This is a genomic window from Pseudomonas sp. E6002, assembly GCF_013385565.1.
Taxonomy (GTDB): Bacteria; Pseudomonadota; Gammaproteobacteria; order Pseudomonadales; family Pseudomonadaceae; genus Aquipseudomonas.
The window spans coordinates 1-57,521 of the sequence record NZ_JACAPT010000023.1 but is presented as its reverse complement, the minus strand read 5'-3'; the positions used below and the strand labels follow the sequence as shown (position 1 = coordinate 57,521).

Annotated in this window: 50 protein-coding genes and 1 other RNA gene (1 of these 51 running past the window's edge); 27 read left to right on the top strand and 24 right to left on the bottom strand. The window is 58.1% G+C overall.

The features are described from left to right. Together HX815_RS18920 and dnaX are read right to left on the bottom strand one after the other, a co-directional pair. Positions 1-205 carry the 5' portion of a YbaB/EbfC family nucleoid-associated protein gene (locus HX815_RS18920; RefSeq protein WP_003193199.1) on the bottom strand. It extends 134 nt beyond the left edge of the window, so the window shows 205 of its 339 coding nt (coding positions 1-205); the start codon lies at positions 203-205; its stop codon lies beyond the left edge, outside the window. Between the two features lie 43 nt (positions 206-248). Next, positions 249-2,324 carry a DNA polymerase III subunit gamma/tau gene (dnaX, locus tag HX815_RS18915; RefSeq protein ID WP_177028710.1) on the bottom strand — a complete coding sequence of 692 codons (2,076 nt, stop codon included), beginning with the start codon at positions 2,322-2,324 and terminating at the stop codon, positions 249-251. A 133-nt stretch (positions 2,325-2,457) separates the two neighbouring features. Between dnaX and HX815_RS18910 the strand changes: the two genes are divergently transcribed. Next, on the top strand, positions 2,458-3,207 hold the full coding sequence (locus HX815_RS18910; protein WP_087694838.1) for an ABC transporter substrate-binding protein: 750 nt from the start codon (positions 2,458-2,460) through the stop codon (positions 3,205-3,207). 137 nt (positions 3,208-3,344) lie between these two features. On the opposite strand, the gene HX815_RS18905 is transcribed toward HX815_RS18910, so the two are convergent. From HX815_RS18905 to HX815_RS18895, 3 genes are read right to left on the bottom strand one after another with little or no spacing between them, the layout of a single operon-like run. Beyond that, positions 3,345-5,036, bottom strand: coding sequence for a bifunctional diguanylate cyclase/phosphodiesterase (locus tag HX815_RS18905; protein WP_003219057.1), 1,692 nt, complete (start codon positions 5,034-5,036; stop codon positions 3,345-3,347). A gap of 18 nt (positions 5,037-5,054) precedes the next feature. Further along, positions 5,055-6,620 carry a PAS domain-containing methyl-accepting chemotaxis protein gene (locus HX815_RS18900; protein ID WP_003219059.1) on the bottom strand — a complete coding sequence of 522 codons (1,566 nt, stop codon included), beginning with the start codon at positions 6,618-6,620 and terminating at the stop codon, positions 5,055-5,057. 1 nt (position 6,621) lies between these two features. Further along, positions 6,622-6,774, bottom strand: a complete 153-nt coding sequence (locus HX815_RS18895; RefSeq protein ID WP_157222851.1) for a hypothetical protein — start codon at positions 6,772-6,774, stop codon at positions 6,622-6,624. A gap of 306 nt (positions 6,775-7,080) precedes the next feature. Here HX815_RS18895 and HX815_RS18890 point away from each other — a divergent pair, with 306 nt between their 5' ends. Continuing rightward, positions 7,081-7,395 carry a helix-turn-helix domain-containing protein gene (locus tag HX815_RS18890; protein ID WP_003219061.1) on the top strand — a complete coding sequence of 105 codons (315 nt, stop codon included), beginning with the start codon at positions 7,081-7,083 and terminating at the stop codon, positions 7,393-7,395. Between the two features lie 151 nt (positions 7,396-7,546). Beyond that, positions 7,547-7,918: a VOC family protein gene (locus tag HX815_RS18885; RefSeq protein WP_003219063.1), complete on the top strand. Its 372-nt coding sequence runs from the start codon at positions 7,547-7,549 to the stop codon at positions 7,916-7,918. On the opposite strand, the gene HX815_RS18880 is transcribed toward HX815_RS18885, so the two are convergent. Then, entirely contained in the window at positions 7,832-8,800 is a 969-nt protein-coding gene (locus tag HX815_RS18880; protein ID WP_177028709.1) for a DMT family transporter, read from the bottom strand. The two genes, HX815_RS18885 and HX815_RS18880, sit on opposite strands and share 87 nt — an antisense overlap. Positions 8,801-8,897: 97 nt before the next feature. On the opposite strand from HX815_RS18880, the gene HX815_RS18875 reads away from it, so the two are divergent. Continuing rightward, positions 8,898-9,761, top strand: a complete 864-nt coding sequence (locus tag HX815_RS18875; RefSeq protein WP_003219067.1) for a LysR family transcriptional regulator — start codon at positions 8,898-8,900, stop codon at positions 9,759-9,761. 40 nt (positions 9,762-9,801) lie between these two features. On the opposite strand, the gene HX815_RS18870 is transcribed toward HX815_RS18875, so the two are convergent. Both HX815_RS18870 and HX815_RS18865 read right to left on the bottom strand, forming a co-directional pair. Further along, on the bottom strand, positions 9,802-10,416 hold the full coding sequence (locus HX815_RS18870) for a hypothetical protein (RefSeq protein WP_177028708.1): 615 nt from the start codon (positions 10,414-10,416) through the stop codon (positions 9,802-9,804). Between the two features lies 1 nt (position 10,417). Beyond that, positions 10,418-11,464 (bottom strand): N-acetylmuramidase family protein, encoded by a 1,047-nt coding sequence (locus HX815_RS18865; RefSeq protein WP_087694832.1) that lies wholly within the window; start codon positions 11,462-11,464, stop codon positions 10,418-10,420. 284 nt (positions 11,465-11,748) lie between these two features. Between HX815_RS18865 and HX815_RS18860 the strand changes: the two genes are divergently transcribed. The 9 genes from HX815_RS18860 to HX815_RS18820 all read left to right on the top strand — a co-directional run bounded on the left by HX815_RS18860 (position 11,749) and on the right by HX815_RS18820 (position 17,892). Continuing rightward, entirely contained in the window at positions 11,749-12,282 is a 534-nt protein-coding gene (locus HX815_RS18860; RefSeq protein ID WP_003219072.1) for a hypothetical protein, read from the top strand. 14 nt (positions 12,283-12,296) lie between these two features. Continuing rightward, entirely contained in the window at positions 12,297-12,884 is a 588-nt protein-coding gene (locus HX815_RS18855; protein WP_087694831.1) for a hypothetical protein, read from the top strand. Between the two features lie 336 nt (positions 12,885-13,220). After that, positions 13,221-14,555: a site-specific integrase gene (locus HX815_RS18850; RefSeq protein ID WP_177028707.1), complete on the top strand. Its 1,335-nt coding sequence runs from the start codon at positions 13,221-13,223 to the stop codon at positions 14,553-14,555. Between the two features lie 268 nt (positions 14,556-14,823). After that, positions 14,824-15,069 (top strand): hypothetical protein, encoded by a 246-nt coding sequence (locus HX815_RS18845; RefSeq protein ID WP_177028706.1) that lies wholly within the window; start codon positions 14,824-14,826, stop codon positions 15,067-15,069. A gap of 224 nt (positions 15,070-15,293) precedes the next feature. Next, positions 15,294-15,704: a hypothetical protein gene (locus tag HX815_RS18840; protein ID WP_177028705.1), complete on the top strand. Its 411-nt coding sequence runs from the start codon at positions 15,294-15,296 to the stop codon at positions 15,702-15,704. Positions 15,705-15,869: 165 nt separating this feature from the next. Next, complete coding sequence (locus HX815_RS18835; RefSeq protein WP_177028704.1) at positions 15,870-16,052, top strand: hypothetical protein; 183 nt, start codon at positions 15,870-15,872, stop codon at positions 16,050-16,052. Next, positions 16,052-16,309 carry a hypothetical protein gene (locus HX815_RS18830; protein ID WP_177028703.1) on the top strand — a complete coding sequence of 86 codons (258 nt, stop codon included), beginning with the start codon at positions 16,052-16,054 and terminating at the stop codon, positions 16,307-16,309. Before HX815_RS18835 ends, HX815_RS18830 begins: the two co-directional genes overlap by 1 nt. Then, positions 16,306-16,782 carry a hypothetical protein gene (locus HX815_RS18825; protein ID WP_177028702.1) on the top strand — a complete coding sequence of 159 codons (477 nt, stop codon included), beginning with the start codon at positions 16,306-16,308 and terminating at the stop codon, positions 16,780-16,782. The genes HX815_RS18830 and HX815_RS18825 overlap by 4 nt, the downstream gene beginning before the upstream one ends. Positions 16,783-17,094: 312 nt before the next feature. After that, positions 17,095-17,892: a hypothetical protein gene (locus HX815_RS18820; protein WP_177028701.1), complete on the top strand. Its 798-nt coding sequence runs from the start codon at positions 17,095-17,097 to the stop codon at positions 17,890-17,892. Between the two features lie 723 nt (positions 17,893-18,615). On the opposite strand, the gene HX815_RS18815 is transcribed toward HX815_RS18820, so the two are convergent. Then, a complete protein-coding gene (locus tag HX815_RS18815; protein ID WP_177028700.1) occupies positions 18,616-19,023 on the bottom strand; it encodes a hypothetical protein in 408 nt (135 codons plus the stop codon). 86 nt (positions 19,024-19,109) lie between these two features. On the opposite strand from HX815_RS18815, the gene HX815_RS18810 reads away from it, so the two are divergent. The 5 genes from HX815_RS18810 (at position 19,110) to HX815_RS18790 (ending at position 23,332) form a co-directional block, all read left to right on the top strand. After that, positions 19,110-19,331 carry a helix-turn-helix domain-containing protein gene (locus tag HX815_RS18810; RefSeq protein ID WP_177028699.1) on the top strand — a complete coding sequence of 74 codons (222 nt, stop codon included), beginning with the start codon at positions 19,110-19,112 and terminating at the stop codon, positions 19,329-19,331. Between the two features lie 32 nt (positions 19,332-19,363). Continuing rightward, positions 19,364-19,567 (top strand): hypothetical protein, encoded by a 204-nt coding sequence (locus HX815_RS18805; RefSeq protein WP_256351165.1) that lies wholly within the window; start codon positions 19,364-19,366, stop codon positions 19,565-19,567. A 90-nt stretch (positions 19,568-19,657) separates the two neighbouring features. Then, positions 19,658-20,413 carry a recombinase family protein gene (locus HX815_RS18800; protein WP_218168978.1) on the top strand — a complete coding sequence of 252 codons (756 nt, stop codon included), beginning with the start codon at positions 19,658-19,660 and terminating at the stop codon, positions 20,411-20,413. 328 nt (positions 20,414-20,741) lie between these two features. Beyond that, the gene (locus HX815_RS18795; protein WP_177028697.1) at positions 20,742-21,494 is read left to right on the top strand and encodes a hypothetical protein; all 753 of its coding nucleotides are present in this window, start codon (positions 20,742-20,744) and stop codon (positions 21,492-21,494) included. 404 nt (positions 21,495-21,898) lie between these two features. Further along, positions 21,899-23,332 (top strand): hypothetical protein, encoded by a 1,434-nt coding sequence (locus HX815_RS18790; protein WP_177028696.1) that lies wholly within the window; start codon positions 21,899-21,901, stop codon positions 23,330-23,332. A 196-nt stretch (positions 23,333-23,528) separates the two neighbouring features. On the opposite strand, the gene HX815_RS18785 is transcribed toward HX815_RS18790, so the two are convergent. From HX815_RS18785 to HX815_RS18755, 7 genes are all read right to left on the bottom strand, one after another. Beyond that, positions 23,529-24,650 carry a DUF4062 domain-containing protein gene (locus HX815_RS18785; protein WP_218168977.1) on the bottom strand — a complete coding sequence of 374 codons (1,122 nt, stop codon included), beginning with the start codon at positions 24,648-24,650 and terminating at the stop codon, positions 23,529-23,531. Between the two features lie 1,135 nt (positions 24,651-25,785). Then, positions 25,786-25,882: signal recognition particle sRNA small type (gene ffs, locus HX815_RS18780), an RNA gene on the bottom strand. Positions 25,883-26,014: 132 nt separating this feature from the next. Further along, a complete protein-coding gene (locus tag HX815_RS18775; protein ID WP_177028695.1) occupies positions 26,015-27,178 on the bottom strand; it encodes a putative zinc-binding metallopeptidase in 1,164 nt (387 codons plus the stop codon). A 162-nt stretch (positions 27,179-27,340) separates the two neighbouring features. Next, positions 27,341-29,698 (bottom strand): NAD-dependent DNA ligase LigA, encoded by a 2,358-nt coding sequence (ligA, locus tag HX815_RS18770; protein ID WP_177022909.1) that lies wholly within the window; start codon positions 29,696-29,698, stop codon positions 27,341-27,343. 87 nt (positions 29,699-29,785) lie between these two features. Beyond that, entirely contained in the window at positions 29,786-30,637 is an 852-nt protein-coding gene (gene zipA / locus HX815_RS18765; RefSeq protein WP_003219080.1) for a cell division protein ZipA, read from the bottom strand. Between the two features lie 259 nt (positions 30,638-30,896). Further along, entirely contained in the window at positions 30,897-34,385 is a 3,489-nt protein-coding gene (gene smc / locus HX815_RS18760; protein ID WP_177028694.1) for a chromosome segregation protein SMC, read from the bottom strand. Positions 34,386-34,387: 2 nt separating this feature from the next. Beyond that, positions 34,388-35,047, bottom strand: a complete 660-nt coding sequence (locus HX815_RS18755) for a GntR family transcriptional regulator (RefSeq protein WP_003219085.1) — start codon at positions 35,045-35,047, stop codon at positions 34,388-34,390. Between the two features lie 280 nt (positions 35,048-35,327). On the opposite strand from HX815_RS18755, the gene xdhA reads away from it, so the two are divergent. From xdhA to guaD, 4 genes are all read left to right on the top strand, one after another. Continuing rightward, positions 35,328-36,776: a xanthine dehydrogenase small subunit gene (xdhA, locus tag HX815_RS18750; protein ID WP_102368369.1), complete on the top strand. Its 1,449-nt coding sequence runs from the start codon at positions 35,328-35,330 to the stop codon at positions 36,774-36,776. Then, positions 36,769-39,168: a xanthine dehydrogenase molybdopterin binding subunit gene (gene xdhB, locus HX815_RS18745; protein WP_003219089.1), complete on the top strand. Its 2,400-nt coding sequence runs from the start codon at positions 36,769-36,771 to the stop codon at positions 39,166-39,168. The genes xdhA and xdhB overlap by 8 nt, the downstream gene beginning before the upstream one ends. A 123-nt stretch (positions 39,169-39,291) precedes the next feature. Beyond that, positions 39,292-40,134, top strand: a complete 843-nt coding sequence (gene xdhC, locus HX815_RS18740) for a xanthine dehydrogenase accessory protein XdhC (protein WP_102368368.1) — start codon at positions 39,292-39,294, stop codon at positions 40,132-40,134. A gap of 7 nt (positions 40,135-40,141) precedes the next feature. Beyond that, positions 40,142-41,446 (top strand): guanine deaminase, encoded by a 1,305-nt coding sequence (gene guaD, locus HX815_RS18735; protein ID WP_003219093.1) that lies wholly within the window; start codon positions 40,142-40,144, stop codon positions 41,444-41,446. 138 nt (positions 41,447-41,584) lie between these two features. Here guaD and HX815_RS18730 read toward each other — a convergent pair whose 3' ends face one another. Continuing rightward, a complete protein-coding gene (locus tag HX815_RS18730; RefSeq protein ID WP_003219095.1) occupies positions 41,585-42,349 on the bottom strand; it encodes a GntR family transcriptional regulator in 765 nt (254 codons plus the stop codon). A gap of 329 nt (positions 42,350-42,678) precedes the next feature. Here HX815_RS18730 and HX815_RS18725 point away from each other — a divergent pair, with 329 nt between their 5' ends. Next, complete coding sequence (locus HX815_RS18725; protein WP_008437554.1) at positions 42,679-43,869, top strand: benzoate/H(+) symporter BenE family transporter; 1,191 nt, start codon at positions 42,679-42,681, stop codon at positions 43,867-43,869. 54 nt (positions 43,870-43,923) lie between these two features. On the opposite strand, the gene HX815_RS18720 is transcribed toward HX815_RS18725, so the two are convergent. Further along, entirely contained in the window at positions 43,924-44,268 is a 345-nt protein-coding gene (locus HX815_RS18720; protein WP_003219101.1) for a YggL family protein, read from the bottom strand. A gap of 236 nt (positions 44,269-44,504) precedes the next feature. Between HX815_RS18720 and dacB the strand changes: the two genes are divergently transcribed. Then, positions 44,505-45,965: a D-alanyl-D-alanine carboxypeptidase/D-alanyl-D-alanine-endopeptidase gene (gene dacB, locus HX815_RS18715; RefSeq protein WP_003219103.1), complete on the top strand. Its 1,461-nt coding sequence runs from the start codon at positions 44,505-44,507 to the stop codon at positions 45,963-45,965. Between the two features lie 136 nt (positions 45,966-46,101). Here dacB and HX815_RS18710 read toward each other — a convergent pair whose 3' ends face one another. Both HX815_RS18710 and rlmKL read right to left on the bottom strand, forming a co-directional pair. Next, complete coding sequence (locus HX815_RS18710; protein WP_177028693.1) at positions 46,102-48,501, bottom strand: diguanylate cyclase; 2,400 nt, start codon at positions 48,499-48,501, stop codon at positions 46,102-46,104. 141 nt (positions 48,502-48,642) lie between these two features. Then, entirely contained in the window at positions 48,643-50,907 is a 2,265-nt protein-coding gene (rlmKL, locus tag HX815_RS18705; protein ID WP_003219107.1) for a bifunctional 23S rRNA (guanine(2069)-N(7))-methyltransferase RlmK/23S rRNA (guanine(2445)-N(2))-methyltransferase RlmL, read from the bottom strand. Between the two features lie 531 nt (positions 50,908-51,438). Here rlmKL and rmf point away from each other — a divergent pair. Next, positions 51,439-51,654 (top strand): ribosome modulation factor, encoded by a 216-nt coding sequence (gene rmf / locus HX815_RS18700; protein ID WP_002553055.1) that lies wholly within the window; start codon positions 51,439-51,441, stop codon positions 51,652-51,654. Between the two features lie 120 nt (positions 51,655-51,774). Here rmf and HX815_RS18695 read toward each other — a convergent pair whose 3' ends face one another. The 4 genes from HX815_RS18695 to sctC form a co-directional block, all read right to left on the bottom strand. Further along, on the bottom strand, positions 51,775-52,800 hold the full coding sequence (locus HX815_RS18695) for a quinone-dependent dihydroorotate dehydrogenase (RefSeq protein ID WP_003219118.1): 1,026 nt from the start codon (positions 52,798-52,800) through the stop codon (positions 51,775-51,777). A gap of 86 nt (positions 52,801-52,886) precedes the next feature. Then, positions 52,887-53,354: a transglycosylase SLT domain-containing protein gene (locus tag HX815_RS18690; protein ID WP_003219119.1), complete on the bottom strand. Its 468-nt coding sequence runs from the start codon at positions 53,352-53,354 to the stop codon at positions 52,887-52,889. Further along, positions 53,351-53,728: a winged helix-turn-helix domain-containing protein gene (locus HX815_RS18685; RefSeq protein ID WP_008437545.1), complete on the bottom strand. Its 378-nt coding sequence runs from the start codon at positions 53,726-53,728 to the stop codon at positions 53,351-53,353. The genes HX815_RS18690 and HX815_RS18685 overlap by 4 nt, the downstream gene beginning before the upstream one ends. Positions 53,729-53,902: 174 nt before the next feature. Further along, complete coding sequence (gene sctC, locus HX815_RS18680; protein ID WP_177028692.1) at positions 53,903-55,366, bottom strand: type III secretion system outer membrane ring subunit SctC; 1,464 nt, start codon at positions 55,364-55,366, stop codon at positions 53,903-53,905. A gap of 236 nt (positions 55,367-55,602) precedes the next feature. Between sctC and HX815_RS18675 the strand changes: the two genes are divergently transcribed. Further along, positions 55,603-56,802, top strand: a complete 1,200-nt coding sequence (locus HX815_RS18675) for a CmpA/NrtA family ABC transporter substrate-binding protein (protein WP_003219123.1) — start codon at positions 55,603-55,605, stop codon at positions 56,800-56,802. 12 nt (positions 56,803-56,814) lie between these two features. Continuing rightward, on the top strand, positions 56,815-57,390 hold the full coding sequence (locus HX815_RS18670; RefSeq protein WP_177028691.1) for an ANTAR domain-containing response regulator: 576 nt from the start codon (positions 56,815-56,817) through the stop codon (positions 57,388-57,390). Positions 57,391-57,521: the final 131 nt, after the last annotated feature.

Sequence of the window (57,521 nt, the reverse complement as noted above, 5' to 3'; positions counted from 1 at the left end):
GGTCGTCTTCGCCGACGCCCGGCAATACGCTTGGGTCGATGCTCACGCGCTTGATGTCGTGACGACCGGTCATCACCACGCTGACCATATCGCCACCGGCTTTACCGGTGACTTCGGCGTTGGCCAGTTCTTCCTGCATCTTGGCCATCTTTTCCTGCATCTGCTGCGCCTGCTTCATCAGGCCGGCCATGCCACCTTTCATCATGGGAATCACCTCAAAAGTACGTGGATCAATTATTGGCCCCGGGTTATGACGCTTGGGGTACCGGGGCTTCTACAGGTTCAATAGTATCGTGCCGCACCACCGCGCCAAACTGCTGCATCATCTGCTGGATGAGCGGATCACCGTGGATCGACTCTTCAGCCTCGCGCTGGCGGTTGACCCGGCGACGGGACGCCGCCTGGGCCGGGGTTTCCTGCTCGGGCTTGATCAGCTCGATGCTGATGGTCAGCGTGCGCCCGTGGAACTGGTTTAGGGCATCGTTGAGCCGGCGCTGCTGGGTCGCGTTGAACAGGGCGCTGTGGGCCGGGTCCAGGTGCAGCAGCCAGTGGTCGCCATCAACGGCAATCAGGGTGCAGTTGGCGGCGATGCTGCCGGTCATGCCGGAGATCGGCAGTTTCGGGAACAGCTCCAGCCATTGCAACGCCAGGCCGGTGGCCGGCATCGCGGCAGGTTCGGGTTCAGGCTCCGGGGCAGGCTCGGCGGTGTGTTCGCTGGCCAGGTCGTCCAGGTAGCTGTAGGCCGAATCCATGTCCGGCTCGATGTAATCTTCGTCCAGCGGCGGCTCGTCGTCGAGGTCGGTGCCCGGGGTGGCGGCGTCCACTTGCGCAACGGTCGGCTCCGGCACCGGGGCCGAAACCCACTCGGGGGCGTCCGGCACCACGCTGTCCGGGGTCGGCGCGGGCATGGGTGTCAGTTCAGGCTGCTCGCTGGTGGTTTCCAGCACCGGCTCGACGGCAGGCTGCAGCTCGACCTCGACCTCGACCTCGGCTTCGGCCTCTACCGGGTCGTTCCACGGCAGATCGACTTCAGGCACGGGCGCAGGCTCAACCACCGGCTCCGGCACCACCACAGGCGCCACGGGCTCGGCGACAACCGGGGCGGCGGCCTGTGCAACCGGCGCAGGCGGCGCAACCACTGGCGCGACAACAGCCGGGCCAGCCACTGGTTTGGCGGAATCAACTGTGGCCTGGCTGATCCCCACTGGCTTTAGCGGCTGTCTCGGCGCATCCGCCGTGTCGGCGGGCCTGAAGGCCAGCATCCGCAGCAGGACCATTTCGAAGCCGCCCCGCGGATCGGGTGCCAACGGCAGGTCACGTCGCCCAATCAGGCCCATCTGGTAGTAGAACTGTACGTCTTCGGCCGGTAACGCCTGGGCCAGGGCCAACACGCGGTCGCGGTCGCCGTGGCCGTTGTCGACACCTTCGGGCAGGGCCTGGGCGATGGCGACGCGGTGCAGCACATTGAGGATTTCCGACAGCACGCCATTCCAGTCCGGGCCTTGCTCGGACAGGTGGCGCACGGCTTCGAGCAACGCCTTGGCGTCGCCTTCGATCAGCGCGTGCAGCACGTCGAACACCTGGCCGTGGTCCAGGGTGCCGAGCATCGCCCGCACGTCGGCGGCCAGCACCTTGCCTTCACCGAAGGCGATGGCCTGGTCGGTAAGGCTCATGGCATCACGCATCGAGCCGTCGGCGGCACGCCCCAGCAACCACAGGGCGTCGTCTTCGAACGGTACGTTCTCGACACCCAGCACGTGGGTCAAATGCTCGACCACACGCTCCGGGGTCATGTTTTTCAGGGAGAACTGCAGGCACCGCGACAAAATCGTTGCAGGAAGTTTCTGCGGGTCGGTGGTGGCCAGGATGAATTTGACGTAGGGCGGCGGCTCTTCCAGGGTCTTCAACAAGGCGTTGAAGGAGTGGCTGGACAGCATGTGCACTTCGTCGATCAGGTAGACCTTGAAGCGGCCACGGCTCGGTGCGTACTGCACGTTGTCGAGCAGCTCGCGGGTGTCTTCGACCTTGGTGCGGCTCGCGGCGTCGATCTCGATCAGGTCGACAAAACGCCCTTCGTCGATTTCCCGGCACACCGAGCAGGTACCACACGGCGTCGAGGTGATGCCGGTTTCACAGTTCAGGCACTTGGCAATGATGCGGGCAATGGTGGTCTTGCCCACCCCGCGGGTACCGGTGAACAGGTAGGCGTGGTGCAGCCGTTGGCTGTCCAAGGCATTGATCAGAGCCTTGAGCACATGGGTCTGGCCGACCATTTCGCGGAACGAGCGCGGACGCCATTTACGTGCAAGAACCTGATAACTCATCGAAAACCGTCGCAACTGGGAAGCGGAAGCGGGTAATGCTAGCGGAGCAAGGGGGAAATTGCATCCGGCACGCTCGTCTAATCTGACTAAGCTGGTCTGACCAAGCCTGTAAAAGGCTGAACCCGGAGAATTTATGCGCGCAGTCCTGGGCGCCTTGTGGATGATTGCCACGGTCAGCCTGGCGGCACCCGCACCTCTGCGATTCTCCATTTCCGACAGCTGGACCATGCCCATGGTGCAACTTGACCAGGGCCAGCCGACCCAGGGGATTTTGTATGACCTGATGTTGAGCCTGGCCACCCAGGTCGGCCGTCCTGCGAAATTCCATGTGCTGCCGCGTGCGCGTATCGACACCGCCATGGAGCGCGGGGATGTGGACGTGCGCTGCTACGTGACACCGGCGTGGCTGAACAACCTGTCGGGGGACTACACCTGGAGCATCCCGCTGCTGGTCCAGCGCAATGTGCTGGCCGCCGGGCGCGTGCCATCAACGTCGGTGGCACTGGACAGCCTTGCGCCGCAACACATCGGCACGGTACTCGGCTACAGCTACCCGACCCTGGAGGCGCGCTTCGCCAGCGGCCAGTTCAGCCGCGACGACAGCCGGAGTGAAGAGCAAGTGCTGCAAAAACTGGTGGCCGGACGCTTCAACTATGCAGTGATCAACGAATGGATCCTTGACCGCTTCAATCAGCAATTACCGCCCACACAGCGCCTGCATACGGTGGCCGTGATCGAGGAGCAACGCCTGGGCTGCTATGTGCGCAACGACCCGCAGGTGCCGGGGCAGCAGATCCTGCGCACGTTGCTGCGGATGAAAATGTCCGGGGAGATTGACGAAATCATCCAGCTGTATATCGGGAACAGCGCCCCCGCCCCTTAAGATCACCTGATTGTCCTTGTGGCCAGGGAGCTTGCTGTGGCGAGGGAGCTTGCTCCCGCTGGAGTGCGCAGCGCTCCCAAAGATCTTGGGGCCGCTACGCAGCCCAGCGGGAGCAAGCTCCCTCGCCACAATAAACATCACTCAAGCTTTTGCCACTGCGGCGGCGGTGCAAATCCCTCGACCCAACCCGGCACGTCGTCCGCAGGCATCGGCCGGGCGATGAAATAGCCTTGGGCCACTTCGCAGCCCATGCGCATCAACAGCTGGCCGTGCTCCAGGGTTTCCAGGCCTTCGGCAATCACTTCGCGGCCAAACGCGCGGGCCAGGCCGATCACGGCCTTGGTCAGCGCCAGGTCGTCCTTGTCGTGCAGGATGTCGCGCACGAACGACTTGTCGATCTTGATGGTCTGGGTCGGCAGGCGCTTGAGGTAGCTCAGGGAGGAATAGCCGGTGCCAAAATCATCCAGGGAGAACTGCACGCCCAAGGCCTGGCAGGCCTCCAGGTGCTGGGTGACACGCTGGATATTGTCGATGGCCACCGACTCGGCGATCTCCAGGTCCAGCCGGTGCGGCTCCACCTGCGGGTATTGCGCCAGCAAGTCTTGCAGGCGCTCGACAAAATCCTCGCGCTGGAAGTGCCGCGCCGCGATGTTCACGCTCACCGACCACCAATGCCCATGCACCTGCCAGCGATGCATCTGGCCCAACACCTGGGCGATCACCCATTCGCCGATATCGACAATCAGGTCGGTCTGCTCGATCAGTGGCAGGAAATCCCCCGGCTTCACCAGGCCACGCTCGGGGTGCTGCCAGCGTAACAACGCTTCGAACCCCACCACCGTGCCGCAGCGCAAGTTGACCTTGGGCTGGTAATGCAGGCACAACTGGCCCGCCGCCAGGGCCTGGCGGATCTGCTCCACGGTCTGGTGGCTGGCCTTGACCTCCTGTTCCAGGGATACATCAAACAACTGGTAGCGGTTGCGCCCGCTCTGCTTGGCCACATACATCGCCTGGTCGGCATGGCGCAGCAAGGTGTCGGCGTCCTCGTCATCCAGGGGGAACAGCGTGACGCCGATGCTGGCGAACACATTCAGCTCCGCCCCCTGGATCGAGTACGGCTCGGAAATCGCCTTGAGGATGCGCAGCAAGGCGCCGTTCAGCTCGTCGATATCGCGCACATAACGCAGGATCAGCACAAATTCGTCACCGGCGAGCCGGGCGACCACGTCCTCGCCGCGGATGATCTCCCGCAACCGAGTGGCCACTTCCACCAACAACAGATCCCCACAGGCATGCCCATACCCGTCGTTGACCGCCTTGAAGCCGTCCAGGTCGAGCATGCACAACGCCAACGGGATGTCTTCGCTGCGGGAGAACTCCAGGGACTGGTTAAGCAACTCCGACAGATAGGCGCGGTTCGGCAAGCCGGTCAGCACATCGTGGCCGACCCGCCATTGCAGGGTGTGCAACAGCTGGCGCTTTTCGCTGACATCAAAGCGGATCGACACGTACTTCTGCACGCGCCCGGTCTTCTCATCGAGCAGCGGCACCATGGTGCTGTCCACCCAATACAACGTCCCATCCTTGGCCCGGTTGCAGATTTCCCCACGCCACACCCGGCCTTCGCTGATGGCTTGCCACATGCCCTGGAAGAACCCCGCAGGGTGCAGTCCCGAGCTCAGAATGCGGTGATTTTGCCCCAGCAACTCGTCACGCCCGTAGCCGGACATGCCGCAGAACTGGTCATTGACGTAAGTGATGCAGCCCGCCAGGTCAGTCTCGGAGAAAATGGCGGCTGCATCCACGGCCCTGCGGTATTTCTCGTCCATGAGTCAGGCTCACTGTGGCTAGCGGTTGAACCGCTCGACCAGGGCGCGCAACCCGGAAGAGATGCTTTCGAGTTCCCGGCCACGGGTGACTGCAGCGTTGGCATTGCCCGCTGTCTTTTGCACCGTGGCGGCAACGTTATTGATCTGCTGTGAAACTTCCTCGGCGACGTGGGATTGTTCCTGTGAGGCAGCAGCCATTTGCTGACTCATACCGGTAATACGCTCCACCGCGTGGCGAATACCTTGCAGCGCCTGCTGCGCCTCAAGTACTTGCTGCACGCCCTGCTCGGCCTCGTGAATGCCCAGGCTCGCGATCTCGACCGCCTCATCGGCGCCGGCCCGCAGGTTCTGGATGATGCCCTGGATCTGCTGGGTCGACTCCCGCGTCTTGCCCGCCAGGGCGCGCACCTCGTCGGCCACCACGGCAAAGCCACGGCCCTGCTCGCCGGCGCGGGCCGCTTCAATGGCCGCGTTGAGGGCCAGCAGGTTGGTCTGGTCGGCGATTGCCTGGATCATGCTCGCGGCCACCTGGATTTGCTGGGTCTGCCCGGCCAGGTTGCCCACCGCCTGGTTGATCTGGGTGACGGTGCCGGCCAGCAGCTGGATCGCCTCGCGGGACGTGCCGGCCACCTGGCTGCCCTGCTCGGCGAGGGTGTTGGCGGTGTGAGCTTCGCTGGCGGTTTGCTGCACGTGCACCGCCACTTCGGCGATGGACGCAGCCATCTCGGTCATGGCGGCGGCGGTCATGTCGGTCTCGGCGCGCTGTTCCAGCAACGCCGATTCGGTGGTGCTCGACAACACGCTGGAATGGGCGGCTGCTTCGGCCATCTGGTTGGCCAGGTCGCTGAGGCGCGTCAGGGCGGTTTTAAGTCGCGCCTCTTCGCTGATCAGGATCATTTCGAGCTGCGCGGTCGGCCCCAGCGCGTCGCTGTAGGTCATGGCGCTGATGGGGTCGGAAAAGGTATTGGGCGTGTTCTGCACAATCTGCTTGAGCTGCAGCCCCAAGCGTTGATGCCCCCAGACGCCCAGGCCGAGAAACAAGCCGACAGTCAACGCCTGGGCCCATACACCCGGAACCCATTGGAAGGCGGCGACACTGGCAACGGCAGCCGCCAGTGGCAACGCCATGGCCCGGGACACAGACGCCACACGCCGCACCGGCGAGACCGCCGCACCACCTGCCTGCAACCGCGCGTACAGCGCCTCTGCGCGGCGCACCTGTTCGCGGGTGGGCTTGACCCGAACCGACTCGTAGCCCGTCAGCCGCCCGTCTTCGAGAATCGGCGTCACATAGGCGCTGACCCAATAATAGTTGCCGTTCTTGCAGCGGTTCTTCACCACGCCCATCCAGCTCTGCCCGGCCTTGAGGTAGCTCCACATCAGCTGGAACACGGCGGGCGGCATGTCCGGGTGGCGCACCAGGTTGTGGGTGCTGCCGATCAGCTCGGCCTGGGTAAAGCCGCTCATGGCGGCAAACTCGGCGTTGCAGTAGGTAATATGGCTGTTGACGTCAGTTGCGGAAATTAGCCGTTGCTGCTCCCCAAAAGTCTGTTCAACAGCAGTGACCGGCAAATTGAGACGCACGTTAAAGCTCCATGGACAGCATTCGATCGCCCTCTCGACCACCGGGTAGGCAGGACAGGCGGATTCGTATTTCCAGTCGGGCTGCGCCGTCGATCGGCTGGTTGGCCGCAAAGGTACGCAAACCCACGATTTTGCACAGCAATTCATCATCCATTCAGTGATGATCAACTAGGCTTGAATTCGGGTATCCGGCACGTGAGGCGCAATGAAGCGTGGCACTGACGAGCGACATTTCAGTCCCTGCCAGGCGTCCGTTTTATGGGCACATTTATGAGAGTAAGGAGAGAGCAATGATTTCCTGTTTCATAAACCTGCCTTCTGAAACGAGACCACCAAATACTTGTCCTAGATGCCGATTCTACGAATTACATCACATTTTGCAAGAAAAGGTGATGGTACATGCGGTTGTCTAATTTTAAGATTTATCGTTAAGTTCTTGATTCTAAATGGGAATTGAGCGATGCACATTTCAAGTTTGGGTCCAGCCATCAGACGTTACCGCAAGGTCGCAGGGCTTACTCAGGCTGAACTAGGTGAAAAAACCGGTTTTGACCCTAAAACCATCAGCCGCTTCGAAACCGGCACCTATACACCCAGCGTCGAGGCACTGTTCTTGTTCGCAGAGGCGCTGGGAGTGAAGCTGAAAGTCTTTTTCGCAGACCTGGTCGACGAGGAGGAACAGCGCGCTTATCTGTTCGGTGTCATTCACAAAGCCACCCCGAAGGATCTGGGAAAGCTGATCGCAGCGGTAGACCAGGCCTTGTCCAAGCCTTAGAGCTCGCAACACACGTGCACGCAATAAAAAGAGCAGACAGCCAGATTGACTGTCTGCTCTTTGCTTGATGACTCCTGACATGAACTGACAGGACAGCCCCTTAGACTAGGGACTGAGCCGCGCCATTGCTGCGTCATTCCACGGAGTCATCATGAATAGCATTGCCCATTACTTTTTGTTGTACGTCGACAGCCCGGCCACCAGCGCCAACCTCTACAGCCGACTGCTGGACAAGCCGCCGGTGGAGCTGGGGCCGACCTTTGCGCTGTTCATCCTCGACAACGGGGTGAAACTCGGCCTGTGGTCGCGCCATACCGTGGAGCCTGCGGCCCAAGCCTCGGTTGGCGGTAGCGAGGCGGGTTTCTGCGTCGCTGATATCGCAACGGTCGACGATTTGCACACACGCTGGGTGCAACTCGGGATGAGCATCATCCAGTCACCGGTCGAGGCGGACTTCGGCTACACCTTTGTCGCCCAGGACCCCGACGGTCACCGCCTGCGGGTGTTCACCGTGAACCCGTAACGGCTTGCGGCGCCAGCGCCCTTCGAGGCTGATGGCGCCGACACTGGCCAGCACGATCAGGCCACCCAGCACCACGCGCAGCGAAACCTGCTCGCCCAGCAGCGTGGCGGCCATCACCATCGCCACCGGCGGCATCAGGTACAACGCCACTGACGCGCGGCTGACCTCGACATGCCGCAACACATAGGCCCAGGCCAGGTACGCCAGGGCGCTGGGAAAGGCGCCGAGCAACAACACCGCCCAGTTGGCTTGGGTCGATGATTGCGACACCACCGCCGGCAAACCCGGCAAATACACACACAGCAGCAATGTGCCCGACCACACGGTGTAGCACACAGTGGTCAGCGGGCTGTAGCGCCGGGAATAGTGTTTCTGGATGGTGAAATAAAGGCTCCACGACAGCGCCGCCAGCAGGATCATCAGTCCACGGGGATCAATCTGCCCCAGGCCATGCTCGCCCCAGATCACCACCAGCACCCCGCTCAAGCCCAGCAGCACGCAACCCCAGCGCCAGCCGGTAACTCGCTCCTTCAAGCCGAAAAACGCCACCAGCACCGTAAATAGCGGAACCGACTGCGCCAGCACACTGGAGGCAGCGGCCGTGACAAATTGCTGGCCGAAATTGATCGTCAGGTGATGCAGGAAAATCCCGAAGAAGCCCAGCACCAGCAACCACGGCAGGTCCCGCAGACGTGGCCGCTCGATCCTCATGACCAACGCGACGCCGGCCATCAATACCGAAGCAATCAGGAACCGTCCCAAGGCCAACTGGCCAGGGCTGTAGCTGTGCAAGGCCAGATGCACGCCAATCGGCGAATACGCCCAACAGAGGATGACGCTGGCAGTGACTAGCGTAAGCTTTACAGGTGACGGGGCTTTCATGAACGGCGTCCAGCAGTGGGAATGCCGCCAGTCTTGGCCCCGGCAAGGCGCAGGACAATTAACCGTTTCTGACTTCTGTAATCACTGGAACTGAGCGATGGAACTGGCCCAACTGAAAATGGTGAAAGCCGTGGCACAAACCGGCAGCGTGGCCCAGGCCGCCCTGCAACTGCACTGCGTGCCGTCCAACATCACCACACGCATCAAGCAACTGGAAAGCGAGTTGGGTACCCCGCTGTTCATTCGCGCCGGGCGCGGGTTGGCGATCAGTGCCGCAGGGGAAGTGTTTCTCGACTACTGCGAGCGCATCCTCGCGCTGGTGGAAGAGTCCAAGCGTGCCGTCGACAGCAACGCGATTCCCCGCGGCAAGCTGCGCATCGGCGCAGTGGAATCCAGCGCCAGTGGCCGCCTGCCGCCGCTGCTGGCCGAATACCATCGACGTTATCCACAAGTGGAGCTGGAACTGGTGACCGGTGCCTGGGCGCAGTTACTCGATGACCTGCAACATCACCGCATCGACGCCGCGCTGGTGGCCGCCGGCGGCAAACGCCCGAAGCTCGAACAAAGCGTGGTCTACAGCGAGCGCCTGGTGCTGATTACCAGCGCCTCCAGCGCACCCATCGAGGACGCCCGGGACCTGGCCGGCCGCACGCTGCTGGTGTGGCCGCCCGGCTGCCCGTATCGCGCCGCCCTGGAGAACTGGCTCAAGCCCCACGACATCAAGCCTGCCATCGCGAGTTATGCCAGTTGGGGCACGATCATTGGCTGCGTCAGCGCGGGGATTGGCGTGGCACTGGCGCCGGAAGGCATCCTGGCGCGCTACGAGCAGGCCAACCAATTGACGTCCTACCGCTTCGACGAATTGGCGGCGGTGGATAACCTGCTGTTCTGGCACAAGGACACCCAACGCCATCTGGCGCGGGATGCCTTTGCGGGGCTGTTGCGGGAGACTTTCGGCTAACCGGTTTTCGCCCCGCTGTGCGTGGGTGCAGGGAGCATCTTCAGCCTTTTGCGGGGGCCAGCCTGGCGTACTGGTCCTGGCTGATCCAGCCCTTGGAAGAGCGGCCTTCGCCATTGATGAACTCGACCTGGGCCCAGCCATCCTTGAACGCCAGTACCGCGACCACATCGTCCTTGACCACGTAGGCACGATGGCTGGCCTTGGCGTCCGGGGTCTTCTGCAGGAAGGCCTTGTCGGACGAAACGGTCACCAGGCCAATCCATTTCTTGGCAGCGGTTTGGGTCAGGTCCAGGCCGGTGGCAATTTCCGGCATCAACACGTTGATGCAGCCGGGATGTTCGCGGCCCTTCTCCACGGTCAGCGTCACACCGTCCGAGGAAGCCGCGACGGTACCCGGATAGGCCTCATCCAGCCATGTCGACACCGATGCCTTCGCACCGTCGACCTTGCCCTGCAGGAAGAACGTGCACGAGCGGGTCACGCCCTCGCCCATTTCCTCGGCATAAAACCCCTCCACCTGATGCTCGGGCGTCACAGCCAGCATCAGCCCTTCGTACTTGCCCGAGTGCAGCGTAGCGGCAAACGCCGGCGCACCTGCAGCAACACACACGAAAGAGGCAACCAGCAATCGGGACACGCAACGTTTGAACGGCATTCTATTTTTTCCCTTCAAGTGCTTCGTAGGCTTTTTTGATGCGTTGGTCATAGTCGCCATAATCCTTGCCGTTATAGTTCAGCGCCATGGCGGCGTAATCCTTGTTCTTCATGGCCTTGACCAGGGCCGGGCTCTGGCTGCAAAAACCGAGGAAGGCCTTTAGTTGATGCCCGGCATTAATTTTCATGGCCACCACAAATTCAAACACCGTTTTATAACCGCATGCCGTGAAGTTGGAGCCCATTATCTGAAACATGCCCCAGGAGGCCGACTTCAAGGCCGCTTCCTGATCCAGCGCAAAGGCGGTGGCCATGGTTTCCCAGGCCTTGGTCTGGTCCTTGTTATTGGCCTTCCACTGGGGCCCGGCCTTCTTCACGTAGGGGTACGACAACAGCGGGTGGGTCTGGTCGTATTTACTCTTGGTGTACTTGCGAAAATGGTGCCCTTCAAAGGCGATCACCGGCAACTTGGCCGGGCCGAACCCGGAGCGCCCGCCCGACTCCACCGTGGCGAAGGCCTTGATGATATTGACCGAAATCCCGTTACCCAACTGCGTGGCAGCGTTCTGGAAGTCCGTATCCGTCAGCGTCGTACCGCCGTCGCACGTGGCCTGGAGCATCATCTGCCGGTTGCGCCGCTCAGCCTCGATCATTGCCCGCATGCGGTCCAGATAGTGGTCGACCGTGGCCTGGACCATGTCCGCGCCGGTGTTGCCGAACACATTGAGGAACGTCGGAATACGCAGGGTCGGGTTCGGCTTGACCGGCACCTTCACCGCTTCTTCGATCAGGCTATTGAAGGTGCGACCGGTAGGGTCGATGACACCATCGGGATGCGCGTATTTGAGGTGGCGGAACTGATACTGGCTGATGCACTGCACCAACTGGCCGTCGCATTTGCCATTTTCCGCCAGGGGGAAACCCAACTTGGGAATGATCAAGTTGAATAAATACTGGATGCATTGAACATCGGCGGGCAAGTTGCGGGCTTTGCCCGGCGCACCGACGGAAGCGCTGATGAGAGTGGGCAACCCTTGCAGGCTTTTCATTACTGACATCCTTGTGAGTTGGAGTAGATGAGCCATAAAGCGCCATCACTTTAATATCATCCATGTGCCACCGACATATTTAGAAATATGTCGCTGGCGCAAACTAACAAGGCGAATTTGGCTTGTCCAGCGCAAGGTTTTAAGGATGTGAGCAATCCCTCACTGACGTCGTCCCTAGGAATAATTTTTAAACGGACTGGGCACTTTGCCACTACCTGCGCTACTGTCTGTTTCGCAGGATGCATTGTCGTCCTGACATCTAACAATGACGTCCAGGGACTGACATGAAATCGACCTTTATTGCCTGTGCCATCAGCGGATTGCTCTTCGTCTCGCCAAACACCCACGCAGAAGATTTTGCGGGCTACTTGCTCAAGGCGGTAACGCCAAAAGGTCCGCAATGGCAAACCAAAAACGATGACGAGATGGCATCAGCGTTCGCGAATGCCGGGGTAAAACGATACAAGTGGTCTGCCGACACCGGAAAAGACGAGATCACCCTGTTTGTGTTGCCGGGCCAGAATCAACCGCCAAGCGCGGCCCGTGATTCCGATACCCGGGCCGCCGAGAAGAACTGCAAAACACATATCAGCCAGACTGACATGGGAGATACCAGCACCCCGTATATGGGCTGGTCGGTGATCTGCACACAGGCGAACGGCAACGTCATGACCTTGAGGCATTTTGCCTATCAATTGGGGGGCGACACGTACAAGGTTTCCAGGACCTGGAGAGAAATGCCTTCAGAACAAACCGTTGCACAATGGAGCGCAACGCTCGCCAGCATCGCCGACCACATCAACAGCACTAAGCCGTGACATAGGAGGTGCCCATGCGTTGGCTAATCGTGGTATCGACTGTCCTGCTGCTGTTCGGCTGTGCATCCAAACCGCCTGTGGCGCCGCCGGACCTGTCCCGCCCGTCGATCGCCGAGACAAAGTCGGTGGTGTTTGCAGGGAAAACATACGTCCTGAAATACCAGGCCCGGGGCAACGTTCCGCTCTGGGAGTATTTCCTCGCACCAGAAAGCGTCAACGCCTGGAGCGAACTGGTGGATTTTCGCCTCGCGCCGCCCCAGACCACCGGCAACGAGCCCCGGGATCTTGCCAACCTGACCGCGCAGGCCCACAAACAGGAATACCCCAACCTTCCGGTGGAGATGTTTTCAGACGAGAAAACCGATGCGATCTACGTGCTGCTGTTTTATCCGACCTCCACACGCAAGGACGGCAGCTTCTTTGAGTTCAATATCTTCAAATACTACAAGGACAACGGGACCGGCCAAATCATCAGCTTCCACTTTGCCAAGAACATCCCGTCCGACACGCCTGCCGCACGACAGGAGTTGCCCGGGCACATGGCGAGGTTGCGCGCAGAAGTGATTCCGGCCATGGGAGAGTTCCCGCTGTACCGTCAGTAACCCTGATGAGCGAACAGCAGAAATCGCTTCGCAGATGACGAATGTCAGCGAAGGGCTTCATAAAAGTATTTTTTTGAATCAAGGAGGGTTGCGTTATGGAGGCAACCCCACCAGCCACACCCCGGCACACAATGTTCCCGCTGTGGCTGCTGCCTTCCGGCTCTGACCAGATGGCATGCAAGCATGCTCGGGTATCGTTGAAAGCCATATGGGATAAGGGTGTCAGGCTTTTGAGGTTGTCTCTAATCTTCCGTGCCAACATCCGGTACGGACAGTCAGAAATCGGGGTGTAGCCAGCACTGTCACACACAGCTGTCACACATCGGTGTCACACATATGGCCTACATAATCCGTCGCGGAGCTTTCTACTATCTGAACCTGCGACTGCCTAAGCATCTCTTCCCGAGCTGTCATACATTGCGCTTGAGCTTGAATATCAGCACCCGACAACCGGCAACCTTCCTTGCGTCCTCGCTGGCCCAACGAGTCCATCACTACCTGACAGAGCATCCGACAGCCGACCTTGAGACGCTTCGCTTGCTCTGTTCTCAGTGGCGTGACACTAGCCCTACACCTTCAATTCCTGAGCGCCCAAGCGGCTCCACAGAGCCTCAAAAGCTTCGCAGAAAAAGTGGGCCGACTCTAGCTGAACTCGCGAAGAAGTACATCAAGGAAGGCAAGGCTGGAGGGACATGGCGAGAGGTCAGCACTCACGAAGTTGAGCGCTCATTACGGGACCTGTTCGAGCTAATGGGCGACATGTCCGTTTCCGCGTTCGACGCGCAGCAAGCTCGCCTACTGAAAGATCGCCTAAGCCTTTGCCCTCAGTATTTCGCCCTCCTCCCTCAGTTCAAGGGCAAGACGTTAGCTGAAGTCATTGAAGCAGGCGGCACGTACAAAACCATCACCGCCGTGACCGTGAATAACCGTCTACGCAAGCTCTCGGCATTCATGAATTGGTGCAAGTCGAATGGTTACGTTACCGAGAATCCATTGATGGGACTCAAGGTGATGACGGGATCAGCCAAGGAAGCACGTCTGTCTTTTGAACAACATGACCTAAGAACCCTGCTCAATCTAGAAGCACTCAAGGCTGAAGCCCTCAAACATCCTTGGCGGTACTGGTTGCCGCTCCTCGGAAGGTTCACAGGTGCCAGATTGGAAGAACTCTGTCAGTTACACGTTGCTGACTTCATTAAGTTGCAAGGAGTAGATTGCATACGGATCGACGATGGTCACGAGTCTCAGAAACTCAAGAACAGCAGCAGTCGCCGAACCTTGCCAATCCACCCCACGCTGATTCAGCTCGGGCTGCTCCAATACGTGCAAATTCAGCGTACTCAAAACTCAGATCGTTTATTCCCAGAGCTGGAACCTGTTCGTGGAAAACTAGGGCACGCACCGTCAAAATGGTTTCGTCGTTATCGGACCAAAATGGGTATCAACGACCCCAAGAAAACTTTTCACAGTTTCCGTCACACAATGATCGATGACCTACGGGAGGCAGGAGTACAAGACTCCCTGATCAAGCGTGTCGCTGGTCACGAAGACTCTGCCGTCACCTTCGGTGTTTACGGTAGTCGCACCCCTATTAAAGCAATGGCCGAAGCATTGGGACACCTTTCGCTGCTAGGCAACGTCAACTCGCCTTTGACACTGAAAGATAGTTGAAGAAAACGGTTGACAAATTAGCCCAACCCATTGACAAATAGGAATCATTCGCGTTATAATATATACATATTAGGAGAGAGATTACCAACACCGCATCACCACATCTCATGGTACGTCTGTTAGGTTCTTAGCCGTTTCTCGACAGCAATCTTGGTGCATCCTCTCCCCTCACTCTAGAGCCGCAATCTTTACAGGTTGCGGTTTTTTATTTCCGCACCACAACACTTGATCAAACCCTTTATAACCAACTCTCAATGGAGGTGTCACCATGCCTGTCGTAAAACTCTGCCTGTCATGCAACAAGTCCTTAGCTGGTTACCGTAAACACGCTCAAACCTGTGGTTCCACCTGTCGTGGAAAAATCTGGCGTTCTAAACAGGAAATTACAGTACCAGTCAAATTAGCATTTAGTGTCCAGAACTTTGAATTGATCAGGAAAGCTGCTGAAGCGTCTGGCAAGTCAATTAACCAATATGTGCGTGACCGCTTTGTTCAAAGTGAGTACTCACTTTGATTATCAAGTTGAATCAAGAGTCTGTGAAACAGCTTGAGGCACTGATGAGGCGTACCGGGTATACCAACCCAACACATTGCGTAAACGTAATGATATCCAGCGTTGCGAACAACCTTCGACGTTCGGATGAAAGGAAGAAGCAGCTACAATCATCTAAATATTAATCCAAAAATACTTTCAATCTACACAGTAGAGGATAAGCGTATCGCATAAAGGAATAGAAAATGAATCCCTACATCGTACTGCACCGTGGTTCAAACCTGATTATCAACGTTACGAATCAAACTGAGAACCCAGCGGACACCGCAACGCACAGATACATTCCCGCCAATGACAAGTCGCTTCAACACCTGCTCTCAATGTCACGCCGTCAAAATTCCACACTCATTGACGTCGGTGACTTGATGTCACGATCTGGCTACATTGCAGACCAAGTTGGCAATGGTAGAACTGGTAAAGTTGAACCAGTAACCACTCGCTACGTTAATGAACGTGAATTAACTGTACCAACTGACCGTGAGTCAACTATTCGGAATTGGGTAGAAAGCAACCCAAGCGCCGACCATCACGACCTGTCGGAAGTATTCTTTACCGGTACATTGGTAGCCAAGACTTACATAAGTCGATACCGATAGAAGCTCCTGTGACGCGATTACAGGGGGGATGATATGTACCCCGGTTACCCTATGTCATGTCGTTTTGGCGCCTCTGTAAGTCACGTAAATCAAGGGTTGGATATGCCAAGCCAGGCGTATGTCAGCCTATTTTCAATTCAAACAAAACCGTAAGGATTAACAATAATGAACACACCACTGCTTGAACGGCACCTTGCCATGCTGCAAATGAAGCATTACTTATCGTTGCAGCAATCTGCAATTGCTACTGGTGACCACAATGAACACCGCCGTTTAGCTGCAATGCTTGATAAACTTGTTAGTGAATATGGTGTTCAAGCCTTGCGTCAAGCTCAGGAAGAACTGTGATGAGTACCACCCCGGATTCCTTTAGTCGTGGACTAATAAGGGCATTCGAAAGGCAGCGTGCAAAAGGAACGACACGGCAACAAGTCACACAAATTGTACAGAAGGCCGACGACAGTAATGATGCGATCATCATGAATGATTCAAAAACCAGTGATGTATTCAGCGCCATTACTAAGCTTAGCGATGAACAATACAGAACCGCCATCATCGAAGCGGCGGTAAATCATATTAGACAGAAAAAGGAAAAAGCAAAATGACTACTAAAATCACCATACAGGGTGCCGCGCCTAAGTTTGACGAGAAAGTTTTGAAGGGGCTGCAAGCAGCACGACATATTGTTTATGAACAGACTGATGAATCCACTGCGTTCGTACGGGGGGAAATACCAGTTCAATTCTTGACCAGCATGATTGATCATCATGATAAGGGTTACACGCTAAATCTGAAGTATCCGGTCTCTTTTGGTTCGGGCAGCTATTGGTGTCGTATGGATAAGCCTGACTCTATTAAAATTGGCGAATGCCAAGCGCTTGATGCTCAAGTGAAGCTTGAGTACATCGCTTGGCTTGAAAGCGAACATGGTCGGTATAAGAAATTGCTTACGGAGCAATTGCTTCAAGCAGCTGAGGCTAAAGAAAAACAAAAAGAAGAACTCAAGCGGGCCAAACTACTTGAGTCGATCAGGGAGGAGGTTAATGACGCCTACGGCGAAGCACTGGTCATTCCCTGAATAATCCAATGACAGACGCTACAAGCGATACCTGTCAGAAGCTCCCATAAGGCTTTACAGAGCGTTCCCGATGCAACCCTACCCAATGTGGCCCCGACAGCTAACCATGCTGTGCGGGGCTTTTACATCAATCAGCTTTTACCACTTTTTGGCAGTTGACAACTTTTCTAAATTTTTTTTGGTCTAAGGAACCATTTGACTCGTCCGAGTTGTGAGGACTAACATCCGCCCGATTCAAATAACCACACCAAAACCAACTGGCAATACCTGAGGTAACGCCTATGGCTTGAACTTGAATAAGGAGAAATGTAAATGAAACAAGAACAACAGCATTGGAATGCACAGTGCCGCTGTAAGGAATGCACAGGACGAGGGCTCGGCTGGATCAAACATGTAAAGCCTAAGAAAGCTCGCTCAAGCAACCAAGACATGGCGACTCGAACACACAATGTATCTGGAATCGTAGTTGACCCAGTTACAGGCGAAGTGATGGGAAGCTATATAACCCAAGTCTACGATTCAGCTCCATACGATTACCCACTACCAACCTTGGTCGGTAGGACATCGACACAACTCCCGCGCTATGAACTGGACCCGGAGCCACGGCCCGATGTCGCTCATATTGTTGAAGAATCCTTGCTTTTCGGGGTGATCGACCTTGACGCAGAGCGTAGTAAACGTGGGCCAAAACCAAAGACGATGTACAACCCACTCGCCGCTCTATTAGAGGTGGCTCACGCTGAACAACGTGGATGGGTTGACGATTATGTCTTCGGCTCGACAGCGACAGCAGGTCTTATCAGTAACGGCAAATTGAACGTGAGCCCATCATACGTACTACATGCTTGCCTACTGGATGAGATCAGCGTCGACGTGGTTAAGAAGGCTATCCGCCTTGATGGGCTACGCACAATGAGCGACACCCAAGCACGGAGAGTTTGTCAGTGTGCCCGTCTCGCCATTGGCGGAATGGAAATGTACCTTGAACGCAACCCGACTGTACGCCAGCAGCTCCAATACGAAGTGGACTTTGCTAACTCCTACCATGACGAACAAGAGTGTGATGGTATAAAGATGGCCGCTGACCACCCTGCATGTGGTAAGCCTTGAGGAGTTTTCGTGTTGGATTGAGCAGAATTTAATACGCTCGGATAAGAGAGAAGCGAAGCGAAGCGAACGACTGACAAAGCGAAGCTTTGAATAGTACATTCTGTGGTTGTAACCACAGTGGAGCACTGAAGGGTAGGTCGGAAAGAGAGGGAGGACAAACCTCCCTAGTAAAATATATCGACTCTATCGTAGTTACGATAGAAGTAAATTCTGAGTAGACTCAGAAGACAGGTCGAAAGCGGGAGGGGTTTATCACCCTTTTCTCCCTAAAAGCATTCACTCCTTCGTCGCTCACTGCTGACATGTTTCGTATTGGACAGTTAAAACTCTATAAGCTATTTCTGATTGTCAATCAGAAATGTTAGCAATCTCTGTGTGTACACACAGAAAGAGACTTGGTGAGCATCCATGAAGGTGAGCAACTGCAAACAAGCTCTGCACATTCACTTCACACAGTGCTGACGAAGAATCCAACAACGTCTTGACACTTGATAGTTATCAGGAGCGGTATCAGGTTGCAATCATTCTCTTTCAGTTCCAAATAAAAGACTAGCATGGTCGCAAACACTGATTTTTACAAGTAGCCCGCCATACTCAATCAAGCACACCTATGGTTTCTCCTTAATTACATTTCTAACGCTAGTAATTCGATTGAAATTAGCAAGAAACCACCTCATTTTTCGTCAGAACGATGACAGACGTATGTCCTACCGTAAAATCAAATTACATACCCTGCTCTTTCATACATTTTTTCCGCTGATTTTCTGCAAACTCTTGAGCAACAAAATCAGCACGTTCAGGACTGACAAGTTCTATCGCATAAGCTTCGCTGATCAACTTGTACTGAGTCATACGACTGTTAACGTTAGTCATATTGCGATCCACCATTTCTTTTAATTTGTATTTTGGTGTGGAAAACTGACGAAGCTCCATAGTGCTATAAGCTTGGTAGCGCATCGTATCACACAGTGCTGCCACCGCTTCAGCCTCAGATTGAGAGCTCTGAGCTTGATTGATATACAGACACAGAACGCACAGCACTCCACCTGCGAAGATTCTCTTTTTCACCACCTCACAGTTTCCAGCGTTAATGGCCTTACGAGCTTTTCTGGCCAGATCGCGACAATCCATTCTTAGATCTTCCTTCCAAATGTATCAGTTGGTGTGTCATCACTTGGTGTGTTCACGATTAGAGCACAGACGCCCATCATTCGGAAATGCAGACCAACCAAAATCTCAGAAAGACCTTCGGGCAACGTGTTCGTGAGCTACGCAGCAGTCAGGGCTTCAGCCAAGAAGCGTTTGCTGATAGGTGCGGCTTTGTACGAACGTACATGTCGCGAATCGAGACAGGCACAGCGAACCCCAGCCTTGAGGCCGCCAAAGTGCTTGCGGACGGTCTGGGTCTATCGCTTTCAGACCTTTTACAAGGGCTCTGAGCCTCTACACACAGCGTTCACGGATGACAGACATGCAAGACAACATAGCTACGGCAGACGTACTAACCCTTCTATGGGAAGGGCAACTGGCCTGCGCGGCAGCCATTGAAGAATTGGCATTGTGGGCGAGAACGACAGGTTCTCCTGAGACCCATGAAAAAGCACTCAACGCACTCGAAACTCTAGATGCGAACGCATCATCCATTACCGCTGGTATTCTCATGCTTCGGGAATAGAAAATAGTCAAACAACAAATATTACAAACCTAGAACGACCATTCTAGATTTGTTATAATTGCTCTCAGACGGAATTCAGAGGGCGCGAACATGACCAACACCCCTACCAACAAAATCGACGTAGTGAGCTACTGTCGTGTATCCAGTCAAGGACAAGGAGAAAGTGGGCTGGGTCTTGAAGCTCAACGCGAGTACATCAGTCGTGCAGCCCTACAGAACGGCTGGAACATCATCGGTGAATTTGTAGATGTCGTGTCGGGTAAGTTGGCAATCGAAGAGCGTCCAGAAGGTGCCAAGGCTTTATCCCTGTGCAAACAGGCGAAGGCAAAGCTGGTAGTTGCCAAGTTGGACCGGTTGTCCCGTTCCGTTCACCACATCGCCCGTCTGTTGGATGAGACGACAGATTTCAAAGTGGCAACCATGCCACAGGCCGACAAATTCCAACTTCACTTGTTCGCCGCACTCGCTGAGCAGGAGCGGTCCTTCATTGCCAGTCGCACAAAAGAAGCTCTCGCAGCCCTACAGGTTCGTGCTGATTATGGTGACGTACAGTCTATTGAAAAGATTGCACGCCGTGCTGCGGCACTGGAAAAAGGTCGTACCGCTATTAACCGGGCGAAGGCCAGCAAGGCCATTCAGAATCGTGTGAGTTCGTGGCAAGAATCAGTGCGTGACCCGATAGACCTCTGTATCCACAAAGGCGGTCGCACGCTGCAACAGGTCGCTGATTGCCTAAATGGAAAGGGCATCACCACAAGCCGGGGCAGTAAGTGGTCATCTATACAAGTGAAGCGAGTAATGCAGAACCTGATGCTCACACTCCCTTCGAGACAAGATGCTCTGTAGCATTCTACTAGGCCGATCAAGTGGCAGCTCGTCAAGGCTTTGACCCAGTACAAGCAATTCTGTATTTACTCTTGATCACAATCATTCAAAATCGCCAAGACAAGCTCACAGTAGCTATCACGACCATTCATCCGTGCCAATTTCATCGGATTTGGCAAATCTATAGGTGTACGCCCCCGCCAGAATCCAAGATCGTCAAACCCATCAGACCAACATCCATACCGGATTCCCATCGATGTCATCACGCGATTGGACGACGATAGCAAACTTTGTTTCAGGGGAATGTGGGCGCCTTGCTATCATAGATGTTCGACTGATGAGGTGCGGTATGGGTGACACGGATTCGCCAGATTTCAACAAGGCTAGGGGTTTTCTAATTGGTTATTCCGTTGCGGTGACGTTACTTTGGTTTTTCGGTGCAGACCTCAGCCATTTTAAGCTGATGGGTAATGAAATATCTCTACGACAAAACATCCAGCACGTCTGGATTGTTATCGCCGCGATTAACATCTATCTCTGGTTTAGATTTTTTCAGCGATTACCAAAAAGCGGATTGCGGTTTGATGAAAATATGCATAATACATTGGATAACGCTCTGATTAGCGTATGCCGCACCATACATAAAGGTCGAGCGTTCAAGCGAATTGCTGCTGAAGCAGCTGAAGAGGGCGACGGTAAGCTGATCAGTATTCGAATGAGCGGCACGCTTTCCTATCGAGATGACTTAAAAGAATTGGGTGGAAGAGAGTTTGGTCCTACCGGACCATGGGATTATTCATACCCTCACCGCGCCAAAGTGTGGTTCAGCTTGACAAAAGTTTATGAGAGAGGCCGCGAGCGTGTCACCTCCCACGGTGGCCAAGGCTATGAAGCTATTCCGAGCAAGATGATGTATATGGCGGTTGTTACATATGTATTTTTTAAAGGTGCTATTGGACTTTCTTGGTTTACCGACAATATTTGGCCACTCGTACTTGGCTGCTTCAGCATCGGTGCAGCTCTACACAACTGGTGGCAAATAAATCATGCTGCTCACATATTATTTAAAAACGCCTTTAATCAGACGCTCATTTTCTTATGATTTCGTGACGGATTGGCAAGTCTATTTATTACTCAAGACCGGAAAAAAAATAGCGGCGTCCATATTGCATCTTCAGATGCACTTCAGCCTTTAACTCGTGACCCAGAGAAGCTCCATAGCACTCCAATAGCAACCACGACGCCAACTTCAAAAGCTATGTAATCCCCGCCCAATATCCAGTTTACTTTTCATAAGAACTCCAAATTTTTGTATTGCTGCCCTACCCAGGTAGCAGCAAAGGTTTTTTGACAGCAAAGGTGGAGAGATCCAAGCGAGACAGCATGACACTGATCAAAAAACCAATCCCTTTCTTGTTCAGAAACGATTCTTCACAACATCATACTAGATTTTTTGTCCCGTTCAGGATATATCGAGGATGAAATAATAATCAACAGGAGGTTGCGATGGCCAAGATCACCAGCTTAGAAACTATATCTAGCGAGTTCGGCATCAGTCCAAAGGAGCTTGAAAAGTTAGACATCATCGACACCCAACTTACTGTCGATACAAATTTATTCATTGACCCTTTGCTTCTACCAGAAAGCAAGCACGAAGAAATAAATACAGGCGCCGCAACAGCTTATGAACAAAGATTCGAATTTATAATAAAACTACTTACCGTATCTAAAGAGAAAGGCGATATCACATGGCGAAAAGCAGAAAAACTTTTCAATTTCTCCGAAGTGAGCTGGACTTGTCTTGGCTATAGCTCATCTGTCAGGGGATCTGGGTTTGGGCCGGAGCTCACCTCTAGCACACTGGAAACGGCGGCTCAGATAGTAGCGCTAGGAATCACGGATATTGACTTCTTCATGGGGCTATCACTATTTGAGGAAGGTATCGGCCCTGACAGAATCAGCGACATGACCACAAACATAATACTTCCCCACTTAATTGATTTCACAATTAGGCAAAACAAAATACTAAAACTCCAAACAAAGGGGTTTAAAATCAAGGACGAAACGTTCCATCTTCCCGAAAACCCTTACTCGAAAGATCCGTTAATATTTGTTCCAAGAGACATTGTTAGAGATCTACCAATAGCCAGCGACTGGAGTGATATTTCTCGCATTGCACGGGAAACCGAAGAGTATCGAGAAAAAGTGAGTGGGGGCATAGGCAAAGTATGGGCAACTATGTCAAAGAGAAGAAAACAAGCACTTAGGGATAGCGCACTACAAAGTAAAGAAGCGTTTGAACAGATATTAGAGATACTCAAAGAAGTTCCAAAAACCCCTTACAACTTTGACGCAGATCACAATGGAGAGGCGTTTTGGACACGATTAAAGAACATCGCTGACCAGTACCCTCTAGTCATAGCAGGTACCCCGAAAACAATAACGAGTATGGAAGAAGCAAAAAAACTAGTCGACACGATCATCAAGCAGTTTCAAGATCTTATCGAAAACAAAGGAATATGGAAAGAACTTTGGTCTGACGACAAGAAGCCTCGTCGCGAAAAAGCCGCGCAAAGATTATTCTTCGTTATTGCTTACTCATACTGCAAGGCTAATAATTTAGATGTAACACCAGAAGCGGACACTGGAAATGGCCCTGTCGACTTTAAGTTTTCATTCGGATTTAACACTAGAATTGTAGTTGAAATAAAACTATCCACAAACGATTTAGTCCATGGTTACACAAAGCAGCTTGAAGTGTACAAAAAAGCCGAAGACACTCTTGAGGGAGTATACCTAATTATTGACGTCGGGAGCATCGGAAAAAAATTCAACGATGTGCAACGCATGAGACGTGAAGCAATTGAAGCGGATCATAAAACTTCAGCCATATACCTAGTTGATGGAAACAGAAAGGATTCTGCAAGCAAACGAAATTAGATAAAATCAAGCCAGCTAGTTTATAACGCTTATAAACTAGCTGGCTTTCCAAATTTTAAGCGACGCACTAATACTCAGCGGACATCACGTGAAAAAAACTATCACCTATGATCCGTTACGACCTCATACCAAAATACCAAATTAAATTATTCCAGTAAAAACCATGGACCTGTACCGATTTAATTTGGCCACTACACTACACCGATGGTTCAGATACGGGAGCATCGTCGATCATAACTACATCTTCCAAGGCTTGATTATCCACTTCCTCCCATTCTTTAAATTCATTTTTACGTATAGCACATAACTTTAACAACGATGAATCCCCAAAAGGAGTTAGCCGCCACTCAGAGTTTGAGTTTCCTTGCCCCTTAGAATACTCAATCAAACCTAGCGCACGAAACTGAATTTTGATTGTCTGCTCATCTCGCCAATCAATCAAAACATCTCTTATTTCATCACACCCTTGCAAATGCTCATCTTTCTCCATTTCACCGCTATCTAAATATTCACTTTCAACAACACGATTTAAAATTTCACGAAATTGCTCTTCACTTAAACCATCAAACATTAAAGAGCCGACCCCCTGAAATATATCATTCCAAGAAATAGTCGTGACACGAGTGCAGTCCCAACCGGAACCTGTGGCGTCAGTATAAGAAAACGTAAACTTCACCGGAAATACTTCTTCACCCTGAGCTAAATCTAAGCCACCTTCCGGCCCCTCTAATTCGGACTTAGACAGTTTTTCTTGAAGCTCATCAATAGTCCTACGAAGTCGGAGCATCTCCTCTGCAGCAAGTGTTGCAACAGCCTTGTCTGCCCTCACCCAGCCTGGCATAGGATGAGTTTTTATAAGCCTAACCAAACTACGGCTAACACCGGATCCCAGCTCACTGGGTGTCTCCCAATACTTACAAACCTTTTTTTGCACCAAGCTACGAAACTCCCCAAGTAACGACTGGGACTCTACCTTGGATTCCGTTTTCCCTACTGGGATGCTGGACGGGGTCTTATGTAAAAACGCAAGAATTGGTTTCCCAGTTTGTAACGCATAGCGATACTCCTGTTCAGTGTAACTAAATCCCTGAGGGCCGATTGAGCCATAACGCCCACCAATAATAACTATGTAATAGTCACACTCATCGATTACTCGTCGGATAAGACTCCACTGATCATCGTCCGTAGCGGGAAAAAGCTCCATCCCTGCCGGAATGCAATCAAGCTCAAGAAGCGCCTGAATAACTTCATGCCTCTCCTCTCTAAGATCTTCATATGTGGAGCTTACAAAAACTTGATGACGGCGATCAATACTCATAGTCACTTCCCTGAAACAATGGTTTTTTACTTAAAGAGCGAGCTTTCAAATGCCCTGTAACGTGTAGAAGGGTGACTTGATAGGCAAAGATTCAACACATATCACAAACCAAGCACACACAGAATGCCCCCCCTACAAACAGCTGAACAGAGAATAAACTATAATCACCACGCCAACAAATCGTCAGGATTTTAAATATGGGAGTGGGACGCAGTAACCTTTTAAAACGAGGTCTTTACTATTCCTCTTCATCATCCTCATCCTCATCCTCATCCTCATCCTCATCCTCATCCTCATCCTCATCCTCAGACGCAGAGGAAGCGTTCTCTTCGACATAAGACTCACACCCTTCGTTGAATGATGCTGACGGCGTGCTGCATGACGATTCATCGTCTATATCGTTTTGCTCAGCCTAGTCATACCCAGCCTGATGACTTGAGCGGTCACCAATGCAAGGATTGCCGTCAAACGTAACAGCGTGAGCAATCGTGATTCCCTGCATAGATACAAGAAGCATCACAACATAGGTAGTCTTCATAGCCAGCCCACGGCTCACTTTCAAACCAGTCAATGACTTACAACTACTTGCTATCACGAGGTTTAGTGCCGATTTTTCCAGTGTAAGGATTCAAATTGCCCTTTGTAGTATAGTTATTATTCCTAGTGAAATCTGGATTCGTGGCGTGGGCGGGCTTCACATATGTTCCATTGCTTCTCGTATAGCCACTGATTGCATGATCAGAACGAGCACCGTACGAGTAAATTGACTTGTATGAAGAATGCCCGCCCGAACTGCTTCCACGAGCAAAAGCATTCCCGGAGAGTGTCAATGCCACCGTAGTAGCCAAAATCAGTGCCCTGTTCATGCAAGCTCCCTCTCCAGATCAGTGATGGCCCGACGATACCATTACCAAAGCGAAGGCGACACTAACTTATAGATTACTTAAGGGAGAGCACGAGATGTGCTGGATGGCTATGAACAAAGGCTTTGAATGGAAGCACTTGGAGTAAGAGGGCGCCGCAAGCTATCATCGCCTGTGAAGCACACAACTTTGGTGTCAATGAACGCTGTCACACTTCGAGTTTTTTGACTGAGAAAGCCTTGAGAATTCAAGGGCTTGCGTTATGGAGGCAACCCCACCAGCCACACCCCGGCACACAATGTTCCCGCTGTGGCTGCTGCCTTCCGGCTCTGACCAGGTTCACGGGTAATCGTTGCGGGGGGACCGATGGGGTCACCATAACGACGCTCGCCTCTCGGCAAGCCGCGCCATTGTACCGATCTCATCGGAAGTTACAACCGTTGGCGCGGGATTAAAAATATCTGATGGTTCAAGTACTTGGCTGCAGGAGCAAGCTTGCTCCTACAAAAGCACGACCTCGTCCGCCCGACCGCCCTCTTGCTGGATCACCAGGTGAATGAAGTGCAGCTTGGCAATCACCGCCGGCGGCAGGACGAACGGATAGAAATCCGGCTGGCCCATGCTGCGGGACAGTTCGTTGAGCATACCGGCCAGTTCGATCCACGCATTGACGAATGACAGGAACGCCGTGCCGCCGGGATGCCCGGGGTCGTAGAGGGTGCTGAGGGGGAACGGCTGGTAATCCAGGTCCATCTCCCGGGCGCTCATGCCGAAGCCCAGCGCGGTGTCGACGGCGTCCATCATGTGCAGGTAATGCGCCCAGGTTTCCGCCCAGTCTTCCCACGGGTGCATGGTGGCGTAGGCGCTGACGCAGGTTTGCTGCCAGTCCGGGCGCGGGCCGTTCTGGTAGTGCTGCTCCAGGGCGTCGGCGTAGCTGGCGCGCTCGTCACCGAACAGCGTGCGGAACGGCTCCAGCCAATGGCTGTTGGCGATCAGGCGGTCCCAGTAGTAATGGCCGACCTCGTGACGGAAGTGACCGAGCAAGGTGCGGTAAGGCTCGCGCATCTGTACGCGAATTTTCTCACGGTGGGCGTCGTCGGCCTCCTTGATGTCGAGGGTGATCAGGCCATTGGCGTGGCCGGTGGTGGGCGCGTTGCCTTCCAGGTCGATGCCGACAAAATCGAAGGCCAGGCCGGTGTCTTCATCGACCGTCTTGGGAATCACCTGCAAGCCCAGGCTGATGAGTTGGGCCACCAGACGACGCTTGGCGGTTTCGACCTTGCGCCAGCGTTCGGGGTTTTCGGGGATCGACAGGTCGGGGATCGTGCGGTTCAGGCTGCAGGCCACGCACAAGGCCTGGCCGTTGTCGGCGGGCAGCAGCCAGTTGCAGGCGGCCGGCGTGTCGAGGTTGGCGCAGCGGCGAAAGGCACCGGCTTCAGGGTCGGCGTCCAGCAGCCAGATATCGGCGTACGGGCCGGGCTGCAGGGAGGACAGGCGACTCTGCTCCGGCTGATAGCCCAGCAGCGCCGAGCAGGCCAGGCACTGGCTGTTGCGAAAGAACAGCGATTGCCCACAGCGGCACTGCCAGACCTTGCTGTTGCGCGAGGTCTCGGCCATGAACGGTGCGGCGATGCGCGAACTGAGTTGTTCGAAGAAGCGGTACATGGCGATCTCTCCGGGAGGCTTGCCAATACTAGAGCATTGCCCGGGAGAGATCGTTCCCACGCTCTGCGTGGGAATGCATCCAGTGACGCTCCGCGTCGCACCTTTCAGAGCGGACGCAGAGCGTCCAGGGCGGCGTTCCCACGCAGAGCGTGGGAACGATCATCAGACCGTGATGTTGTGCTTGGCCAAAAACGCCACGAACGCCTCTTCATCCAGCACTTTCAAGCCCAGCTCAGTGGCCTTGGCGAGCTTCGAACCCGCGCCCGGCCCGGCGACCACGCAATGGGTTTTCGCCGACACCGAGCCCGCCACCTTGGCGCCCAGGCTTTCGAGTTTTTCCTTGGCAACATCGCGGCTCATCAGTTCCAGGGAGCCGGTGAGCACCCAGGTGTGACCGGCCTCGGGCAAGCCTTCGACGACTTTCTTCTCACTCTGCCAGTGCATGCCGAAGTCCTTGAGCTGTTGCTCGATGGCCAGCGCGCGCCGGGCGTTTTCTTCAATATCAAAAAAGTCCCGGACGGCCTTGGCCTGCTTCTCCGGCAAAGCCTGGCGCATGTCGAGCCAGTCGGCCTTGATCACGCCTTCGAGGGAGCCGAATTTGTCGGCGAGTTTCTGCGCGGCGCCCGGACCCACGGACGGCACGTGCAGCTTGTCGAGCAAGCCGCCCAACGTGGTGCTGGCCGCAAACTCGGCGCTCAGGTCGCCCTGTTCCTGCAACTCCAGGCCGCACTCCTCCCTGGAGAGCAAGGCGCCGATCACGTCCTGGTTATGGCTGTCTTCAAAGAAGCTGTGAATCTCGTGGGCCACTTCCAGGCCAACGTCCGGCAAGTACGTCAGCACTTCCGGCAAGGCCTGCTGCACGCGCTCCAGGGATGCCAGCGAGCGCGCCAGCACCTTGGCCGTCTCCTCGCCCACATCGGGAATGCCCAGAGCGTAGATAAACCGTGCGAGGGTTGGCGTCTTGCTGTTTTCAATAGAGGCAATCAGCTTCTTGCTGGAAACGTCGGCAAAACCTTCCAGGTCGATGATCTGTTCGTACTTGAGCTTGTAGAGATCCGCCGGCGAGCCGATGAGTTTTTCGTCCACCAGTTGCTCGATGGTCTTGTCGCCCAGGCCATCGATGTCCATGGCCCGGCGCGAAACGAAATGGATGATCGCCTGCTTGAGCTGCGCACCACAGGCCAGGCGCCCGACGCAGCGGTACACCGCGCCTTCGCTGACGGTTTCCTTGCCCTTGCTGCGCTTGACCAGTTGCGTGCGCTCGACGTGGGAGCCGCACACCGGGCAGCTCTCGGGGATCTGCACCGCGCGGGCGTTTTCCGGGCGACGCTCGGTCACCACCGACACCACCTGCGGAATCACATCACCGGCACGGCGGATGATCACCGTGTCGCCGATCATCAGGCCCAGGCGTGCCACCTCGTCCATGTTGTGCAGTGTGGCGTTGGACACGGTCACACCCGCGACCTTGACCGGTTTCAAGCGTGCCACGGGTGTCACAGCGCCGGTGCGGCCGACCTGGAATTCAACGTCAAGCAGCTCGGTCAGCTCTTCCATGGCCGGGAATTTATGGGCAATTGCCCAGCGCGGCTCGCGGGCACGAAAGCCCAGCTCCCGCTGGTAGGCAATGCTGTTGACCTTGAACACCACGCCGTCGATTTCATAGGGCAAGGCGTTGCGGCGCTCACCGATATCGCGGTAGTAGTCGAGGCAATCCTGAATCCCCTTGGCCAGCTTCAGCTCATGGCTGATGGGCATGCCCCACTTCTTCAGCTGTTGCAGGTTGCCGATGTGGGTGTCGCTGATATCCGTGGTCACGCCATAGCAGCAGAACTCCAGCGGACGGCTGGCGGTGATCTTCGAGTCCAGCTGACGCAGGCTACCCGCCGCCGCGTTGCGCGGGTTGGCGAAGGTCTTGCCGCCAACTTCCAGCTGGGTGGCGTTCAGCCGCTCGAAACCGGCCTTGGACATGAATACTTCGCCGCGCACTTCGAGGGTCGCCGGCCAGCCGGTGCCGTGCAGTTTCAAAGGAATGTTGCGTACGGTACGCACGTTGACGCTGATGTCTTCGCCAGTGGTGCCATCGCCGCGGGTGGCGCCACGCACCAGCTCACCGTCCTGATACAGCAGGCTGACCGCCAGGCCATCGAGCTTCGGCTCACAGCTGTATTCCACCGCCGCGCCGCCGCCAAACAAGTCTCCCACCGGCAGATCCAGGCCTTCGGTCACCCGGCGATCAAATTCCAGCATGGTACTTTCATCAAAGGCGTTGCCGAGGCTGAGCATCGGGATTTCGTGGCGTACCTGAGTGAACGCAGACAATGCCGCACTGCCGACCCGCTGCGTCGGTGAATCACGGGTTACCAGCTCCGGGTGCTCGGCTTCAAGCGCCTTGAGCTCGTGGAACAAACGGTCGTACTCGGCGTCCGGAATGCTCGGCTCGTCGAGGACGTGGTAACGGTAGTTGTGCTGATCCAGTTCAGCGCGCAGTTCGAGGATGCGGGTGTGGGCGGCGGTCATGGGTGTTCTCTCATAAAGCAAAAGAGCAGCCGAAGCTGCTCAATATGTTAGTGCATGGATTCTACAGGCAACGCTTAAGCTTGGACCTTAGCGCTTCTGTGTCAGGGCACGACGCTCGAATTCGACGATGCGCTGACGGTAATGCTCGATGGTCTGGGCGGTCAGGACGCTGCGTTGATCGTCCTTGAGTTCGCCGTTGAGTTCCTGGGACAGCTTGCGAGCTGCCGCCACCATCACGTCGAACGCTTGTTTCGGGTGACGCGGGCCTGGCAAGCCGAGGAAGAAGCTCACCGCCGGAGTGCTGAAATGGTCGATGTCGTCCAGATCGAAGATGCCCGGCTTGACCGCATTGGCCATGGAGAACAGGACTTCGCCGTTGCCGGCCATGCTTTCGTGGCGATGGAAAATATCCATCTCGCCAAAGCGCAGACCGCTTTCCAGAATATTCTGCAGCAGGGCCGGGCCCTTGAAGCCGGCGGCGTCACGGCAGATCACGCTGATCACCAGCACCTCTTCGGCAGCCGGCTGGTCCTTGACGGATTCTTTATGGGCGCTCTTGGCCGGGGACTCATCCGGGAAGTCGTCATCACGGCTGCTGAAGCTCGGGCCTTCTTCCAGGTCCAGGTTCAGGTCGCCCTGGGATGGCTCGCTGGCCGCGCTGCGCTTGCCGCGCTTGGGTTCACGGGCTTCACGCACCGGTGCGCTCATCGACGGCAGGTCGTGCTCGTCCAGGTGCGGTTCTTTATGGTTGTCCAGGACACGCGGTGGCCCCAGCAGCTCGGCGCTGCCGTCGTCGTCCGGCAAATTGGACAGGTTGCGGTCCAGGCGAAATTTCAACTTGCCCTTGCCGCCACGCATCCGGCGCCAGCCATCAAAAAGAATACCGGCAATGACAATAATGCCGATGACGATCAGCCACTCGCGCAGACCGATTTCCATGTAATCCCGTGCCTCTAATAAAAAATGCTGAAAAATAAGGGGTTTAGCACCGTGCAAACCGCTTTAAAACGTGGCGCCAACTCTATGTTCTGAATGACGTTTTGCCCACGCATACGAAAATTTGACATTAAACTAGCACGACCAAAGATAACTTTACACCGTCTGTCAAAATGCCTTGAACAAATATGTCCATTTGCCACTTTTCCCAGACCGGTAAATCACCTTACGTCCTGCTGAAAATCCTCCTTCGACCTGCGGCTCAGGATTCCACCAGCGCCATCGCCTCTTCGACATCCACCGCCACCAATCGCGAACAGCCCGGCTCGTGCATCGTCACGCCCATCAATTGATCGGCCATTTCCATGGCGATCTTGTTGTGGGTGATATAGATGAACTGCACCGTCTGGGACATCTCTTTAACCAGTCGGGCGTACCGTCCAACGTTAGCGTCATCCAGCGGGGCGTCAACTTCGTCGAGCATGCAAAACGGCGCCGGGTTCAACTTGAAGATCGCAAATACCAGGGCCAATGCGGTCAGTGCCTTCTCGCCACCAGACAACAAATGGATGGTGCTGTTCTTCTTGCCCGGAGGCCGCGCCATGATCGTTACCCCTGTATCGAGTAGATCTTCGCCCGTCAGTTCCAAGTAAGCGCTGCCACCACCGAAAACTTTCGGGAATAACGCCTGTAAACCGCCATTAATCTGATCAAAGGTATCTTTGAAGCGATTACGGGTTTCCTTGTCGATCTTGCGGATCACGTTCTCCAGGGTGTCCAGCGCTTCGACAAGATCGGCGTTCTGCGCATCCAGATAACGTTTGCGCTCGGACTGCTGCTGGTACTCGTCGATGGCCGCGAGGTTGATCGCGCCGAGTCGTTGAATGCGCGCAGCAATCCGTTCAAGTTCTTCTTCGGCTTCTTTCTCGTTGGCCTCGGCGGTCAGGGTATTGAGCACGCCGTGCAGGTCGTAGCCGTCTTCCAGCAACTGGTCTTGCAGGGTTTTGCGGCGCACCGTCAGGGCCTGCCATTCCATGCGCTGCTGTTCGAGCTGGCCCCGGATCAGTTGCGACTGTTGCTCGGCCTGGGTCCGGCGTTTTTCTGCGTCGCGCAGTTCGCGGTCGGCGTCTTCCAGGGCGATTTGGGCGGTCTTGAGCTCTTCGTCGACGGTCATGCGCTTGTCGAGCAACTCTTCAAGCTTCAGGCGCAGCTCTTCCAGCGGGGCCTCGCCCTCCTCCAGGTTGAGGCTCAGTTGCTCGCGTTTTTCGGTCAGGCGTTCGGACTGCATTTCCAGGCGCTCAAGGGCCTGGCGCGTGGAGTCGTGCTGCGCCCGCAGGGAGCCGAGGCGCACGGCCAATTGATGGGCGTGATCCTTGTGCTGGCGAGCTTCCTGGCGCACCCGATCGAGGCGCTCGCGCAAGCTGTCGCGCTGGGCCAGCAGCAACTCGCGCTGCTCGGTGTCCAGGGCCATGCTGTCGAGGGCTTCCTGCAATTGCAGGCGTGCTTCGCCGACTTGTTCGTGTTCGAGGGCGCGTTGCTCGCCCATCTCGGCCACTTCTTCGTCGAGCCGGGTGCGGCGCAGGGTCAGTTGCTCGACCTTGGCCTTGCTCGCCGAGAGCTGGGCTTTCAATTCGCCCTGCTGGCGCGCTTCGTCCTGCAACAGCCGGCGCAGGTGTTCGCGGCCGGTCTCTTGCTGGCGCTGGGTGGCGCGCAGGGTTTGCAGCTGGTTTTCCAGGGACTCGAGTGTGGCTTCGCGCTCTTCGCGCTCGGCGGTCAGGTTGACGATTTCCTGGCCACGGGCCAATACGCCGCTTTCCGCTTCGCTGGCGCGCCGTACCCGCAAAAAGTGCCGGCCGACCCAAAAGCCATCACGGCTGATCAGGCTTTGCCCGGCGGCCAGTTGCCCGCGCAGGGCCAGGGCCTGCTCAAGGCTGTCGACCGGCTTGACCTGGCCGAGCCAGGGCGACAGGTCAATCGCCGCCTCCACTTTATCCAGCAGGCTGCCCGGCACGCGAGTGCCGTCCGCCGCCGGGCTGAGCAAACGCAGATCGCCCTGGGCAAAACCCGCCAGGTCAAACCCGCCAAAATCATCCACCAGTACCGCTTGCAGGTCGGCGCCGAGCACGGTTTCCACCGCCAGCTCCCAACCGGCTTCAACCTTCAGGCCTTCGGCCAGGCGCGGGCGCTCGGCCAGGTGTTGGTCACGCAGCCATTCAGCCGTGCCGGTGCCCGGGTCGAGCGCCGCTTGCTGCAAGGCTTCCAGGGAGGCCAACCGGCCGTTGAGCCGCTGCAAATCGCCCTGGGCCTGCTGCTGTGCCTGGGTCGCCTGCTGCAGTTGCTGACGCAATTGCTCGAGGCGCTCCACTTGTTGTTCTTCGCTGGCTTCCAGCTCTTCCAGCGTCATTTCGCTTTCGGCGAGTTTCTCGCTCAGTTCGAGGATCGCTGCATCTTCCGGGTCGGCAGCGAGCAGCACGCGCTCTTCCACCAGGCGCCGCTGACGCTCGGCCAGGCGCTCCATGCTGGTTTCCAGTTGCTGGATGCGTGACTGCTGCACTTCAGCCTGGCGGCGCGGCTCGGCAGATTGCAGGTTGAACGTGTCCCACTGCTCCTGCCAGGCGTGCATGGTGGTTTCGGATTCTTCCAGGGCCGCAGCGGCTTCCTCGGCAGCGGCGCTGGTGACTTCCTGCTCGGGAGTGAGCATGTCCAGCTCCTCCCCAAGGGTCAGCAGCAAGGTGCGGTCGTGGCCCAGGTGCGATTCGGTTTCCAGGCGCGCACGCTCGGCTTCTTTCAAGTCGTCCTGCAACTGGCGCAAACGCTGCTGGCCGTGCTGGATGCTCTGCTCGACCCGGGCGATATCGCCGCCCACCGAATAGAAGCGCCCCTGCACCAGATTGAAGCGCTCGGACAGGTCATGGTGACCGTCCCGCAGGCGTTCGATGCTCGCGTCGGCATTGCGCTGCTCGGCCACCAGGGCTTCGAAGCTGATTTCCTGGGTGCCGATGATTGCTTCGCGCTGGCCCACCTGGTCATTCAACGCCTGCCAGCGCAGGGCCGACAGTTGCGCCTTGAGCTGACGCTCCTCGCCCTTGTATTCCTGATACTTCTCGGCGGCCTGGGCCTGGCGGTGCAGGCGCTCCAGCTGGCGCTCCAGCTCTTCACGCAGGTCAGTCAGGCGGGCAAGGTTTTCATGGGTACGGCGGATACGGTTTTCGGTCTCGCGGCGGCGCTCCTTGTACTTGGAGATGCCGGCCGCTTCCTCGATAAAGTTACGCAGGTCTTCGGGCTTGGCTTCGATCAGCTTGGAGATCATCCCCTGTTCGATGATCGAATAGCTGCGCGGGCCCAGGCCGGTACCGAGGAAGATGTCGGTGATGTCCCGGCGGCGACACTTGGTGCCGTTGAGGAAGTAGCTGTTCTGGCTGTCGCGGGTCACTTTGCGGCGAATGGAGATTTCCGCATAGGCCGCGTACTCGCCCACCAGGGTGCCGTCGGAATTGTCGAACACCAGTTCGATGCTGGCCTGGCTCACCGGCTTGCGGCTGGTGGAGCCGTTGAAGATGACGTCGGTCATCGACTCGCCACGCAGGTTTTTTGCGGAGCTCTCGCCCATCACCCAGCGTACGGCGTCGATGATGTTCGACTTGCCGCAGCCATTGGGCCCGACCACTGCCGCCATGTTACTGGGGAAGTTCACCGTGGTCGGGTCGACGAAGGATTTGAACCCCGCCAGTTTGATGCACTTGAGCCGCACGCTTAGGCTTCCGCCAACGCAGCAATGACCAGCGAGCAACTGCGCTCGCCGTAGGCCGAGAGCACCAGGCGAATCTGCGGCAGGTCACGGGCCAGCACGGCGGCGAGCAATTGCTCGAACAGCACCAGGTACTCGCTCATGGACGCCTTGCGCTGATCCAGCGCCAGGTAATAGGCGCGGTTCATCGCCGGCTGCAGGTTCTCGACGGTTTCCTGCAGGTACGGGTTGTTGGCGAACGGATAGGCGGCACGCATCACGTTGAAGCTCTCTTCGACGAAGGCGCGGATGTCCTGGCGTTCGAAGCTGGCGATCAGGCGCTGCTGGATTTGCACGAACGGCGCCATGTCGGCCTGGGTCTGCCAGCCGGCGGCGACCGCATTGCCCAGCAGGATGTACAGCTCGCCCATCAGCGTGCACAGGCTTTGCACCTTGTGGGCCGTCAGCTCGGTGACGTGGGCGCCACGGCGCGGCAGGATCGCAATCAGGTGCCGGCGCTCGAGGATCAGCAAGGCTTCGCGCACGGAACCACGACTGACATTCAGCGCCAGTGTGACCTTCTGCTCCTGGATCCGCTCCCCAGGCTTGAGATCGCCGCGAATGATACGTTCGGCGAGGTGGTGAGCGATTTGCTCGGCAAGACTATCCGGCGCCTTGAACGTCATGTTTTCCCTTCAAAATCTTCTATCGGTACAAGCGCGGCAGTGTAGCGCACTTGCCGGTTGATGGCGTACGGCCCACAGAGCGGAATTTGGCATGAAATAAGCAGCCATTAAAGTCCAGAAGCCCCCAAAAACGGCGGTTCCAGAGAACTGGACCATAATTAACGATGTTGATATCGCATTTTCTTGACCTTTCGGTCAGAAAATCGTTGACCGAAAAGTCAGACATGACTAGATTCGGCGCAAAGCGGTTAACAACAATAATGAGTCTGCGAGGCCTTCCGTGATCCAGTTTTTACTAAACCAGGAGCTCCGTAGCGAGCACGCCCTGGACCCGAACCTGACCGTGCTCAACTATTTGCGTGAGCACCTGGGCAAATCCGGCACCAAGGAAGGCTGCGCCAGCGGCGACTGTGGCGCCTGCACCGTGGTAGTCGGCGAGTTGCACACCGACGATCAGGGCGCCGAGCAGATTCGCTATCGCAGCCTCAATTCGTGCCTGACGTTTGTCTCGTCCCTGCACGGCAAACAACTGATCAGCGTCGAAGACCTCAAGCACCAGGGCCAACTCCACAGCGTGCAACAGGCCATGGTGGAGTGCCACGGTTCGCAATGCGGCTTCTGCACCCCGGGCTTTGTGATGTCGCTGTTCGCCCTGCAAAAGAACAGTGATGCACCCGACAGCCAAAAGGCCCACGAAGCCCTGGCCGGCAACCTCTGCCGCTGCACCGGCTATCGCCCGATTCTTGCCGCCGCCGAACAGGCCTGCTGCAACAAGCCCCAGGACCAGTTCGACAGTCGCCAGGCCGACACCATCGCCCGCCTGAAAGCCATCGCCCCGACGCAAACCGGCGAGTTGAACAGCGGCGACAAACGCTGCCTGGTGCCGCTGACCGTCGCCGACCTGGCGGACCTTTACGACGCTTACCCACAAGCCCGGCTGCTGGCCGGCGGCACCGACCTGGCGCTGGAAGTCACCCAGTTCCACCGCACGCTGCCGGTGATGATCTACGTCGGCAATATCGAAGAGATGAAGCGCATCGAAAGCTTCGACGACCGCCTGGAAATCGGCGCCGCCACTCCCCTGTCCGATTGCTACAGCGCGCTCAACCACGAATACCCGGATTTCGGCGAATTGCTCCACCGTTTCGCCTCGTTGCAGATCCGCAACCAGGGCACCCTGGGCGGCAATATCGGCAATGCCTCGCCCATCGGTGACTCGCCGCCACTGCTGATCGCCCTCGGCGCGCAGATCGTGCTGTGCAAGGGCAACACCCGCCGTACCCTGGCGCTGGAAGACTATTTCATCGACTACCGCGTCACTGCCCGCCAGGACAGCGAATTCATCGAGAAAATCATCGTGCCCAAAGGCGTGCCGCTGTTCCGTGCCTACAAGGTTTCCAAGCGCCTGGACGATGACATCTCTGCCGTCTGCGCGGCCTTCAACCTGAAGATCACTAACGGTGTGATCGACGATGCCCGCGTGGCGTTCGGCGGCATGGCCGCCACCCCGAAACGCGCGAAGAACTGCGAAGCCGTACTGAACGGCGCCACCTGGAATTCCGCCACCGTGGAAAAAGCCTGCGCGGCCCTGGCCGAGGATTTCACCCCGCTGTCGGACTTCCGCGCCAGCAAGGAATACCGCCTGCTCAGCGCACAGAACCTGCTGCGCAAATACTTCATCGAACTGCAAACGCCGCACATCGAGACTCGGGTGACCGCTTATGTCTAACCATCACGCCGTGGAAAAATCCCAGGCCGAACTCGCCGAACTGTTTGCCAAGGACCTGACCAGCGGCGTCGGTCGCAGCGTCAAGCACGACAGCGCCGCCAAGCATGTCTCGGGCGAAGCGCAGTACATCGATGACCGCCTGGAATTTCCCAACCAGTTGCACCTCTACGCACGCATGTCGGACCGCGCCCACGCGAAGATCCTTAGCATCGACACCGCGCCCTGCTACGCCTTTGAAGGCGTGCGCATCGTCATCACCCACGAAGACGTGCCGGGCCTGAAAGACATCGGCCCGTTGATGCCCGGCGACCCGTTGCTGGCCATCGACACCGTGCAGTTCGTCGGCCAGGTGGTGCTGGCCGTCGCCGCCCGCGACCTGGAAACCGCACGCAAGGCGGCGATGGCCGCTGTGATCGAATACGAAGACCTGGAGCCGGTGCTGGACGTGGTCGAGGCGTTTCGCAAAAAACATTTCGTGCTCGACAGCCACACCCACCAGCGCGGTGATTCGGCGGGCGCACTGGCGACCGCGAAGAACCGTATCCAGGGCACCCTGCACATCGGCGGTCAGGAACACTTCTACCTGGAAACCCAGATCTCCTCGGTGATGCCCACCGAAGACGGCGGCATGATCGTCTACTGCTCCACGCAAAACCCCACCGAAGTACAGAAGCTGGTGGCCGAAGTACTCGACGTATCGATGAACAAAATCGTGGTCGACATGCGCCGCATGGGCGGTGGTTTTGGCGGCAAGGAAACCCAGGCCGCCAGCCCGGCATGCCTGTGTGCGGTGGTCGCACGCCTCACCGGCCAGCCGACCAAAATGCGCCTGCCGCGTGTCGAAGACATGCTGATGACCGGCAAGCGCCACCCGTTCTATATCGAGTACGACGTAGGCTTCGACGACAGTGGCCGGCTGCACGGCATCAACCTGGACCTGGCGGGCAACTGCGGTTGCTCACCGGACCTGTCGAACTCGATTGTCGATCGCGCAATGTTCCACTCCGACAACTCGTATTACCTGGGCGACGCCACCGTCAACGGCCACCGCTGCAAGACCAACACCGCGTCCAACACCGCTTACCGTGGCTTCGGCGGCCCCCAAGGCATGGTCGCCATCGAGGAAGTGATGGACGCGATTGCCCGGCACCTGGCCCTCGACCCGCTGGCCGTGCGCAAGGCCAACTACTACGGCAAGACCGAGCGCAACGTCACCCACTACTATCAGACCGTCGAGCACAACATGCTCGAAGAGATGACCGCCGAACTCGAACAAAGCAGCCAGTATTTCGAGCGCCGCGAAGCGATCCGTCGCTATAACGCCAACAGCCCGATCCTGAAAAAAGGCCTGGCACTCACACCGGTAAAATTCGGCATTTCCTTCACCGCCAGTTTCCTCAACCAGGCCGGTGCGCTGATCCATATCTACACCGACGGCAGCATCCACCTGAACCACGGTGGCACCGAGATGGGCCAGGGGTTGAACATCAAGGTCGCGCAGGTGGTGGCCGAGATTTTCCAGGTGGAAATCGACCGCGTGCAGATCACCGCCACCAACACCGACAAGGTGCCCAACACCTCGCCGACGGCGGCTTCCAGCGGCGCCGACCTGAACGGCAAGGCCGCACAGAATGCCGCCGAAACCATCAAGCAGCGCCTGGTGGAGTTTGCCGCGCGCAAATATGAAGTCAGCGAGGCCGACGTTGAATTCCACAACGGGCATGTGCGGGTCCGCGATCACATCCTGACCTTTGAAGCGCTGATCCAGCAGGCGTATTTCGCCCAGGTGTCGCTCTCCAGCACGGGCTTCTACAAGACCCCGAAAATCTTCTACGACCGCAGCCAGGCACGTGGGCGGCCGTTCTACTACTTTGCGTTCGGCGCGGCCTGTTGCGAGGTGATCGTCGACACGCTGACCGGCGAGTACAAGATGCTGCGCACCGACATCCTGCATGACGTGGGCGCCTCGCTGAACCCGGCCATCGACATCGGCCAGGTCGAAGGCGGCTTCATCCAGGGCATGGGTTGGCTGACCATGGAAGAGCTGGTGTGGAATAACAAGGGCAAGCTGATGACCAACGGCCCGGCCAGCTACAAGATCCCGGCGGTGGCCGACATGCCGCTGGACCTGCGGGTGAAGCTGGTGGAAAACCGCAAGAACCCGGAAGACACGGTGTTCCATTCCAAGGCCGTGGGTGAGCCGCCGTTCATGCTCGGTATTGCCTCGTGGTGTGCGATCAAGGACGCCGTGGCGAGCCTGGGTGACTATCGCCATCAGCCGAAGATCGATGCACCGGCGACGCCGGAGCGGGTGTTGTGGGGCTGTGAGCAGATGCGCCAACTGACCGCTGCAAAAGCTGTGGAAACGGAAACCGAGCTGGCTTCGCTTTAGACCGAGGCGCTGCCATCGCGGGCAAGCCCGGCTCCCACATTTTGATGTGTGAACCCAATCAAATGTGGGAGCGGGCTTGCTCGCGAAGGCGGTCGAACTGACAACAGAGATGTTGAGGTAAACATGAACAACTGGATCAGCGCCCTCGCCGACCTGCAGAACCAGGGCGAGCCCTGCGTGCTGGTGACCATCATCGAAGAGCTCGGCTCCACGCCGCGCAACGCCGGTTCGAAGATGGTGATCAGCGCCGCCCACACCTTCGACACCATCGGTGGCGGGCACCTGGAATACAAGGCGATGCAGATCGCCCGGGACATGCTTGTGCGCGGCCAGCAAAACACCCACCTGGAGCGCTTCAGCCTCGGCGCCAGCCTGGGCCAGTGCTGCGGCGGCGTGACGGTGCTGTTGTTCGAACCCATGGGCCAGGTGCAGGCGCAGATCGCGGTGTTCGGCGCCGGCCACGTGGGCCGCGCGCTGGTGCCGTTGCTGGCCAGCCTGCCATGCCGGGTGCGCTGGATCGATTCGCGGGAACAGGAATTCCCGGAACACATCCCCCAAGGCGTGCGTAAAATCGTCAGCGAAGAGCCGGTGGATGAAATCGACCACTTGCCTGTGGGCAGTTACTGCATCGTCATGACCCACAACCACGCGCTGGACCTGGAACTCACCGCCGCCCTGCTCAAGCGCAATGACTTCACCTACTTCGGCCTGATCGGCTCGAAGACCAAACGCGTCAAATTTGAACACCGCCTGCGGGATCGCGGTTTCGACACCGCGCAACTGCAACGCATGCATTGCCCGATGGGGCTGACTGAGGTCAAAGGCAAACTGCCTGTGGAAATCGCCATCTCCATCGCCGGCGAAATCATCGCCACCTATAACGCCAACTTCGGCCAGCACACTGCGAGCGCCGAACCCATTGCCAAACTGCTGCCGGTATCCCGCCGCAGCCAAGCGACTAACTGAGACGACCATGCCTTTGACACGCAAAGCCTACCGTGCCGCCATTTTGCACAGCATCGCCGACCCTGCCGAAGTGGGGATCGAAGCCTCCTATGAATATTTCGAGGACGGCCTGCTGGTGATCGACAACGGCCAGATCAGTGCCCTTGGCCACGCCAGCGACTTGCTCGCCAGCCTGCCCGCCGACATCGAAGTCACCCATTACCAGGACGCGCTGATCACCCCCGGCCTGATCGACACCCACATCCACCTGCCGCAGACCGGCATGGTCGGTGCCTATGGCGAGCAGTTGCTGGACTGGCTCAACACCTACACCTTCCCGTGTGAAAGCCAGTTCGCCGACAAGGCCCACGCCGAAGAAGTCGCGGATATTTTCATCAAGGAACTGCTGCGCAACGGCACCACCACCGCGCTGGTATTTGGCAGCGTGCACCCGCAGTCAGTGAACTCGTTTTTTGAAGCGGCCGAGAAGCTCGACCTGCGGATGATCGCCGGCAAGGTAATGATGGACCGCAACGCGCCGGACTATTTGACCGACACCGCCGAATCCGGCTACGCGGAGAGCAAGGCGCTGATCGAGCGCTGGCACGGCAAGGGCCGTTTGCACTACGCGGTGACGCCACGTTTCGCACCGACCAGTACACCTGAACAACTGACCCTCGCCGGGCAGCTGCTGGGGGAATACCCGGACCTCTACATGCAGACTCACATCAGTGAAAACCTGCAGGAAGTGGAATGGGTGAAAGAACTGTTCCCGGAGCGCAAGGGCTACCTGGACGTGTACGACCATTACAAACTGCTGGGTGAACGCTCGGTGTTCGCCCACGGTGTGCACCTGTGCGACGACGAATGCGCACGGTTGGCAGAAGCCGGTTCGGCAGTCGCGTTCTGCCCGACGTCGAACTTCTTCCTGGGCAGCGGTTTGTTCAACCTGCCGATGGCCGAGAAGCACAAGCTGAATGTCGGCCTGGGTACGGACGTCGGCGGTGGCACCAGCTTCTCGCTGCTGCAAACCCTGAACGAAGCGTACAAGGTGATGCAACTGCAAGGGGCGCGCTTGAGTCCGTTCAAGTCGTTGTACCTGGCGACCCTGGGTGGTGCGCGGGCGCTGCGTCTGGAAGACAAGATTGGCACGCTGCAACCCGGCACTGACGCGGACTTCCTGGTACTGGATTACAACGCCACCCCGCTGCTCAGCTATCGCCTGAAGCAGGCGAATAACATCGCCGAGACGTTGTTTGTGTTGATGACACTGGGGGATGACCGGGCGGTGTTGCAGACGTATGCGGCGGGGCAATTGGTGCACCAACGCTGATTTAACAGGTACAACAAAACAAATGTGGGAGCGGGCTTGCTCGCGAAGGCGGTGTGTCAGTCGCTGGATGTGCTGACTGATCCACCGCCTTCGCGAGCAAGCCCGCTCCCACATTTAGTTAGTGGCGAGCCTGGAAAATTACAGTTTTACAGACGAGCGCCCCGGCTTCTTGGTCTGCAACAGATGCGAGAACACTGCATGCAGATCGTCAGAAGCGCTTTCCTCATCGAGGTTGAGCTTGCTGTCGATGTGATCCATGTGATGCATCATCAGGTTCACCGCCAAATCCGCATCCCGCGCTTCGATCGCGTCGATCAACTGCGTGTGCTCATCGTAGGAACAGTGCGAGCGGTTGCCGCTTTCGTACTGGGCGATGATCAACGAGGTCTGGGACACCAGACTGCGCTGGAAACTGATCAGCGGCGCATTCTTCGCCGCCTCGGCCAGCTTCAGGTGGAACTCGCCGGAAAGCCGGATGCCCGCGCCGCGATCGCCCCGGGAGAAGCTGTCGCGCTCGTCGTTGACCATCTGCCGCAGCTCGGCCAGTTGCTCGGCCGTGGCATGCTGCACCGCCAATTCAGTGATCGCACGCTCCACCAGGCGCCGGGCGAGGAATACCTGGCGGGCTTCCTCGACGCTCGGGCTGGCCACTACCGCACCACGATTGGGCCGCAGCAGTACCACGCCTTCATGGGCCAGGCGCGACAGCGCGCGGCGAATGATGGTGCGGCTGACGCCGAAGATTTCGCCCAGCGCTTCTTCACTCAATTTGGTACCGGGCGCCAGGCGTTGTTCGAGGATCGCCTCGAAGATATGCGCGTAGACGATATCGTCCTGGGTTCCACTGCGACCGGCCTTACCGGCTCGCGGCTGTTTCTTGAGGGGCTGCAACTGTTCGTTCATGGGCACTCGGGTCGGGAGAACGGCGGCGAATTGACGTTGACTGTAATACGGCACAGAGGGTCGCTGGCAAGTATCGCGTAAAATCAGCGCACATTGTACACAACCCAGTGCGCCAACACACTGTACGGCTGTTTGCGGCGCCGGCTGTATTGCAATGAATCGTTACGTTTGAGTTTAGGCTTGATTCCGCACTTTCTCCTTTGTAGGAGCGAGCTTGCTCGCGAAAAACGTATAAGCACCGCATTCAGTCAGGATGCCAGCGTCATCGTTAACGACCTTCGCGAGCAAGCTCGCTCCTACAGACAGCCCGGTAAAAGGAACACCGCCCCATGTCCGACGTCCCCCAAGCGCGATTACGCCCACTGGCCGACACTTCGCCTTCGGCCATCGTCGCCGGTTTCATCGCCATGATGACCGGCTACACCAGCTCCCTGGTGCTCATGTTTCAAGCTGGCCAGGCCGCCGGCCTGACCACCGCGCAGATTTCCTCGTGGATCTGGGCGATCTCCATCGGCATGGCGGTGTGCAGCATTGGCCTGTCCTTGCGCTACCGCACGCCGATCACCATTGCCTGGTCCACACCGGGCGCGGCGCTGTTGATCACCAGCCTGGGCGGCGTCAGCTACGGCGAGGCCATCGGCGCCTACATCACCTGCGCGGTGCTGGTGACCATCTGTGGGCTGACCGGCAGCTTCGAAAAACTCGTCAAGCGCATCCCCGCGTCCCTGGCGGCCGCCTTGCTGGCGGGGATTCTGTTCAAGATCGGCAGCGAGATTTTCGTCGCCGCGCAGCACCGTACCGGTCTGGTGCTGGGGATGTTCTTCACTTACCTGGTCATCAAGCGCCTGTCGCCGCGTTATGCCGTGCTCGCGGCACTGCTGATCGGCACGGCGCTGTCCGGGCTGATGGGGCTGCTGGATTTCAGTGGCTTTCACCTGGAAGTGGCAACGCCGGTGTGGACCACGCCGCACTTCTCCCTGGCCGCGACCATCAGCATCGGCATCCCGCTGTTCGTGGTGGCCATGACCTCGCAGAACATGCCGGGTGTCGCGGTGCTGCGGGCCGACGGCTATAACGTACCGGCGTCGCCATTGATTACTACCACCGGCCTGGCCTCGCTGGTGCTGGCGCCGTTTGGCTCCCATGGCATCAACCTGGCAGCCATCAGCGCGGCGATCTGCACCGGCCCTCATGCCCATGAGGATCGCAACAAGCGCTACACCGCCGCGGTCTGGTGCGGGATTTTCTACGGGATCGCCGGGGTGTTTGGCGCGACATTGGCCGCGTTATTCGCCGCCCTGCCCAAGGAACTGGTGCTGTCGATTGCGGCACTGGCATTGTTTGGCTCGATCATCAATGGCCTGAGCATCGCCATGAATGAACCCAGGGAACGGGAAGCTGCGTTGATCACCTTCATGGTCACAGCGTCGGGGTTGACGTTGTTTTCCATCGGTTCGGCGTTCTGGGGAATTGTCGCGGGGGTGTTGACGCTGGTGATTCTGAACTGGCGCAAGGCCTGATTCTTTAGACCCAGTAACGAAAAAGCGACCCGGGCGGGTCGCTTTTTCATGACATCAGACTGCCGGGTTAATCGGCTTTTCTGGGTGCCAAGCGTCCAGCAGGGCGCTGACTTCAACGCGGGTCAGCTCTGGACGAGCCTTCAGCCACGCTTCAACAGCGGCACGCTGTTCTTCGTTGACCGAACCACGGGTGGCTTTGCAAACCAGACCGAAGTCATCACCGCCGACGTAGTCCAGGCCGTTGCCGTCCATCGCTTCAGTCAGGAATGCTTCGAGGAAAGCGTCAACCGCTTCATCGTCCAAACCTTCTTTGAAGTCCAGGTTCAGTTCGAAACCCAGCTCTTGAAATTCATCAACGCACAGTTTTTTGCGCAGACGCCGGGAACGGTTAGTCGCCATTGGAACAATCCTCTTAAGTAATAACGGGCGGCACTTTAGCAGTTTAAGCAGGCCTTTGCCCGATTCTCTGGGACAGGCGGCAGAGTGCCAGTAAAAAAAACCGCCAATTGCAGCTATCGTTCAGCCACAAGTGCGACAGCCTTGGGGCATAATGCCGACACTTTCATGACCATTGAGGGATTTTTCGTACATACCCCTCACCTTTTTACCCCCTCAGCAGTAGGGTTTTAATTCTTATGATCAAATCTTTGCGTCCACTGTTACTCGCCAGTTTTCTTCTGCCCCTGGCCTTTTCCGTTACCGCCGCCCCGATCAACACTTCCCTGCCGCCCAAGGTCCAGGAAGCCCTCCAGAAAGCCAAGCTGCAAAACAATGCCCTGTCCCTGGTGATGATTCCCCTCAATGGCCCGGGCACACCTACCGTGTTCAACGCCGACGTGTCGGTCAACCCGGCCTCGACCATGAAGCTGGTCACCACCTACGCGGCCCTGGAAATGCTCGGTCCCAACCATCAGTGGAAAACCGAGTTCTACACCGACGGCACCCTGAGCGGCGGGATCCTGAACGGCAACCTGTACCTCAAGGGCGGCGGCGACCCCAAGCTGAACATGGAAAAACTCTGGCTGCTGATGCGCGACCTGCGGGCCAATGGCGTGCAGCAAGTGACCGGCGACCTGGTGCTGGACCGTGGCTTCTTCATCCCGCCGCAACTGCCGGAGTTCAATGACGACGGCAACGACGAGAACAAGCCGTTCCTGGTCAAGCCCGATGCCTTGATGGTCAACCTCAAGGCGCTGCGCTTCGTCACCCGCAATGATTCGGGCAAGGTGCTGGTCTCGGTCGAGCCGCCGATTGCGAGCATCCGCATCGACAACCAGGTCAAGGTCTCCAACGCCAAGCAATGCACCGGCGATGTGCGCTACAGCCCGATGACCGCCGCCGACGGCAGCGTCACCGTGACCGTCAGCGGCCAGTTGGCGGACGGCTGCAGTTCGCAGACGTATCTGTCGTTGCTGGACCACGCCACCTACACCGCCGGCGCCGTTCGGGCGATCTGGAAGGAACTGGGCGGCAGCATCCAGGGCCGCGACATCCAGGCGCCGGTACCGAAGAACGCCAAAGTGCTGGCTCGTGCGTTCTCGCCGGACCTGGCGGAGATCATCCGCGACATCAACAAATACAGTAACAACACCATGGCCCAGCAGTTGTTCCTGAGCCTGGGTGCGCAGTACCGCACCGATGCCGACGGCGACGACGCCAAGGCCGCCCAGCGCGTGGTGCGCCAGTGGCTGGCGAAAAAAGGCATCACCGCGCCGCACCTGGTGATGGAGAACGGCTCCGGCCTGTCCCGTGCTGAACGGGTCAGCGCCCGCGAGATGGCGACCATGCTGCAAGCGGCGTGGAGAAGCCCGTACGCGGCGGAGTACATCAGTTCGCTGCCGATTGCCGGCACCGACGGCACCATGCGTAAACGCCTGAAGACCACGGCCATGCGCGGCGAAGCCCACGTCAAGACCGGCACCCTGAACACCGTGCGGGCGATTGCCGGGTTCAGCCGCGACAACAATGGCAATACCTGGGCTGTGGTGGCGATTCTCAACGATCCGAAACCGTGGGGCGCGTCCTCGGTACTGGACCAGGTGCTGCTGGACCTGTATCGCCAGCCGAAACTGGCGGCGGCGGCCCCGGTCCTCTAACAGCAGCAAATATCAAATGTGGGAGCTGGCTTGCCTGCGATGTATACGCCTCGGTCTATCAGGAATACCGAGGTGATGCTATCGCAGGCAAGCCAGCTCCCACATTGATCTCTAATAGCTTGAATGGCCGTGCACTTCAGGCAAGCACCCGCTCTGCCTCAACCCTGTCCCTGCCCGCCTGCTTGGCGGCATAGACACCCGAATCCGCCCGCAGCAACAAGCTGTCGACGCCCTCCTCGACCCGCCAACTGGCGACCCCGAAGCTCGCCGTCACCGTGCCGACACCTTCCATCGGCTCACCGCGCAACGCCTGCCACAACTCCAGCGCAACATTGAACGCCTGGCTGCCGTCGGTATTGGCGCACAGCACCACAAACTCCTCGCCCCCCAGCCGGCAAAACACATCCGTGCGTCGTAACCGCTGGCTGATTCGCCGGCATAACTCCTTGAGCACTTCATCACCCACCGCGTGACCATGCTGGTCGTTGATGCGCTTGAAGTGATCGATGTCGAACATGATCACCGACAACGCCCCCGAGGCACGCTTGACCCGGATCATCTCGGCCTTCAGCCGGTCCTGGAAGTAGCGTCGGTTATGAATGCCGGTCAGGGAATCGGTAATCGACAGCGCCCGCAGCTCTTCCTCGACCCGCTTGAGATCGGAAATATCCGACACATAGCCATGCCATAACGTACCGCCACCGGCCAGCTCTTCCGGCGTCGCCTCACCGCGAACCCAGCGCAGCCCCCGATGGGGCAACTGCACCCGGTATTCTTCACGCCAATGGCTCAGTTGCAGGGTGGACAGGCGAATGGACTCCCGTACCCGCTCGACATCCAGCGGATGAATCCGCTCGAAGACCTTTCGCGCATCCTGCTGCAACACCCCAGGCTCGATTTCGTAGATGTCGCGGATGCCATCGCTGGCATAAATGAAACGCGAGACATTGTTCGGTTCCAGGATGAACTGGAAAATACCGCCGGGCACATGGGCGCTGAGTTTCTTCAGCAAGCGGTCCCGCGCGGCCAGTGCCTCATAGGCGCGCTTCTGCTCGGTGACATCCAGGCAGATCGCCAGGTGCCCGACCCACAGGCCATGCTCGTCCAGCAGAACAGTGGCGAGCATGTTCACCGTCAGTTGGCTGCCGTCCTTGCGCACCAGCGTCCACTCGCGGGCCTCATGCACTGCATCGGCGCTGTCCACCAGCATCGCCTGGGCTGGCGCGATGCGCTTGCCGAGGATTGCGCTCAATTGCGCGGCACGGGCTTCCAGCTCGGGGGCCAGGTGCAGGCTTTCGAGGGTCAGGTGGCCCAGTACCTCTTGTGCTTCAAAGCCCAGCATCTGCTCGGCGCCGGCGTTGAAGGTGGTGATCACACCGCGCAAGTCCGTCGCGATGATCGCCACCTGGGTGGCCGCATTGAGCACGCTGCGCAGTTGGCCGTGGGTGCCTCGCAGTTCCTGTTCCCGCTGACGCAATTGGGCGGTGCGCTGCTCCACCAGCTTCAATGCGCGCTGGCGCTGGCTGACCACCACGTAGAGCAACGCACTGAGCAGCACACTCAGCAGGCTGCCCATGACCAGGATACTGACCAGCGACGAGTGATTGCCCTGCTGGAACACCTGGCTGGGGCGCAGGCTCAAGGCGTAGACGTGGTCGCCGAGCGTCAGCCGGCGTGCTGCCACCAGGTCACTGTCTGCCACGGGGTTGCTGGATTCGTACAACACCCGTTGCTCTGCATCGGAGGTGTCGACAATCTGCATCACCAGGTTGTCCCGTGCGGCCTTGGGCAAGCCATCGGCCACCAGCTGGCGCATGCTGATCACCGCCATGACGTAGCCGTAAGGTTCACTGTTGGGCACTTGTGTCGTCGGTGCCCGGCTGACCGGTGCCACCAGCAATACACCCATGGCATAGGCCGGCTCCACACCCACCAGTTGCATGGGCTGGGACACCGCCATCTTCCCTGACTGTTGCGCACGCTCCACCGTCGAGCGCCGCAGTGGCTGGGCCAACAGGTCAAAACCCAGCGGCGAGCCGAGAATGCTCTGGGTCTGGCTGTACAACACCGGCACATACTCATCGCGATCAGTCGCCGGGGTCAGTTCGCCCGCCGCATTCAATTCACGAATGGAGAAATTCGCACCGCGCTCCGCCGTGATTGCCTGCTCGAACGCACCGCGCTGGTCACGCAAAACCCGGGGTGCCCAGGCATAGGCGCGGGTACGCAACAGCAAGGGCTGCGCGAACCCTTCGAACTCTTTGCGCGAGACTGTATTTGAATTGACGAAGAACCGCCGCAGGCTGCCCAGGCGTTGTTCCTGGTCCTCGAAACGCTCCTGGAGACGGCTGTAGCGCTCGTTGACCAGCAGTTGAAAGCGCTGGCGCATCTGCTGCTGGTAAAGCTCGGACGCGGCCCAGGCGACGACAATCGTCAGCGCGATACCGGCCAGCAACACCACCACCGCCACCAGCCACGCCGACACCTGCTCACTGATAAAGCCTAGGATTTTCGGGCGGACGGCATGCAGCGGCATAGACAAGACTCGGAACGCCAGCGTGCGGGTGCGTCACTTTGGCCAGGTCCTAAGTTATAGCCACAGGACTTGCGTTTGACCAGCGCAAAAAAAAGCCGCAAGGCCGGAATGATCCGGGCCTGCGGCTTCAGAACGCAGTGATCAGCGCGCGGTGATTTTCCACGCCCGATGGATCTTGGCGTTACGCGCAAAATCCGGGTCGATGGTCTTGTCGCTGATCTCTTCGACGGCATACCGCTCGACGAGGTTGTCTTCCAGCTGGAACTTGCGGAAGTTGTTCGAGAAGTACAACACGCCGCCCGGTGCCAGGCGCGCCATGGCCAGGTCCAGCAACTGCACGTGGTCGCGTTGCACGTCGAAGATGCCTTCCATGCGCTTGGAGTTGGAGAAGGTCGGCGGGTCGATGAAGATCATGTCGAACTCATCGCGGCTGGCTTCCAGCCAGGCCATCACGTCGCCCTGCTCCAGGCGGTTCTTGTCGGAGAAACCGTTGAGGGAGAAGTTGCGGCGCGCCCAGTCCAAGTAGGTCTTCGACAGGTCGACGCTGGTGGTGCTGCGCGCGCCACCCTTGGCGGCGTGCACACTGGCGGTGGCGGTGTAGCAATACAGGTTGAGGAAGCGTTTGCCGGCCGCCTCTTTCTGGATGCGCATGCGCATTGGACGGTGGTCGAGGAACAGGCCGGTGTCCAGGTAATCGGTCAGGTTGACCAGCAACTTGACGCCGCCTTCGCTGACCTCGGTGAACTTGCCCTGGGCGCTCTGGCGCTCGTACTGCTTGGTGCCGCTCTGGCGTTCGCGGCGCTTGACCACCACACGGTTCTTGTCGATGCCCAGCGCCTGGGGAATGGCCGCCAGGGCATCGAACATGCGTGCCGAAGCTTTTTCCGGGTCAATCGACTTCGGCGCCACGTATTCCTGGACGTGGACCCAGTCGTGGTACAGGTCGATGGCCATGGAGTATTCCGGCATGTCGGCATCGTACACACGGTAGCAATCGACGCCTTCGCGCTTGGCCCACTTGCCCAGCAGTTTCAGGTTCTTTTGCAGGCGGTTGGCAAACATCTGCCCGCCTTCGCTCAAGCGCGCCTGCTCGACCACTGGGGCCGGGGCGGGTTTGATCGGATTCCCGTTCTTGTTGTACTGGCGCTCTTGCGGCTCGGTCGGCGCCTGGTCGTAGGCCGCTTGCTCGCGCTCGGCCTGGCGTTGTTCCGGGGTGCGACGCTCGCCGGTGACGAACTGATCCGGGGTGACCTTGATCAGCAGCAATTTGCACGGCAAGGCGCCGTTCCAGAACGAATACTGTTTGTGGCTGCGGATGCCCATGCGCTTGCCCAGGTCCGGAGCACCGGTGAACACCGCCGCTTCCCAGCCCAGGCACGCCTGGCGCAGACGCTCGCCGAGGTTCTGATAGAGGTACAACAGGCTGGCTTCATCACCCAGACGCTCGCCATACGGCGGGTTGCAGATCACCAGGCCTTTCTGGTTCTGGTCCGGACGCGGCTCGAAGGTACCGACTTCGCCCTGGTAGATCTTGATCCAGTGGCTAAGGCCTGCGCGTTCGATGTTGTTACGGGCGGGCTGGATCAGGCGAGGATCCGCCTCGTAACCACGAATCCACAGCGGTGGCTTGGCCATGCCGATGGCGGCACGTTCGCTGGCCTCTGTGTGAAGTTTTTTCCACAGCGCCGGAACGTGGCCAAGCCAGGCGGTGAAACCCCACAGCTCACGGTTCAGGTTGGGCGCCATGTCGGCGGCGATCATCGCGCCTTCCACCAGGAAGGTACCGACGCCGCACATCGGGTCCGTCAGCGCGCCGCCTTCGGCAGCGATGCGCGGCCAGCCGGAGCGAATCAGGATCGCCGCCGCCAGGTTCTCTTTCAACGGTGCCGCGCCCTGCTGCAGGCGGTAGCCGCGCTGGTGCAGGCTGTGGCCGGACAGGTCAAGGGAGAGGATCGCTTCGCCACGGTCCAGGCGCAGGTGGATGCGCAGGTCCGGGTTGATCTTGTCGATGGATGGACGTTCGCCGGTCGGGGTGCGCAGCTTGTCGACAATCGCATCCTTGACCTTCAGCGCGCCGAAGTGGGTGTTGTCGATGCCCGAGCCGTGGCCGCTGAATTCAACGGCCAGGGTGCCGTCGGCGAGCATGTGGTCTTCCCACTCGATGTCCAGCACCCCATGGTACAAGTCTTCGGCGTCCTTCATCGGGAAGCGCTTGAGCACCAGCAACACGCGGTTGGCCAGGCGCGACCAGAGGCACAGGCGGTAGGCGGTCTCCATGTCGGCCATGCCGCGCACGGCCGAGGTGTGCTCGCGGGCTTCCTCAAGGCCAAGCCCCACGGCTTCCTCGATCAGCAGGCCTTCGAGGCCCTTGGGGCAGGTGAGGAAGAGTTCAAAACGGTCCGACATGGGGCATTCCAGGCTTTTCAGCAATAAGTGAACGGGCGACGCATCGCGCGTTCGGTTTTCAATCAAGCGCTTTTCTTGAAGAGCGCTCGTGTGGCACGAATGTGCCGTTCCACCCCGGCTACCGGCCTTTCGGGCCTTTATCGACGGGGCAGTTCAAGTATTTGGAGCAACAAGAAGAAACATTCCGACCCTTCGTCGAATAATAACCGACTGCAACAGGCGGACATTCTCACTAAAGGATTAAACCCATCCTCTTTGAAGGGCACATCATAGCTGGGTTTGCCCAATAAAAGGGGCGAAAAGCCATCCCAGCTTATGGCTATAGCATCGTTATCGTTACGTGCTTATGACAAAACGATCATTGAATCCATGTGACCTATTGGTTAGAACTCAACACAGGTTGGCGCCGTAACGACGCCGACACATAGCTCGCCACGCCGGCAGCGAGCGCACCAACGGCAGAAAAACTCTGCCCGGCCTCGGACGAGGCCGAAGGATATCAAGACAGTCAACAAGTGAGGGAAACACCCTATGAGAAGACTTAAGCGTGATCCGTTGGAAAGAGCATTTTTACGCGGATATCAATATGGCGTTCATGGCAAATCCCGTGAGCTTTGCCCATTTACTCTACCGTCGGTACGCCAAGCCTGGATCAACGGCTGGCGAGAAGGACGCGGCGACAACTGGGACGGTATGACTGGCACTGCGGGAATCCACAGACTCAACGAACTTCACGCCGTCGGCTAATCAAGGGCATTTAATTCCGACACCAGCACGAATACGCAACCACTTAACCACGCACGCCCCATCCGGGCGGCGGGCTTCGGCCCAGGGGCTCCTTCAAGGAGCCCTTTTTATTGCCTGTTGTCAGCCGCGCGGCAATGCCGCAATCGCATCCACCGCCTGGCGAATCAACGCCGGGCCCTTGTAGATAAAGCCGGAGTACAACTGCACCAGGCTCGCGCCGGCGGCGATTTTCTCGGCCGCGTGCTTGCCCTCGGTGATGCCGCCCACGGCAATGATCGGCAAGCGCCCTGCCAACTCGGCCGCCAGCACCTTGACGATGTGGGTACTCTGGTCGCGTACCGGCGCACCGGACAGGCCGCCCGCTTCGTCACCATACGCCAGGCCTTCGACACCGACGCGGCTCAGGGTGGTGTTGGTGGCGATCACCGCATCCATGCCCGAGTCCACCAGGGCCTGGGCCACCAGTACGGTCTCTTCGTCGTTCATGTCCGGGGCAATCTTGATTGCCAGGGGCACACGCTTGCCGTGGCGCACAGCCAAATCTTCCTGGCGCTGGCGCAAGGCTTCGAGCAGTTGCTTGAGGGAGTCGCCAAACTGCAGGCTGCGCAGGCCCGGGGTGTTAGGCGAGCTGACGTTGACCGTGACGTAGCTGGCGTGGGCGTAGACCTTGTCCAGGCAAATCAGATAGTCATCCACCGCACGCTCCACCGGCGTGTCGAAGTTCTTGCCGATATTGATCCCGAGGATACCGGTGTACTTAGCCGCCTGAACCCGTGACAGCAGGTTATCCACACCCAGGTTGTTGAAGCCCATGCGATTGATGATCGCCTCGGCTTCCGGCAGGCGGAAGATCCGCGGCTTCGGGTTGCCCGGCTGCGGCCGTGGGGTCACGGTGCCGATTTCGACAAAGCCAAAACCCAGCTGCGCAAAACCGTCGATGGCCGCACCGTTTTTGTCCAAACCCGCAGCCAGGCCTACCGGGTTGGGGAAATCGAGCCCCATCACCGACACCGGCATTTTCGCCGGGGCCTTGCACACCAGGCCATTGAGCCCCAGGCGGCCACCGGCACCGATCAAGTCCAGGGACAGATCGTGGGAAGTTTCCGGAGAGAGTTTGAACAACAGCTGGCGGGCCAGGGTATACATGGGCGGGCTTGACTCGGATGGCGGCGAAAGGTGGCGGCGATTATAGCCGGGGTGACGGGCTGCATGCGAGGCGTGCCGTCCAATCGTCAGTTACGGTGCGTCATCAGTTCCTCATAGCGGGCCCAGATTTTTTGCGCATAGCGAAGACGCAGGGCCTCACGCTGAGGCCCGGGCCCGCCGCCCACATTGTAGGAACCGATCGCCGTCCAGTTGTAGCCGAACTGTTTGACGAAGTCGGCAAGGATCGACGCCCCCACCTCCACCGATAGGCAAGGCTCATCCAGCAAGCGCTGCTCGGTAATGCCCTCCTTGAGCAGGCGCGGCAGGTGAATGCTGTTGATCTGCATCAGCCCGATATCACGGGTGCCATTGTTGTTGGCGTAATTCATGGCCTTGGCGCGGTAGCCCGACTCCACCGCGGCGATGGCCTGCAACAATTCCGGCTCCATGCCGTATCGGCTGGCAGCCTCGGCCCAGCAATACGCCCGGGCTTCATTGCCGAAGCCGAGCGTGAGCATCAGCAGCAGCGCCCCCTTGCACCGGGCGCTGCTCATGCCTGCCCCCGACCGCAGGTGGAACAGACAGCGCCCACCGTCAGGCTGGTCACCCTGACCGCACAGGTCACCCGGTACCCCTTGCCGTATACCGTCTTGATCAGGCCCTTGCCGCCCTTCAAATATTTGCGCAGCGAACAGATGCAACGGGTCAGGGACTCTTCCGTGGCCTCGTTATGGGGCCATGCCTGTTCCAGCAAGTGGTCCTTGGTCACTAGCACTCCGGCCGAGGACAGCAACAGGCGCAACACCTGCCACTCCTTGGGCGGGAGTTGAATATCCGAGTCTTCACTGGTCAATCTACCGTCGCCGTGCAACGTCCAGCGCTCAAAGACCATGGGGGTAGCCAGTACCCCATCGTTCACCACGGCCATTCGTACCTCCGCACCCAACTCACCTTCATTTCCAACGCTGATTTCCTGAAGGTCGCGACTATAAAAGGCCCACTCGCTGTATAGGAGAGGAAAAAACCCCATAGGCACTGATTTTTTCAGACTGGACACGTAGGACCTTTCGGCGATGCCCGCCCAGGGGCACCACCAACGTTCTTATCCTTCGGTCACCCGATTAAATGCCCGCTTCACCTGCTCATGCTGGGAGCGCGTCAACGGCGGCGCCTGCCCCGGCTCGGCAGCGGTATGCAGCACATTTGCGACCGCCGTCGCCTGAATCACAAACAATCGCACACTGTTGGCCATGGGCCCGTTGTAGCGTCCGAGCAAGGCTGTGCCGGTATCGCGCTGAAAATTCCCCACCAGCAATCGCCTGCCCGGAGCCACACGCACCACCGTGTTGATCCCCATCCGCTCCACCCCCGCCGAGGGTTTGTCGCGACTGGCAGCCTTGCCCATCTGGCGGCCATCCTCGACGGTGAGCAGCATCTCGATTTCATTCGCCTCGGCGAAGCGCGGCAGAACACTGACCTGCGTACCAAAGACCACCGGTTGCCATTCGTCGTGTTCTTCACCCGGCCGGGGCAGATAGAACGTCTGGTTGTCGTTGAAAACCGCGGGCACATTCTCCTGGGTGAGAATCACCGGCAACGTCGTGACCCTCGCTCGCCTGCGCAACTCCAAGGCGGTGATCCGCTGCATGAATGCTTCGTCCTCGATGGGTGCCATGACCCGGGTAGCTGAAGGCTTGTCCGCCCCCTTGTGCATGGTCGCGCCGATCTTCTTGAGCTCATCGCGGTCCACATCCACCAGCCACATCGAAACCTCCACCGCGCGCTTCGGTACGTCCAGTTCTGCCACCAGACCTTCGATAAAGCTCACCTGCGCGGGCTTGCCCTTGATCAGCAGGCTGTTGGTGTCCGGGTACGCCAGCACCGAGATATTCTTGTCGGCCAGTAATCCGGGTTGCCGCGGGGACGCACTCTCCTGCTCGACGGCCAGCAGTTTTTCGATCATGGATGCCATGCCCGGCACCGTGACGGTTCTGTCGCCCATGTTGTACTCGCGGTCTGCAACGTGGGTGTTGAGCACCTGTACCACCCCGATCCGCTGCGGCCCCAGGCGCAGTTCCGCACGCTGGCGGTCCATCAGTTGGGCCAGGCGCAGCACATGGTCGACATAGTTCGGCGGCCCGGACACGTAGAACACCCGCGCCCCACTCGCACGCAGCGGGTAGCGCGCCTCTTCGAGCCCCGAACGGCGCATGAACCCGCGCAGGAGGTCGACCGAGATATGCCGCAGGGTCACTACCGAGCTTTTCGCCTCGTCGGCGTCATAGAGGTAAAGCACCTGGCCATCGGTGTACCAGATCAGGCCTTGCTGCTGGGCGACCGACTCCAGCAGCGGTTGGGGCGAGTCGAAATCGAACGCCCCGCTGATGCGCTTGCGAGCTGCCGCCTGACTGACAACGATCGGCTGCCCCAGCGGCAGGGACAACGCGGTAAAAAAAGTGTGCAGGCTTTCATCACGGGCCTGGTAGGAGCCCCCGAACGCGCCGGGGCTGCCCAGCAGCAGCAGGCCGAAAAGCAGCGTCGAGAAACGGTGAAGGTGGCTGAACATGCCTGCATGGCCCGGGCTGAAAGAGCGGCCATACTGCGAGGCAGGCCGATTTCAATCCTGATGGAAAGCTGACGCCCAACCCATCCTGTGCGCATCGTGGCATGTGCCTTGCTTTGCCTTGTCTATCGCAGCTCGCGCCAACGGCGGAACGGGCTCAAGGACACAGACGTCGTTACCCCGGGCTCTTCTTCTGAGTACCCGACGGAACGGCGTTTTTTTATGAAAGGTACGTATTGATGAGTGATCCCCTGGCTTGGGTCAACGGCAGCGATGCCCCGGAAAAGAGCAGCCTCAACCTGGGTTTCATGGCCCTGAGCGATTGCGCCTCGGTGGTGGTCGCCGCCACCCAGGGCTTCGCCCAGCCCTATGGCCTGACCTTGAATCTCAGGCGCCAGTCATCATGGGCCAGCCTGCGGGACAACCTGGTCAGCGGCGAACTGGACGCCGCCCACAGCCTGTACGGCCTGATCTACGCCGTGCACCTGGGCATCGGCGGCGTGGCACCCACCGATATGGCGGTGCTGATGGGCCTGAACCAGAACGGCCAGAGCATCAACCTGTCCCGTGGCTTGCAACAGCTGGGGGTGACCAGTCCTGAGGCGCTGGACCGCCACGTGCACCAAAGCCGAACAAAACTCACCTTCGCCCAGACCTTTCCCACAGGTACCCACGCCATGTGGTTGTATTACTGGCTGGCCAGCCAGGGCATTCATCCCCTGCAGGATGTGGACAGTGTGGTGGTGCCGCCGCCGCAGATGGTTGCGCACCTGCAAGCCGGGCGCATCGACGGCTTTTGTGTGGGCGAGCCCTGGTGCGCCAGTGCGGTGAAGCAGAACCAGGGCTTTACCCTGGCCACCACCCAGGCACTGTGGCCGGACCATCCGGAAAAAGTCCTCGGCTGCACCCAGGCATTTGTCGAGCAATACCCCAATACCGCCCGGGTACTGGTGATGGCGATCCTGCAGGCCAGCCGTTTTATCGAACAGAGCACGGAAAACCGCCGCTCCACTGCACAGTTGCTGAGCGCCCCGCAGTACCTCGACGCCCCGCTCGATTGCATCGAACCGCGCCTGCTCGGCGACTACGATGACGGCCTCGGCAACCACTGGCAGGATCCCCACGCGCTGCGTTTTTATGGCGACGGCGAGGTGAACCTGCCCTACCTGTCTGATGGCATGTGGTTCATGACCCAGTTCCGCCGCTGGGGCCTGCTGCGGGAGGACCCGGACTACCTCGGCGTTGCCCGGCGTGTGCAACAACTGGACATCTATCGCCAGGCGGCCAGCGCCGTGGGCGTGCCTGCCGGTGGCGAGGCCATGCGCAGCAGCCAGTTGATCGACGGAAAAATCTGGGACGGTTCGGACCCGGCCGGGTACGCCCGCAGCTTTCGCCTGCATGCCATGGCAGATGTTGCCAGCCGCCAGGCCTTGCGCTGACAGGAGGAACCCATGCTACGAATCCTGTTGATCAATGACACACCGCGCAAGGTCGGTCGGCTCAAGGCTGCGTTGACCGAGGCCGGGTTTGAGGTGATCGATGAATCGGGGTTGACGATCGACTTGCCGGCGCGGGTCGAAGCGGTGCGCCCGGACGTGATTTTGATCGATACCGAGTCGCCGGGACGCGATGTGATGGAGCAGGTGGTGCTGGTGAGTCGCGACCAGCCACGGCCGATTGTGATGTTTACCGATGAGCATGATCCGGGGGTGATGCGTCAGGCGATCAAGTCCGGGGTGAGTGCCTACATTGTCGAGGGGATTCAGGCGCAGCGGTTGCAGCCGATTCTGGATGTGGCGATGGCGCGGTTCGAGAGTGACCAGGCGCTACGCGCGCAGTTGCAGGCGCGGGATCAGCAGTTGGCCGAACGCAAGCGGATCGAAACGGCCAAGGGGTTGTTGATGAAAATGAAGGGGTGTAATGAGGAAGATGCCTACACGCTGATGCGGCGTCAGGCGATGAGTCGGCAGCAGAAGCTGATTCAGGTGGCGGAGCAGATTATTGCGATGAGTGAGTTGTTGGGGTGAGAGGGGGGTCGGGGTGTATATCCGTTATTTAGGTAACGGCCGCTATTGGTACCGCCCTTACGGCGGCTCACTTTTGAACAGCCGGGCTACAGGCCGGCTTGAGTGTTGTTAAGCAAAATCAAAATCTAAAG

What these genes read in the sequence shown, in the direction of transcription:
- HX815_RS18800 (WP_218168978.1), top strand. Translation starts at nt 19,658, where the DNA reads ATGACCAACACCCCTACCAACAAAATCGACGTAGTGAGCTACTGTCGT.
- HX815_RS18830 (WP_177028703.1), top strand. Translation starts at nt 16,052, where the DNA reads ATGAGTACCACCCCGGATTCCTTTAGTCGTGGACTAATAAGGGCATTC.
- HX815_RS18875 (WP_003219067.1), top strand. Translation starts at nt 8,898, where the DNA reads ATGGAACTGGCCCAACTGAAAATGGTGAAAGCCGTGGCACAAACCGGC.
- sctC (WP_177028692.1), bottom strand. Translation starts at nt 55,366, where the DNA reads ATGTTCAGCCACCTTCACCGTTTCTCGACGCTGCTTTTCGGCCTGCTG.
- xdhB (WP_003219089.1), top strand. Translation starts at nt 36,769, where the DNA reads ATGTCTAACCATCACGCCGTGGAAAAATCCCAGGCCGAACTCGCCGAA.
- HX815_RS18690 (WP_003219119.1), bottom strand. Translation starts at nt 53,354, where the DNA reads ATGAGCAGCGCCCGGTGCAAGGGGGCGCTGCTGCTGATGCTCACGCTC.
- HX815_RS18790 (WP_177028696.1), top strand. Translation starts at nt 21,899, where the DNA reads ATGGCCAAGATCACCAGCTTAGAAACTATATCTAGCGAGTTCGGCATC.
- HX815_RS18855 (WP_087694831.1), top strand. Translation starts at nt 12,297, where the DNA reads ATGCGTTGGCTAATCGTGGTATCGACTGTCCTGCTGCTGTTCGGCTGT.
- HX815_RS18845 (WP_177028706.1), top strand. Translation starts at nt 14,824, where the DNA reads ATGCCTGTCGTAAAACTCTGCCTGTCATGCAACAAGTCCTTAGCTGGT.
- HX815_RS18910 (WP_087694838.1), top strand. Translation starts at nt 2,458, where the DNA reads ATGCGCGCAGTCCTGGGCGCCTTGTGGATGATTGCCACGGTCAGCCTG.
- HX815_RS18775 (WP_177028695.1), bottom strand. Translation starts at nt 27,178, where the DNA reads ATGTACCGCTTCTTCGAACAACTCAGTTCGCGCATCGCCGCACCGTTC.
- dnaX (WP_177028710.1), bottom strand. Translation starts at nt 2,324, where the DNA reads ATGAGTTATCAGGTTCTTGCACGTAAATGGCGTCCGCGCTCGTTCCGC.
- dacB (WP_003219103.1), top strand. Translation starts at nt 44,505, where the DNA reads ATGATCAAATCTTTGCGTCCACTGTTACTCGCCAGTTTTCTTCTGCCC.
- HX815_RS18725 (WP_008437554.1), top strand. Translation starts at nt 42,679, where the DNA reads ATGTCCGACGTCCCCCAAGCGCGATTACGCCCACTGGCCGACACTTCG.
- HX815_RS18850 (WP_177028707.1), top strand. Translation starts at nt 13,221, where the DNA reads ATGGCCTACATAATCCGTCGCGGAGCTTTCTACTATCTGAACCTGCGA.
- HX815_RS18835 (WP_177028704.1), top strand. Translation starts at nt 15,870, where the DNA reads ATGAACACACCACTGCTTGAACGGCACCTTGCCATGCTGCAAATGAAG.
- rlmKL (WP_003219107.1), bottom strand. Translation starts at nt 50,907, where the DNA reads ATGTCGGACCGTTTTGAACTCTTCCTCACCTGCCCCAAGGGCCTCGAA.
- HX815_RS18895 (WP_157222851.1), bottom strand. Translation starts at nt 6,774, where the DNA reads ATGGATGATGAATTGCTGTGCAAAATCGTGGGTTTGCGTACCTTTGCG.
- HX815_RS18890 (WP_003219061.1), top strand. Translation starts at nt 7,081, where the DNA reads ATGCACATTTCAAGTTTGGGTCCAGCCATCAGACGTTACCGCAAGGTC.
- HX815_RS18840 (WP_177028705.1), top strand. Translation starts at nt 15,294, where the DNA reads ATGAATCCCTACATCGTACTGCACCGTGGTTCAAACCTGATTATCAAC.
- HX815_RS18675 (WP_003219123.1), top strand. Translation starts at nt 55,603, where the DNA reads ATGAGTGATCCCCTGGCTTGGGTCAACGGCAGCGATGCCCCGGAAAAG.
- HX815_RS18670 (WP_177028691.1), top strand. Translation starts at nt 56,815, where the DNA reads ATGCTACGAATCCTGTTGATCAATGACACACCGCGCAAGGTCGGTCGG.
- guaD (WP_003219093.1), top strand. Translation starts at nt 40,142, where the DNA reads ATGCCTTTGACACGCAAAGCCTACCGTGCCGCCATTTTGCACAGCATC.
- HX815_RS18795 (WP_177028697.1), top strand. Translation starts at nt 20,742, where the DNA reads ATGGGTGACACGGATTCGCCAGATTTCAACAAGGCTAGGGGTTTTCTA.
- HX815_RS18685 (WP_008437545.1), bottom strand. Translation starts at nt 53,728, where the DNA reads ATGGCCGTGGTGAACGATGGGGTACTGGCTACCCCCATGGTCTTTGAG.
- HX815_RS18820 (WP_177028701.1), top strand. Translation starts at nt 17,095, where the DNA reads ATGAAACAAGAACAACAGCATTGGAATGCACAGTGCCGCTGTAAGGAA.
- HX815_RS18805 (WP_256351165.1), top strand. Translation starts at nt 19,364, where the DNA reads ATGCAAGACAACATAGCTACGGCAGACGTACTAACCCTTCTATGGGAA.
- rmf (WP_002553055.1), top strand. Translation starts at nt 51,439, where the DNA reads ATGAGAAGACTTAAGCGTGATCCGTTGGAAAGAGCATTTTTACGCGGA.
- HX815_RS18695 (WP_003219118.1), bottom strand. Translation starts at nt 52,800, where the DNA reads ATGTATACCCTGGCCCGCCAGCTGTTGTTCAAACTCTCTCCGGAAACT.
- HX815_RS18825 (WP_177028702.1), top strand. Translation starts at nt 16,306, where the DNA reads ATGACTACTAAAATCACCATACAGGGTGCCGCGCCTAAGTTTGACGAG.
- HX815_RS18720 (WP_003219101.1), bottom strand. Translation starts at nt 44,268, where the DNA reads ATGGCGACTAACCGTTCCCGGCGTCTGCGCAAAAAACTGTGCGTTGAT.
- HX815_RS18870 (WP_177028708.1), bottom strand. Translation starts at nt 10,416, where the DNA reads ATGCCGTTCAAACGTTGCGTGTCCCGATTGCTGGTTGCCTCTTTCGTG.
- HX815_RS18860 (WP_003219072.1), top strand. Translation starts at nt 11,749, where the DNA reads ATGAAATCGACCTTTATTGCCTGTGCCATCAGCGGATTGCTCTTCGTC.
- HX815_RS18785 (WP_218168977.1), bottom strand. Translation starts at nt 24,650, where the DNA reads ATGAGTATTGATCGCCGTCATCAAGTTTTTGTAAGCTCCACATATGAA.
- HX815_RS18905 (WP_003219057.1), bottom strand. Translation starts at nt 5,036, where the DNA reads ATGGACGAGAAATACCGCAGGGCCGTGGATGCAGCCGCCATTTTCTCC.
- HX815_RS18815 (WP_177028700.1), bottom strand. Translation starts at nt 19,023, where the DNA reads ATGGATTGTCGCGATCTGGCCAGAAAAGCTCGTAAGGCCATTAACGCT.
- ligA (WP_177022909.1), bottom strand. Translation starts at nt 29,698, where the DNA reads ATGACCGCCGCCCACACCCGCATCCTCGAACTGCGCGCTGAACTGGAT.
- zipA (WP_003219080.1), bottom strand. Translation starts at nt 30,637, where the DNA reads ATGGAAATCGGTCTGCGCGAGTGGCTGATCGTCATCGGCATTATTGTC.
- HX815_RS18730 (WP_003219095.1), bottom strand. Translation starts at nt 42,349, where the DNA reads ATGAACGAACAGTTGCAGCCCCTCAAGAAACAGCCGCGAGCCGGTAAG.
- xdhC (WP_102368368.1), top strand. Translation starts at nt 39,292, where the DNA reads ATGAACAACTGGATCAGCGCCCTCGCCGACCTGCAGAACCAGGGCGAG.
- HX815_RS18885 (WP_003219063.1), top strand. Translation starts at nt 7,547, where the DNA reads ATGAATAGCATTGCCCATTACTTTTTGTTGTACGTCGACAGCCCGGCC.
- HX815_RS18710 (WP_177028693.1), bottom strand. Translation starts at nt 48,501, where the DNA reads ATGCCGCTGCATGCCGTCCGCCCGAAAATCCTAGGCTTTATCAGTGAG.
- HX815_RS18755 (WP_003219085.1), bottom strand. Translation starts at nt 35,047, where the DNA reads ATGACGTTCAAGGCGCCGGATAGTCTTGCCGAGCAAATCGCTCACCAC.
- HX815_RS18810 (WP_177028699.1), top strand. Translation starts at nt 19,110, where the DNA reads ATGCAGACCAACCAAAATCTCAGAAAGACCTTCGGGCAACGTGTTCGT.
- HX815_RS18865 (WP_087694832.1), bottom strand. Translation starts at nt 11,464, where the DNA reads ATGAAAAGCCTGCAAGGGTTGCCCACTCTCATCAGCGCTTCCGTCGGT.
- HX815_RS18880 (WP_177028709.1), bottom strand. Translation starts at nt 8,800, where the DNA reads ATGAAAGCCCCGTCACCTGTAAAGCTTACGCTAGTCACTGCCAGCGTC.